Below are 57,671 nucleotides of genomic sequence, written 5' to 3'. Positions count from 1 at the left end.
ACAACGACGCGCCGAGCGACGCCGATCTGGCGCTGGCCCGCAACGCCGCCTCCGACGTGTTGACCAAGGGCGACAAGGATTCCAGCCAGCCCTGGGAAAATCCCTTGACCGGGGCGCGCGGCTCGGTGACGCCGCTGGCCTCGGTGTATTCCACTGACGGCCGCTCCTGCCGGGATTTTCTCGCGAGCTATGTCAAGGACCGCAGCGAAAGCTGGCTGCAGGGCTCCGGCTGCCGCACCGCCTCCGGGCAATGGGAAATTCACACCCTGAAGCCGTGGCGAAAGGGCTGAGGGCGCCGCCATCGGCGCCGAATCCAGTTGCAAAAATGACACGAAGACCCCAGATGAAGGGCAGCTGGGGCTCCAACCCCGATTCTTTTGCCAGGTTCTAGAATTCCTCGAAGGAGACGAGACGGATGCGCGACCCCTATGAGGTCCTGGGGGTGCAGCGGGATGCCAGCGCTGCGGCCATCAAGAGCGCCTATCGCAAACTCGCCAAGAAGCATCACCCGGACAACAACAACAACGACCCGAAATCCGCGGCGCGGTTTTCCGAGGTCAATTCCGCCAACGAAATCCTCGGCGACGAGGTCAAGCGCAAGCAGTTCGACCGCGGCGAGATCGACGCCGAGGGCAAGCCGCGCTTCCAGGGCTTCCCCGGCGGCGGTGGCCGTGCGCGCGGCGCGTCGTCCGGCGGCGGCTTCGAGCAGTTCAATTTCCGCGGCGGACCCGGTGGCCCGGGCGGCCCCGGCGGCTTCGGCGGTGGCGGCGGCGGTTTCGAGGACATCCTCAACAGCATGTTCGGCGGCGCGGCCGGCGGACGTGGCGCGCGCGGCGGCCAGGCGTTTGATTTCGACACCGGCGGATTGGCGGCCGATCTCGACCTCACCGTGTCGATGACGGTGTCGCTGGAAGACTCGGTCAAAGGCGTCGAAAAGCGGGTGCGGCTGCCGTCCGGCAAGGAGCTCAACGTCAAGGTGCCGGCCGGCGTCACCTCGGGTCAGCAGATCCGGCTGAAGGGCCAGGGCGAAAGCGCCCCCGGCCATCGCCCCGGCGACCTGTTGATCACGGTCTCGATCGCCAGCCATCCGTTCTTCAAGGTCGACGGCAACGATTTGCGCGTCGATCTGCCGATCACGCTGTATGAAGCGGTGCTCGGCGGCAAGGTGCGGGTGCCGACGCTGACCGGCGCGATCGAATTGTCGCTGCCGAAGAACACCTCGAGCGGGCGGATCTTCCGGCTCAAGGGCAAGGGCATTCCGAAAGCCGGCGGCGCCGCCGGCGATCTGTTCGTCACCACCAGGATCGTGCTGCCGGACGGCCACGACGCCGAGCTGGAAGCCTTGATGGAAAAATGGCGGGATCATCGCCCCTACCATCCGCGCAGCGATTTAGGCTGAGGCGCGAAGGCCCACGCCACGGTGGCCGACCGGGCGGTTGCTCATCAATGACGCCTCGTGTCCCGGACGCGAGCAGCGTTCTTACGCTGCTCCGCGAGCCGGGACCGTTCCAAGCGCCGCGTTCCGTAACGGCCCCGGTTCTGCAGCGCACCACGCCGCAAGGGCGGCGTAGTGCGCCGCGTCCGCGGCACGCTCTCCGTCGTTTGCACTGCCGGCAGTGCCCCGAAAAAAGGTTACGGCCTCGGCCGGGGGATCAGCGCGTCACCCCGGCCAAGACCGCGTGCGGTCGACCGGCGGATCGAGCGCATGGCTATTCTGTTTCCGGCGCGGCCCGCGATGTTGAGCCAAATCAAGGTCGGGGCGGGCCGTTAGAAGAAGTTAAGCGTCGTTAACCCACCAAAGGTTGGGTCGGTGCTCCCCTGCGCGCCGATGCTGCTCCGGCGAACCGCTGACCTGGCCGGCCGCTCCACCGACTTTCTACCTCGGATTACCGCCATCTGCGGCGCCAGCCCGTCAGGCTAAACACCACGACGAAGAGCCTACTCCCCGAACGCCCCAGAGCCGCGAATCCCGGGATTTTGCGGCAGTTTTGGGCTGTACCGGCCTCTTTCGCTGGTGTACCTCCACACCCGGCTAGAGCAGGGGGGCGTTCCGCGGAGCGGTCGTCCTGCTCTAGATTCTTGTTTGCGCATGATGTTTTCCCGACAACCGGATCAACTTCGGTCATGCGCCAGGCGATCGGAGACGGAATGGCTGACTTTACAGGCTTGATGCAGGGCAAGCGCGGCGTGGTGCTCGGCGTGGCCAATAATCGTTCGATCGCCTGGGGAATTGCCAAGGCCTGCCGCGCCCAGGGCGCGGAGATCGCCCTGACCTGGCAAGGCGACGCGCTGAAGAAGCGGGTCGAGCCGCTGGCCGCCGAGCTCGGCGGCATCCTGCTCGGGCATTGCGACGTCACCGATGCGTCGACCATCGACGCGGCGTTCGAGGTGCTGAAAGAGAAGTGGGGCAAGATCGATTTCGTGGTGCACGCCATCGCGTTCGCCGACAAGGACGAGCTCGACGGCCGCTACGTCGACACCACCGCGGAGAATTTCTCCAAGTCGATGCTGATCTCCTGCTACTCGCTGACTGCGATCGCGCAGCGCGCCGAGAAGCTGATGACCGACGGCGGCTCGATCCTGACGCTGACCTATTACGGCGCCGAGAAGTGGATGCCGCATTATAATGTGATGGGCGTGGCGAAAGCCGCGCTGGAGGCCAGCGTGCGCTATCTCGCCGCCGACCTCGGCGAGAAGAACATCCGCGTCAACGCCATTTCGGCCGGGCCGATCAAGACGCTGGCGGCGTCGGGGATCGGCGACTTCCGCTACATTCTGAAATGGAACGAATACAATTCGCCGATGCGCCGCACCGTCACCATCGACGAGGTCGGCGACAGCGCCGTCTATCTGTTGTCGGGGATGTCGCGCGGCGTCACCGGCGAAGTGCATCACGTCGATTCCGGCTACCACGTGGTCGGCATGAAGCGTCCCGACGCGCCGGATATTTCGCTGGCGAGCAAGGACTGACGTCACCCAACCGTCGCCCTTCGAGACGCGGCTGCGCCGCTCCTCAGGGTGACGGCTCATTCGAAACCGAGCCTTTTAGAAATGCCGACCATCTACTACGTCCGCCACGGCGAAACCGACTGGAACGCCACCGGCCGCTTCCAGGGCACCCAGGACATTCCGCTCAACGACATCGGCCGCACCCAGGCCGCCACCGCCGGACGGATGCTCGGCGATCTATTGGGCCGCGAGCAGCGCACGCCTGCGGCGTTGTCGTTCGTGGCGAGCCCGCTCGGCCGCGCCCGGCTCACCATGGAGCTGCTGCGCGGCGCGCTGCAGCTGGCGCCGGCGGACTACGCGGTCGACGATCGGCTGCGCGAAATCTGCTACGGCGACTGGGAAGGCTTCACGCTGCCGCAGATGGAAAAGTCCGATCCGCAGATCTACGCGGCACGGCTCGCCGACCGCTGGAGCGTGGCGCCGCTCGGCGGCGAGAGCTACGAAAGCCGGCTGCCCTTGGTCGCCGATTGGGCGCAATCGCTCGAAGCCGACACCGTGGTGGTCGGCCATGTCGGCACCGCGCGCACCCTGATGGTCGCGCTCGGCCTCGCCACCCCGGCGCTGGCGATCGAAGGCCCGATCGTGCAAGGCGCGGTCTACGTCTTCCGCGACGGCGGGCTGGAGATTTATAGCTGAGGCGGCGGCGGGGCGTTAGGCCTCGCGCAGCCAATCCGACCCCGTCGTTTGACCCATCTGGCGCCGCGCGTTACGACAACCGCCGACTGCAAAACTCGGCACGCAACGCCCCTCCCGCGACCAGGCGCCTCAAAATGTCGTTCAACACCTTCGGCCACATGTTTCGCGTCACCACCTTCGGCGAGAGCCATGGCGTGGCGATCGGCTGCGTGGTCGACGGCTGCCCGCCCTTGATCGCGCTGACCGAGGCCGACATCCAGCGCGACCTCGACCGCCGGCGGCCCGGCCAGTCGCGCTTCACCACGCAGCGCCAGGAAGCCGACCAGGTGAAGATCCTGTCCGGCGTGATGGCGCATCCCAAGACCGGCGAGCAGGTCACCACCGGCGCGCCGATCGCGCTCCTGATCGAGAACACCGACCAGCGCTCCAAAGACTATTCCGAGATCAAGGACAAGTACCGCCCCGGCCACGCCGACTTCACCTATGAGGCGAAATACGGCATCCGCGACTATCGCGGCGGCGGCCGGTCCTCGGCGCGCGAGACCGCGACCCGCGTCGCCGCCGGCGCGATCGCCCGCAAGGTGGTGCCGGGCATCAATGTGCGCGCCGCGCTGGTGCAGATGGGGCCGCACGCCATCGATCGCGGCAAATGGGATTGGGACGAGGTCGGCAACAACCCGTTCTTCTGCCCGGATAAGGACAAGGCGAAATTCTTCGAGGACTATCTCGACGGCATCCGCAAGCAAGGCTCCTCGATCGGCGCGGTGATCGAAGTGGTCGCGGACGGCGTGCCGGCGGGCTTCGGCGCGCCGATCTACGGCAAGCTCGACAGCGACATCGCAGCGGCGCTGATGAGCATCAACGCGGTGAAGGGCGTCGAGATCGGCGACGGCTTCGCCACCGCCGCACTCACCGGCGAGGAGAATGCCGACGAGATGCGCGCCAGCAATCACGGCCCGCTGTTCCTGTCGAACCACGCCGGCGGCATCTTGGGCGGCATCTCCACCGGGCAGCCGGTGGTGGCGCGGTTTGCGGTGAAGCCCACGTCCTCAATTCTGGCGCCGCGCAAGACCGTGGACCGCGACGGCCACGACACCGACATTCTCACCAAGGGCCGCCACGACCCCTGCGTCGGCATCCGCGCGGTGCCGGTGGCCGAGGCGATGGTGGCCTGCGTGCTGGCCGATCACCTGATCCGCCACCGCGGCCAGATCGGTTAGTCCCGGCGTCGCGCTGCCGTTTTTGCTAACAAGTACAAAGTCGCCATCCTGAAGAGCCGGCGAAGCGCGGTGCACAGCCGGCATCTTGAGGATGCGGCTCGAAGCCGTCTGCGGCCCATCCTTCGCGGCGAAACCGGGCGCGCGCCGTGCCACAGAAAGCTGGCTCGCTAACCGGATTGTGAACGGGAACTGGAGTTTGCCGGCTTTCGCATTTTCCGCGCCGTGTCACCATCGCGGTCTGGCGCGGCATCGCGTCCGACGACGACGGAGGTCCGCGCATGCGCTTCGGTGTCTCGATCGCGACGGCGCTGATCGCATCCGCGCTGATGTCCGGCGATGTCGCGGGCGTCGCAGCACCCGCCGCGCCCGCCGCCGGCGACAAGCCGGTCGACGTCGAACTGGTGCTGGCGCTCGACGTCTCCTATTCGATGGACCTCGACGAACTGGCGCTGCAGCGCGAGGGCTATGCCGAGGCGATCGTATCGAAGGAATTCCTGCAGGCGCTGAAGTCCGGCCCGACCGGCAAGGTCGCGGTGACGATGTTCGAATGGGCGGCGTCCACAGATCAGAAGGTGATCATTCCCTGGGTGGTGATCGACGGCCCGGAATCCGCCGACGCGGTCGCCGCCGAAATTTTGAAATCGTCGATCCGGCGGGCTTCGCGCACCTCGATCTCCGGCGCGATCGCTTTCGCGATTCCGCTGCTCGAGGAAAATCCCTATCACGGGCTGCGCCGGGTGATCGACATTTCCGGCGACGGTCCCAACAACAACGGCATGCCGGTGACCATGGCGCGCGACGCCGCGCTGGAGAAGGGCATCGTCATCAACGGCCTGCCGATCATGGTGAAGGAGCCGTCCTACTCGACGATGGATATCGACAACCTCGATTACTACTACGAGGATTGCGTGATCGGCGGGCCGGGCTCGTTCGTCGTCACCATCAAGAACCGCGACAAGTTCAAGGAGGCGATCCACACCAAGCTGGTGATGGAGGTCGCCGGCCGGGTGCCGGAACGCCGCGTGGTGCCGGTCGCCGATACGCCCGCCGAGCCGCGGGTGTCGTGCATGGTCGGCGAGCGGATCTGGCAGGACAGGTGGGGACGGTGAGGGGACTTCTAAGCGCGCAACTACGCGCGCAACAAGTACAACGCCGTCATCCTGAGGAGCCCGGCTGCGCTCGAAGAGCGAAGCCGGGCGTCTCGAAGGATGCGGCTACGAGCACTCGCGGCCCATCCTTCGAGGCCCTCGCGTTGCTCGGGCGCCTCAGGATGACGGAGTTATTGGAGTTGCTTCAGCAAGAGCAAAGAGGCGCCCCAGCAATGCTGGTATCAACGCAGTACAGCCCCGCCGCCTACTTCTTCGAAAACTTCGCCACCAATTCGACATGCGGCGTATGGCGGAACTGATCGACCGGGGTCACCGCGCCGATCTTATAACCGCCGTCGATCAGAATCCGCGCGTCGCGCGCGAAGGTCGCGGCGTTGCACGACACCGCCACCACGGTCGGCACTTTGCCGGCGGCAAGTTTCTCGGCCTGCGCCTGCGCGCCCTGCCGCGGCGGATCGAACACCACGGCGTCGACGTCGCGTAGTTCCTGCGTCACCAGCGGCCGGCGGAACAGGTCGCGCACCTCCGCCACCAACGGCTTCAGCCCCGGCGTTTTGGCGGCGGCCTGCAACGCCGCGATCGCCGGCGCTTCGCTGTCATAGGCCGCGACCTTGGCTTTCGCGGCGAGCCGCAGCGCGAACGGGCCGACGCCGCAGAACAGGTCGACGATGTTTTTCGCCTTGCCGCAGCGCTCGATCGCAAGCTGCGCCAGCGTCGCCTCGCCGGCCGCTGTGGCTTGCAGGAAGGCGCCGGGCGGCAGCGTCAGATGCGCCTGGCCGATGCTGATCAAAGGCGGCGTGCGCATCAGCACCAATTCGCCGTGCCGGGTCAGCCGCGCCAGTTTGTGCTCTTCGGCGAGCCGCGACAGCTTAGCGATCAGCTTCGACGGCAGCGCTCCTGAGCCGCGGATATCGACGTCGAGCCCGTTGTCGGCGGCGGTGACCTGGATGTCGAGCGGCTTGCCGGTCTCGGCCAGCGCTTCGGCCAAGGCCCACGCCGCCTGCAGCGCGCCGTCGAGCCCCGGATCAAGGATCGGACAGGCGTCGATCGGCACGATGTCGTGGCTGCCCGCCGCGGTGAAGCCGACTTTCAGCACCTCGTGGGTGCCCTTGCGGGCGTGCAGCGTGATGCGGCGGCGGCCGGCGCCGTGGGCGTCGATCAAGGGCGCCACCTCGCAGTCGATCTTGGCCTGCGCCAGCGCCGCGATCACCAATTGCCGCTTCCAGGCCTGATAGGGCGCGGGCTGCCAATGCTGGATGGCGCAGCCGCCGCACACCCCGAAATGCTTGCAGAACGGCGCGATCCGCTCGGCGCTCGGCTGATCCACGCGCAGCAGCACCCGGCGATCCGGATGGCCGGCGACGGCGTCGACTTCGACGGTCTCGCCGCCCAGCGCATAGGGCACGAACACCGCTTCGCCGCCGCGGCTGGTCACCCCGTCGCCGCGATGCCCGACATGGTCGATGATCAGCGTTTCCGTCATGGCCTGCGATAGCCCGCAGCCGGCAGCGCGTAAAGCCGCAATCAGAGCGCGGTCAAGTTGCGCGGTGGCAGCGTCAGCCGGTGGAAGCGCCACACCAACAGCCCGGCATAGATCGTGAGCCCGAGCGACAGCCCGCTCCAGACCCCGGCGGGGCCGAAGCCTGCGTTGAAGCCGAGCAGATAGCTGCAGGGAAATCCGATCGCCCAGAACCCGAACGCGGCAAACATCAGCGGGATCCTGGTGTCGTTACGGCCGCGCAAGGCGCCGTTGGCGACCACCTGCAGGCCGTCGACGATGAAGAAGCTGATCCCCACCACCAGCAGCGACGCGGTGATCTGCGCGGTCTCGTCGGCGGCAATGCCGTCGCCAAGAAACAGCTGCGGGATCTGGGTTCGGGTCAGCGCCACCAAGAGCGTCATCGTGATCATGAAGATCAGCCCGATCCCCATCGCCACGAAGCCGGCGCGGCGCGCGCCGGCCGGATCGTTGCGGCCGACCGCATGGCCGACTCGCACCGTGGCGGCGAGCGAAATGCCGAGCGGCACCATGAACAGGATGGCGGCGATCTGCAGCGCGATCTGATGCGCCGCGAGCGCGCTGGTGCCGATCCGGCCCATCAACAGCGCGGCGGCGCCGAATACGCCGTATTCCAGCGCCGAGGCGCCGGAGATCGGCAGCCCGAGCGCCAACAGCCGCCGCAACAACGGCCAATGCGGCCGAAAGAACTGCGCCAGCACGCGATATTTGCGGAACGGCTGGCAGGCGTAGCACACCAAGAGCGCGACGCCGCACATCGCCACCGACACGATGGTGGTGGCGAGCCCGGCGCCGAAAATTTCCAGCCGCGGCAGCCCCAGCGCGCCGTGGATCAGCGCGTAGGCGAGGGCGGCATTCAGCGGCACCGCCGCCAGCATGATCCACAGCGCCGGCGCCGGGCGGTTGACCGCGCCCATGAAGCCGCGCAGCGCGATGAAGATCCACGACGGCACCAGCGACCAGGCCAGGCCGTCGAGATAGCGGCCGGCGAGCTGCGCGGTGACGGGCTGCTGGCCGAGCCAAAGCAGCAATTGCTCGCCATAGAGCTGGCCGAGCGTCAGCGGCACCCCGGCGCACAGCGCCGCCCAGATCCCGACCCGCAGCGAGGCGCGGACCTGGCGCGGCGCGCGGGCGCCAAAACCCTGCGCCGCCAACGGCGCCACCGCCGACACCAGCCCGATACCCAGCATAAAAGCGATGAACAGCACCGTATGGGCCAGCGCCGCCGCCGCCACCGCGGCATCGCCGAGCCGGCCGATCAGCGCCAGATCGGTGGTCATCATCGCGACCTGGCCGAGCTGGGTCAGCGCCATCGGCGCGGCCAGCCACAGCGTCTCGCCGATCTCGAGCCGCCACGCAGACGAACGCGCCGGCGCGGGGGCGCCGGCGGCGAGGGTGAAGTCAGGGGATGTCATGGCGCGCACCCTAGCGGAAGTTGCGGCGGCACGATGTCCCATTCGCGCGACGGTTGGTCGCGCTCAACACAAATACAGCCGTCATCCCGGGGCACGAGCTGCGTGAGCGGCGAGTGAGCCCGGGATCCATACGCCGCAGCATCTCATGCTGGGCAAGAGGGGCGACGGTCGGGCCCTATCATCGAGGACAGGGGTTATGGATTCCGGGCTCGTTCGCCGCTTGCGCGGCTCGCGCCCCGGAATGACGACTGCATTGGGGTTAGATGCTGCGCCCCCAAAGGTGAATGCTCTAGCCCCGCCGCGCGCCGAGAAAAAACTCGATATTGCCGTCGCCGCCGGCGATCGCCGAGGGGAACACCGCGATCTCGGTGCAGCCGAGCGAGGTGGCATAGCCGGCGATGTCGTCGCACACCGCGCGGTGCAGCGCATCGTCCTTGACGATGCCGCGCTTGTTGTGCCCGCTCTTCAGTTCGAATTGCGGTTTGATCAGCGCCAACAGCCACATCGGCGACGCCGCCAATTCCAGCGCCGCCGGCAGCACCGCCTTCAGCGAGATGAAGCTGGCGTCGATCACCACCACATCGGGCCGCGCCGGCAGCCGCGTGCCTTTGAGGCTGCGGATATCGGTGCCTTCCATCGAGACGATTTGCGGGTGGCCCTGCAGCGAGGCGTGCAGCTGGCCGTGGCCGACGTCGACCGCAAACACCAGGCTGGCGCCGTTCAGCAACAGCACCTCGGTGAAGCCGCCGGTGGAGGCGCCAACGTCGAGGCAGACGTGGCCTTCGATTTCGATCGGGTACTTCTCCAGCGCGCCGGCGAGCTTGACGCCGCCCCGCGACACGTAAGGGTGCGCCGGCTCGGCCTGCAGTGCTGCGTCGGCGGCGATGCCCTCCGAGGCTTTGCCGACCTGCTTGCCGTTGGCGAACACCAATCCGGCTTCGATCGCGGCCTGCGCGCGGGCGCGGCTTTCGAACAGCCCGCGCTCGACCAGCAGCACATCGGCGCGCTTTTTGCGCGGCGCCCCGCCGCCGTCGGAGGGAGGCGCGGTCATCGTGGCGCCTGCGCCTGCACCAGCCGCGTTGCAGCCAGTCGCACGCAGGCCTCGAAGGCGGCGAGGTCGTGCCACAGATCGTCGGGCGCCTGCTGCGGCGTCACCAGCGCGCAACCATGCAGATCCAGCGCGTGCGCGATCATCAGATTGTCGGCGAGGCCGAAGTCTTCCACCACATGGCCGTGGGCATCGTGCAACACGCCATCGCGCGCCGTCACTTCGCCCCGCGCGGCGATGCGCCGCGGGTAGGGCAACGGATCGTTGCAATAGCCGAGGCAGAGCTTGCCACGCCCGGCCATGAAGCCGAGCTCATAGACCGTGCCGGCGTCGGCGCTGGGGCCGCGAAACGGCGTGAGGTTGGCGATGATCGCGCTGGCCTTGATCATCATCGCCTCGTTGGCGCGGAAGATCTCGAGCGACAGCTCCGGCGTCGCGGCGTCGAACGCGTTGTCGAGCGGATAGAGCCCGGTCAGGCCATGGCGGGCGCAGATCGCCTGCTTGCGCCTGCCGATCTCGATGGCGTCCGGCAGGAACACGTCGGGACCGGCGAGATAGATCAACATGGGGAGTCATCCGGGCGAGCTGCGTCGCTCGCGATCATAGCACGGCACGCAACGCCGCCTCGCAACACCCACGCCGTCATGCTGAGGTGCCCGAGCGCAGCGAGGGCCTCGAAGCATGGGCCGCGGGCACACGCGGCCGCATCCTTCGAGGCTCGCCCAAGCGGGCGAGCGCCTCGAAGCATGGGCCGCGGGCACACGCGGCCGCATCCTTCGAGGCTCGCCCAAGCGGGCGAGCGCCTCAGGATGACGGCGCAGGGAGTGCGGCGTCGCCGCGGTCAGCCCTGAACCCAAGCTCGGCTTACGCCAGCTTCACGGTCTCGGTCTTGGCGTCCTTGCCGAGCGCCTCGAACACCTTGGCGACGATGCCCTTGGCGTCGAGGCCGGCGCGGCCGTACATCGCGGTCGGGGTATCGTGGTCCATGAACTCGTCGGGCAGCACCATCGCGCGCATCCGCACCTCGCCGTCGAGCATGCCGTGCTCGGCCAGCGTCTGCATCACATGGCTGCCGAAGCCGCCGATCGAGCCTTCCTCGATGGTCAAGAGCACCTCGTGGTCGCGGGCGAGCTTCAGCACCAATTCGACGTCGAGCGGCTTCATGAAGCGGGCATCGGCGATGGTGGTGGAGAGGCCCAGCGTGGCCAGTTCGTCGGCGGCCTTTTCGCATTCGGCGAGACGGGTGCCGAACGACAGCAGCGCCACCTTGTTGCCCTGGCGGACCACGCGGCCCTTGCCGATCTCCAGCGGAATGCCGACTTCCGGCATCTCGACGCCGCGGCCTTCGCCGCGCGGATAGCGCACCGCGCTCGGCTTGTCGTTGATCGCCACCTGGGTCGCCACCATGTGGACCAGCTCGGCCTCGTCGGAGGCGGCCATGATCACGAAGTTCGGCAGGCAGCCGAGATAGGCGTTGTCGAACGAACCCGCATGGGTGGCACCGTCGGCGCCGACCAGCCCGGCGCGGTCGATCGCGAAGCGCACCGGCAGGCTCTGGATCGCGACGTCGTGCACCACCTGGTCATAGCCGCGCTGCAGGAAGGTCGAATAGATCGCGCAGAACGGCTTGTAGCCCTCGGCGGCGAGGCCCGCCGCGAAGGTCACGGCGTGCTGTTCGGCGATGCCGACGTCGAAGGTGCGGGTCGGGAACGCCTTCTCGAAGATGTCGATGCCGGTGCCGGACGGCATCGCCGCGGTGATGCCGACGATCTTGTCGTCCTTTTGGGCTTCCTTGACCAGGCTCTGGCCGAACACGTTCTGATACGACGGCGCGTTGGATTTCGCCTTGGCCTGGGCGCCGGTGGCGATGTCGAACTTCACCACCGCGTGATACTTGTCGGAGGCGGCCTCGGCCGGGGCGTAGCCCTTGCCCTTTTGGGTGACGACATGGATCAGGAACGGGCCGGTCTCGGCGTCGCGGACGTTCTGCAGGATCGGCAGCAGGTGGTCGAGGTTATGACCGTCGACCGGGCCGACGTAATAGAAGCCGAGTTCCTCGAACAGCGTGCCGCCGCCCATCATGAAGCCGCGGGAATATTCCTCGGCGCGCGCGGCGCGGTCGGCGATCAGCTTCGGCAGGTGCTTGCCGATCTGCTTGCCGGCCTCGCGCAGCGTCCGGTAGGTCTTGCCGGAGTACAGCCGCGACAGATAGGCCGACATCGCGCCGACCGGGGGCGCGATCGACATGTTGTTGTCGTTGAGGATCACGATCAGCCGGGAATTCATCGCGCCGGCGTTGTTCATCGCCTCATAGGCCATGCCGGCGGAGATCGAGCCGTCGCCGATCACCGCGATCACGTTGTTCTTGCCGCCGGCGAGGTCGCGCGCCACCGCCATGCCGAGGCCGGCGGAGATCGAGGTCGAGGAGTGTGCGGCGCCGAACGGATCGTAGTCGCTCTCGGTGCGCTTGGTGAAGCCGGACAGCCCGCCCGGGGTGCGCAGGGTGCGGATGCGGTCGCGCCGTCCGGTCAGGATCTTGTGCGGATAGGCCTGATGCCCGACGTCCCAGATCAGCCGGTCGCGCGGGGTGTCGAACACGTAATGGATCGCGGTGGTCAATTCGACCACGCCGAGGCCGGCGCCGAAATGTCCACCGGTGACCGACACGGCCTCGATGGTTTCCAGACGCAATTCGTCGGCCACTTGTCGCACCTGGTCAATGCGGAGCTTGCGCAGGTCGGCGGGGGTGCGAATGGTGTCGAGGAGCGGCGTTTTACTGAATTCGGACACGGCGATATTCCAGTCTCAATAAGGGGGACGTGACGCCCCGGTGACGAATGGTCGGCAAGGGTGCTGCAACAGCGGCGCTGTCACGGCGTCTGCTCGGCAAGAGCCACCCAAACCGGCCCCTTAGCGAAAGAGAACCCCGATCGAAGCCTACAAGTCTGACCCGCCGCGGCTGTGAACATCACATTGGCGGCGGCATTCTTTCACACGGCGATCATAATCGCTGCCGCCTTTTTGACCGAGGCGGAGAGCGCATAAGCCCATACCTTTACACAATGCGGCCCTCAAAGCCAACCGCCCGGGCATTGCTCCTTGGTCGGAGCGACGAAAGTTTTGTCGAATTAGCTAACAGTAACAGGGAACCGTGGGATTTTAGTCACAGATTGTGGAGATTTGGAGCAGCGCGGGGCAGGGTTGCGTTGCGCTGCAGCAATCGGAACCTGGTCCCGCATGATCCCGACTTTGCCGCCGGCCTGGGCAGTCGATCTGTGGCGAGAATGCGGCGGCGCCAAGCAGCCAAGCGCCGTCATCCTGGTGCCCGAGCAACGCGAGGGCCTCGAAGGATGCGGCCGCAAGCTGTGCGGCTCGCCCGCGCCCGTGGCCATCCTTCGAGACACCCGGCTTCGCGCTGCGCGCTACGCCGGGTTCCTCAGGATGACGCCTGTATGTGCAGCAACCGCAGGCGGCGCCCGCTTACTCGACGTCGAGCGGTGTGGTGCCGGTGACCGCGCCGCTGGAATCCGTGGTGATCTTGTCGACCCTGGCCTCGGCGGTGCGCAGCAGCTCCTCGCAGCGCCGCTTCAGGGCTTCGCCGCGCTCGTAGATCGCCACCGACTCCTCCAGCGGCACCTTGCCGTCCTCCAGCCGCTTGACGATCGATTCCAATTCCTCGATCGCGCGCTCAAAGCTCAGTTTCTTCACGTCGGCGGCGGGGTCTGCCATGGGGTCATCCTGGATGCGATCGTCTCCGGCGCGGCGGCGCTTCGGAGCGGGGGTGGCTTGGGGCGCGGGCGTGCCGGCAGCCCTAAAGCCGGATTGGGGCGAAAATCATGAGCCCATCAGGGCGGCGACGTGGGCGTTCACCGAATCCCGGAGGCCCTGCAGATCATAGCCGCCTTCCAGCACCGAGACGATACGGCCGCCGGCGGTGACGTCGGCGACGTCCATCAGCTTGCGGGTCACCCAGGCGAAATCCTCGGTCTGCAGGTTGAGGCTGGCCAACGGGTCGCGGCAATGCGCGTCGAACCCGGCCGAGATCACGATCAATTCCGGCGCAAACGCCGTCAGCCGCGGCAGGATCAGGTCGTCGAACGCGGCGCGGAATTTCGCGGTGCCGTCCTCCGACTGCAGCGGCGCGTTGACGATGTTGTCGTGCTCGCCGCGCTCGCCGATCGACCCGGTGCCGGGAAACAACGGCATCTGATGCGTCGAGCAATACATCACGCTGGCGTCGCCCCAGAAGATTTCCTGGGTGCCGTTGCCGTGATGGACGTCGAAATCCACCACCGCGGCGCGGCCGATGCCGTATTTGCGCTGCGCATAGCGCGCCGCGATGGCGGCGTTGCCGAAGAAGCAGAACCCCATCGGCTTGCCGATCTCGGCGTGATGGCCGGGCGGCCGCGTCGCAACAAACGCGTTGCTGACCGCGCCGGTCATCACCGCGTCGGTCGCCGCCACCGCGCCGCCGACGCTGCGCAGCGCGGCTTCCCAGGTGCCCGGCGACATCGAGGTGTCGCTGTCGACGAAGATCAGCCCCTCCTGCGGCGACATCTGCCGCAGTTCGACGATGTGATGATCGGTGTGGCACAGCGCAATGGTGTCGAGATCGGCCTCCGGCGCTTCGGCTCGTTGCAGTGCACCAAAGCGCGCTTCCGCCAGTCCCTGGTTCACCGCGCGCAGCCGGTCGGCGCGCTCCGGATGGCCGTAGGGCGTGTCATGCTCGAGACAGGCAGGATGGTTGATGAACAGTGTGGTCATGAAATCCACCTGGCGCTTACGCTGCGCGGTTGTGTCACCTCAATCTAGTTGCTTGTCGCGTGTTGCGAAAGGGCCGCCGAAAGGCGTAGAGCGAAAGCCTGACCGAAGCCAGCTAACAGAATGAGTGATTATGTCATTGCGCGCCGGTCGGCACCAAGCTGGCCGGGGAGCTTTATTGCAACAGCTGTTAGAAGAGGCACCCCGTCAGCGAGCACTGAGTAACCTCTCCCCGCTTGCGGGGAGAGGTCGACCCGGCGTAGCGCCAGCGAAGCCGGGTCGGGTGAGGGGGCGTCTCGGCAGAACGCGACGCCCCCTCACCCGGCGCGACAAGCTTTCGCTTGTCACGCCACCCTCTCCCCGCAAGCGGGGCGAGGGCGCCGCTCCACTTCGATCAAACATCGAACCGCCGTCCGAGATTAGTTCAGCCTCCGGATGCGATCCGCAGCGGTCGGCGCGACCGGGCTGTTGGCGCGGAAATAAGCATCCAGCGCGTCGACGTCATAGACCCCGACGCGCGGATCGGCGCCGGCTTTGAACGCGGTGAAGCCGTCGCCGCCGACCGACAGGAACGCGTTGATCGTCACCCGATAGGATTTTGCCAGATCGATCGGCTGGCCGCGTAGCCGCATCTCGCCCGCCACGATGCGCTGGCCGGCCTCGGCGGCGCCGTCCCAGGCGTAGCCGAAATCGCCCGACACCTGCAGGATGCGCGGCCGTGCTGGATCCTGCCATTGCTGCTCCAGCGCCTGCTTGATCTGCGCGCCGGTCAGCGTCAGCGTCACCAGCTGATTGCGAAACGGCTGGCTCGCGAACACGTCGCCATAGCTGACCTTGCCGCCGTCCTGCAGCGCGATCTCGCTGCGGATGCCGCCCGGATTGGTGAAGGCGATCACCGCGCCGCCGCGGTCTTCATCCCGCGTGGCGAAAAGCTGCGCGTCGGCGACCACGTCGCCGAGCACGCTTTCGCCCGCGGCGTTCGGCAGCCGCGACAGCGCCGCGGTGACCGCGCCCGCCGGCCGCGCCGCCAGCGGCCCGGCGACGCGGTCGTAGTCCGCGATCAGCTTGGTCTGTTCGGGGTCTTTCGCGCTGTCCTGCCGCACGATGACGTTGTCGGCCTGGGCGCTGATCACGTCGCGGCTGTTGCGGTCGAGCTTCAGATCGATCGCGGTGACCAGGGTGCCGTATCTGTCGCCGGAGGTGACCAGCCGGCCGTCGATCCGGCAGTTATAGGCGCGGTGGGTGTGGCCGGTGATCACCACGTCGACGGCGTGGTCGAGCTTGCCGACGATCTCGACGATCGGCCCGGAGATCCCCGGGCAGGCATTGTAGTCGCCGGTCGGAAAGCCGCCCTCGTGGATCAGCACCACGATGGCTTCCACGCCCTTGGCCTTCAATTCCGGCACCAGCCGGTTGACGGTCTCGGCCTCGTCGCGAAATTCCAATCCGGCGACGCCGGGCGGCGACACCAGGTTCGGCGTCGCCCGCAGCGTCAGCCCGATGAAGCCGATCGGAATCCCGGAGAATTCGCGGATCGCGTAAGCCGGCAGGATCGGCTTGTCGGTGGCGACCTCGATGGTGGAGGCGGCGAGATACTTGAATTTCGCGCCGAGGAATGGATGCGGCCCCCGGCAGCCGTCGACCGGATGGCAGCCGCCGTTCTGCATTCGCAGCAGCTCGGTCTTGCCCTCGTCGAATTCGTGATTGCCGACCGAGGCCAGCGACAGCCCCATCATCGACAGCGACTCGATGGTCGGCTCGTCGTGAAACATCGCCGACAGAAACGGGCTGGCGCCGATCAGGTCGCCGGCGGCGACGAAGATCGAGTTGGGGTGGCCGTCACGCCATTGCTTGACCAGCGTCGCCATGTGCTCGGCGCCGCCGGCCGGCACATGGACGGTCTTTGTCGGATCGGCCGGATCGTGAATCGTGAGGCCGCCGGGCGGCGGCAAGAGATTGCCGTGGAAATCGTTGATGGCGAGAATCCGCACGTCGACGGTCTCCGGCGCCTGCGCCATGGCGCCGCAGCCGGCACCGCCGATCAGCAGCAAGGCTGCGGCAAAGCTCACGAAACGACGACGATTCGGTGTCATGCATCTGGTCCCGGCGATTGGCGTTGCCATCCATTCGCGCATCGCGGCTTGGCAATGCAATCGAAATCTCAGTGAAGCGTGGCGCGCTGGTTGATCCTGGCTTAATGTCGGGGTTCCGCCGTACACCGCGGCAGTCAGTCTGAGCCTTCCCCATCGTCCGCCGCCGTGCCGCCCTCGCGCCGGCGTGAGCGGACCCGCCTTTAAGGATTGCACATGACCTCACGATGCTTCGTCTTCGCAATGCTCGCCGCGTTGGCATCGGGCTCGCTGGCCGCAACGGCCGCGGGCGCGCCGGCGATGGCGCAGCAGCCGAACTATGCCCGCACCGACAACAACCCGCGGCTCGCCGACATCATGGAAGCCGCGCGGGTGCGCCATCTCAAGCTGTGGTTCGCAGGCAAGGCGGGCAATTGGGATCTCGCGGCCTATGAGGCCAACCAGATCAAGGCGCGGCTGGAAGACGCCGCGTCGTTGTATCAGAGCCTGCCGCTGTCCGACGTCACCGCCATGGCGGCGCCGATCGACGCGCTCGCCGCCGCGATCGCCGCGAAGAGTCCGGCGAAATTCACCGCGGCGTTCGATCACCTCACCGCCGGCTGCAACGCCTGCCACCAGAACAACGAGCGCAGCTTCATCGCCATCCGCCAACCGACCTCGCAGCCGTTCAGCAATCAGGTGTTCGAGGGGAAGAGGTAGGGCGTCGCTCCCAAACGATCGTCATTCCGGGGCGCGAGCGGCGTGAGCCGCGCGCGAACCCGGAATCTCGCAACACGTGGTGGCCTCATCACCTGAGGCGAGATTCCGGGTTCGCTCGTTCTTGCGAACTCGCGCCCCGGAATGACGCGCATGGGGCGTGGAGATAAGACGGCGCGTCATCGTCTCATCCTCATCGCCGCGAGCCGGTCGCCAATCCGCCGCGGATGGGCTAGCATCGCTGCGGATGTTCAATCGTCCGCAAGCAATGCCCGCCGTTGTCGCGGAGACTCATTTCTGAAGTCAACGAATGCAAGACCAAGTCCAACCCACCGACCCCGCCGCCACCGCCTGGGATTTCCAAAACCCCTTCACGCTGACCGTTGCCCCCGAGCCTGCGGACATCGACGGGCTCGGCCACACCAACAACGCGGTCTATGTGCGCTGGTGCGAGGCGATCGGCTGGGCGCATTCCGAGGCGCTCGGGCTCAGCCTGCAGGATTGGCAGCGGCTCGATCGCGCGGTGGCGATCCGGCGCGGCGAATACGACTATCTGCTGCCGAGCGCGCAAGGCGACGCGCTCACGCTCGGCACCTGGATCACCGCCAGCGACGGCAAGCTGACCATGGAGCGGCGCTTTCAACTGCTCCGGCCGCGCGACGGCGCGGTGATCATGCGCGGCCGCTGGCAACTGGTCTGCATCGAAATCAGTAGCGGCCGGCCGCGGCGGCTGCCGCCGGAATTCCTGCAGGTCTATGGGCCGGCGATGGTCGCGGGCGGGGCGCCGTAACTTACTTCTTGCGACTAAAGAATCTCGTGAACGCCGCGATAGCTTCCTTCGAGGTCATGCGTTCGCCGAACAGCTTGCCTTCGTGATCGATGCGTTCGATCAGTTCGGCGGGCGGCGGCTTCAACAAGCGCCGCGAGATCGCCACCGCCTCCGCCGGCAGCGCGGCAATTTCCGCCGCGACCTTGCGCGCCTGCGCAGCGAGCTGCTCCGGCGGCACCACCTCGTTGACGAAGCCGGCGTCGCGCGCGTCGTTGGCGTCGAGCTTGCGGCCCATCACCAGCAGCGCAAAGGCGCGGTGATGGCCGAGCGCGCGCGGAGCTAACAAGCTCGATGCGCCTTCCGGCACCAGGCCGAGCGGCACGAACGGCGTGGCGAACGAGGCGTTACTGGCGGCGAGCACGTAGTCGCAGTGCAACAGCAGCGTGGTGCCGATGCCGATCGCAGCACCCTCGACGGAGGCCAGCAACGGCTTCTCGTTGTTAGCAAGCGCGTGGAGAAACGTGTGGGCTTCGGAGCCGCGCAGGCCTGCGCCGTCGCTGCCGGCTTTGAGAAAATCCTCCAGGTCGTTGCCCGAGGTGAATATGCCGCCCGAGCCTTCGATCAACAGACAGCGGATCGCGGCGTCGGATTGCGCCGAATTGATCGCCTCGCTCATCGCCCGATACATGGCTTGCGTCAGCGCGTTCTTCTTGTCCGGCCGGGTCAGCGTGATGATGCGGGTGGCGTCGTGATCGACGACGTGGAGGTGGCCGGTCATGCGGTATCCTTTGCGGGGCGCTGGGAGAGTCGAGGCGTTTTTGGCGGCGCGCCGGGGCAAAAAGTCTTGCGGCAGCGCTGCCACAATCTGCCTTCGGTTTGCCGCAAGATTTTCAGGCCAGCAAAACCGCGTCGGCGCCGCCGACTGCGCCGAAGCCTTCGGTCACCGTGCGCTCCAAAGCGGTCGCCTGCACGGTGATGTTCTCGGCGAAGAACCGCGCCAGCGTGACGTAGCGCTGGGTGTCGCCGAGCCCGTCGATGTCGCGCGCCGCCAGCGCTTCCCTGGCGAGCACGCAGCCGCCGAGCGTCGCGCCGAACAGCCGCAGATACGGCGTAGCGCCCGCCAGCGCGTCGTTCGGCGCGCTGACCACGCGCTCCAACAGCCACTTGCTGGCGCGCTCCAATGCGGCCAGCGCCTCGCGCAGCTTCTCGCCGGTCGAGCCGAACGCCGGATCGTTGGAGGCTTCGACATCGTCGACGGTGGCGGAGAGTTCGGCGAGCAGCGTCCACACCGCTTCGCCGCCGTTCGGCGCCAGCTTGCGCGTCACCAGGTCGATCGCCTGGATGCCGTTGGTGCCTTCGTAGATCGGCGTGATGCGGGCGTCGCGAAAGTGCTGCGCCGCGCCGGTTTCTTCGATGAAGCCCATGCCGCCATGGACCTGCACGCCGAGCGAGGCGACCTCGTTGCCGATGTCGGTGGCGTAGGCTTTGGCGATCGGCGTCAGCAGCGCCGCGCGGGTGGCAGCCGCGGCTTTGATCGCCGGATCGTCGGCGCGGTTGGCGATGTCGATCGACACCGCGGTGGCGTAGCAGATGGTGCGCGCCGCGGCGGTCATCGCCCGCATCTGCAACAGCATGCGCTTGACGTCGGGGTGCACGATGATCGGATCGGATTTGCTGGGCTTTTCGCCGATCGCGCGGCCCTGCTTGCGGTCCTGCGCGAACGCCAAGGCCTGCTGATAGGCGCGGTCGGCGATGCCGACGCCCTCCAGGCCGACGGCGAGCCGGGCCTGATTCATCATGGTGAACATGCATTGCATGCCGCGATTTTCCTCGCCGACCAGATAGCCGACGGCGCCGCCGTTCTCGCCGATTGTCATGGTGCAGGTCGGCGCGGCGTGCATGCCGAGCTTGTGCTCGATGCCGGTCGGATAGATATCGTTGCGCTCGCCGAGCGAGCCGTCGGCGTTGACCAGGAATTTCGGAATCAGAAACAGCGAGATGCCCTTGGTGCCGGCGGGCGCATCGGGCAATCGCGCGAGCACGAAATGCACGATGTTGTCGGTCATGTCGTGGTCGCCATAGGTGATGAAGATCTTGCTGCCGATGATGCGATAGCTGCCGTCGCCGTAGCGCTCGGCGCGGGCGCGCAGCGCGCCGACGTCGGAGCCGGCCTGCGGCTCGGTCAGCTGCATGGTGCCGGGCCATTCGCCGGACACCAGCTTCTCCAGATAGATCTTCTTCAAGGCCTTGCTGCCGTGGGCGTCAAGCGCCTCGATCGCCGACAGCGTCAGCAGCGGGCAGAGCCCGAAGGCGACGTTCGACGCTGCCCAGATCTCGGTGCAGGCGGCGTTGAGCGCCAGCGGCAGGCCCTGGCCGCCGAACGCCTCGTCGCCCGACACCGCGTTCCAGCCCGCCGCGATCCAGCGCTGATAGGCGTCCGGCCAGCCCGGCGCGGTGGTCACCTTGCTGTGCGCCAGTTTGATGCCGTGCTCGTCGCCGACCCGGTTGAGCGGCGCCAGCACGTCGGAGGCGAAGCGGCCGGCCTCTTCCAGCACCGCGGCGGTGATCTCGCTGTCGTAGTCGCCGTAATGGCCGGCGATCACGGCGGCGTTGAGCCCGGCGCCATGATTGAGGGCCAGCAGCATGTCGTTGATCGGCGCGCGGTAGGTCATGGCGGGTTCTCGCTTCTGGGTCGGTTGGCGCAGGGCGTCGTCTTCTCATGAAACCGCGCCGCCCTCAACTGCCAGGCCGCCGCAGCGGCGCCGCCGCCCGCCGGGTGTTGAAAAGCGCCGCTTCCCTCTATAGACCGGCGTTGCCAGAGGGAATCTGTGTGGCTATCGTCCCGCCGCTTTCCGGACAGGTCATTGGGGCGTCGCCAAGTGGTAAGGCAGGGGATTTTGATTCCCCCATGCGGAGGTTCGAATCCTCCCGCCCCAGCCAACATGTCGTAACCATCTGAATTTGCAGTATTAACCGGCGTGTGCGCCATCGCGCTTGGCAGCGGCGCGGGGGCGCCTTGGAACCCGTCGTTTCGAGGAGTCTTTCTCTTCCGGACAGCCGCCGCGACCTTCCGCGCGCGCCGAGGAAGATCGATGGACCAATCGCTGGCGCGCGGTGACGGCAGGCGGACGACCGAAACCGACGACGGCTTGGTCCGGGTTCGCGGCGCCCGCGAGCACAATCTCAAGGACGTCTCGCTCGACAGCGACGGCGTCATCGCCAAGCGCATCGACCTCGCTTATCAGGCCGGCACGCGCGACGGCATGCAGAAGATCAAGCGGCACCGCAGCGCCGACTGCGTGATCGGCGGCTTCCGCTACGGCGAGGGCAGCGCCGGCGGACGCAAGCTGGTTGGATCAATAGCGCTGCCGCGTCGGGCCGCCGATCCCGCAGCAGCAGATTTGCCGATGAATTCCTTGATCCTTGGTGGTCGGCGGCTCGATCTGGATCAAGGATCACTCAATCAAAATATGAATCCCGATAGACCAGATCATGCGCATGCAGCGCTGATCGCGCCGTGGTTTGCAGGGCGCGCGGCGGCCAGCCTCGTCAGCACGTTACGGTGATCGACGCATCGCGGCCAAATTTGCCGTGCATGAGCGAGGCGCGGCTTCAGCCAGGGCGCCTGTCCGATCTATACCGGAGATCCGATGACCAAAACCAGAGCCCATGCGTTGGCCATTCTCCGCGAGTTCGGATCGGCCGAGGAGGAATTGCTGGGCAAGAGCGTGGTGTTGACCGACGGCAAGGCCGGCACGGTCGAGCGGGTGCTGCTCGACGAGTCGCACGGCTTGCGGCTGGCAATCGCCGGCCATCAAGGCGTCTGGCCGGTCTCCACCATCAAATTCATGGAAGGCTAGGCGTCCGAACCCTGCGTCCGCCATTACACCACGTCGGCAAAACTCTGCCCGTGCATGTCGATGCTGAGACCTTCCAGCGCGAGGTCGCTGATTTCGCCGCCCATCGCCTTGAGGCTTTCCTCGCGGATCAGCGACATCAGCCCGCGGCGCAGCGCCAGAAATTCCGACGACATCATCATCGACTGCTGCCGCGGCCGCTCCAGCGGAATCGCGATCTCGGCCTTGATGGCGCCGGGGCGCGCGGTCATGCAATACACCCGGTCGGACAGGAAGATCGCCTCGTCGATGTCGTGGGTGACGAACAGCACCGAGATCTTCAGCCGCTGCCACATGTTGGTGAGGATCTGCTGCATGATCACCCGGGTCTGGGCGTCGAGCGCGCCGAACGGCTCGTCGCACAGCAGCACCTTCGGGCCCGTCGCCAGCGCGCGGACGATGCCGACCCGCTGCTTCATGCCGCCGGACAGGCTGTCCGGATATTTGTTCTCGAACGCGGTGAGGCCGGTGATCCCGAGCAGCGTGCGCGCCGCGCGGTCGCGGCTCGCCTTGTCGAGATGCTTCATCTTCATGCCGAATTCGACATTGCCCTTCACCGTCTTCCACGGAAACAGCGAGTACTGCTGAAACACCATGCCGCGTTCGGCGCTGGGGCCGTCGACCGCTTCGCCGTCGACGGTGACGCTGCCGACCGTCGGTTTGAGGAACCCCGCGACCGCGTTGAGCAGCGTGGACTTGCCGCAGCCGGAGGGTCCGACGATGGAAACAAATTCGCCGGGGTTGATGTGGATCGAGGCGTTGGTGACCGCCGGCATCGGCCCGTCCAGCGTCGGGTAGCTCAGCCCGAAATCGCGGACCTCGACATGGCCCCTGGTCTGCTTGATGTCGCTCATGTTCTGTTCCACGGCATGACGAGGCGTCCGAGCCCCCGGATCAGCGTGCTGGAGCCGAGCCCGAGCACGCCGATGCAGATCATTCCCAGCGCGATGTCGGAATATTGCACCAGCGAGTAGGCCTCCCAGGTGAAGTAACCGATGCCGTATTGGCCCGAGATCATCTCGGCGGCGATCAGCGACACCCAGGCGACGCCCATGCCGACGGTGAGGCCGGTGAAGATGTGCGGCAATGAGGCCGGGAAATACACTTCGCGGAAGATCGAGACCTCGCGGGCGCCGAGGCATTGCGAGGCGCGCACCAGCACCGGATCGACCAGCGACATGCCGTGCAGGGTGTTGACCAGGATCGGAAAGAACGAGCCGAGGAAGGTGATGAACACGATGCTCTGCTCGTTGGTCGGCCACAGCATGATCGCCATCGGCACCCAGGCGATCGCCGGGATCGGTCGCAGGATCTCGGTGATCGGAAACAGCGTCTCGTGAATGAGCTTGAACCGCCCCATCAGCAGCCCGAGCGGCACCGCGACCAGCGCCGCCAGCGAGAAGCCGATCAGGATGCGCCGGCAGCTGAGCAGCACGTGCATCATGAATTTGGAATCGTGCATCGCCCGCGTCAGGCTCTCATACACCGCCGCCGGCGAGGGCACGTTGGTGAAGCGGACGAAGAACACCACGCGATAGGTGGTGAGCAGATGCCACGCCAGCAGAAACAGCCCCAGCGCCACGGCGCCGATCAGCACCGCGCGCAGCGCTTCTGAATTGAGCGCGAGCCAGCGCCGGACATAGAGCCATACCGGCCGGGGCGGCGCGGCGGGCGGCGCGGTGCCGGCCGGCATGCCGGTAAGCAGATCCGCGGGCTGTGCCATCTCGGACGCCTCTCGTCGTCGAAGTTGGGCGATTTCCACGATCAACCTCCGCTGACCACTGACTTCAACGCGTCGTCGAAGCTCAGCACCTTGCCGCTGACCTGGGTGGCGTAGGCCTCGGCGTCCTTCTTCAGCAGGAACGGCGACAGCTCGTTGTTGCCGCCGGCCACGAAGTAGGCTTGATCCGCGAACAGCTTGATGCCGCGGGCGGTGTCGAACACATAGGCGACATTGATCTTCTTGCCCTTGGCCTTGCTGTCCGCATAGGCGCCGAGCGTGCAGGCGGCGCTGGAGAACGGCGCGATGGCTTCGCCCTCGACCCAGACCTCGCCGGCCTTGCGCGGATCGCCGATCGGCCTCTTGCAGAACTTGTCCTCGCCGGCGATCTCGTAGTTCTTGGTGCTTTTCAGCGCGGCGTCATAGTCCATGTGCAATTCCGCATAGGCCTTGCGCAGATACCTGTCGTCGACCCACTTATTCGGATCGAACTCCTTCATGCGGCCGAGATTCTGCAGCACCTTGACGTCGGTGGCGGCGGCCTCGATCAGTTGCGGCTTGATGGTGGGATCGGTGGTCATGTTGCCGCCGGGGCCGAGGAAGATATAGACCACTTCCTTGTTGATCCCGGTCCAGTCCTGGATCTTTTCCGCGGCGCGCTTCGGATCTTCGCGCAGCCAGGCGTTGGCGGCGATCACCGCCTTCAGATAGGCCACCACCACTTCGGGATATTTCTCGGCGAAGTCGGTGCGCGCCACCACGCCGTGCCAGGTTGGCAGATTGGTCTCGACGCCGTCGAAGATCTTGCGCGCGTAGCCGCGAAACGGCAAAAGCTCGGCGAACGGCACGAAATCGGCGTGGCCGTCGATCTTCTTTTCCTGCAGGTTGGTGGAGCCGACTTCGGGGCTCTGGCTCACCAGCTGGAAGTAATCCGCCGGCCATTTGCGGTCCTGCATCGCCTTCAGCATCATGCCGTGCGCGGCGGAGCCGAACGGCACGCTGACCAGCTTGCCCTTGAGGTCGGAGAGTTCGTAATACGGCGAGTCCTTGTGGACCACGAGGCCGTTGCCCGAGCCGTCGAGGCTATAGGCCGAGACCGCGATCAGCCGGCTCTTGCTCTCCGGATTGTTGTCGAAGGTGAAGCCGTTCACCACCAGCGGGTAGTCGCCCATCATGCCGAACTGCAGCTTGTTCGCCATCATGCCGTTGGTGACAGGCGGGCCTGACGTAAAGTTCTGCCACTCCAGCTCGAACTTGATGGTGGCGTATTTGCCGTCGGTCGGCAGATACTTCTCCAACAGATGCAGCTGGCGGATGATCGTCCCGGTGGTCGCGGTGTTGGTGGTGGTGTCCTGGGTGCCAATGCCGATGGTGACGGTGGTCTGCGCGCTGGCGGCCGGCGCTGCGGCCAAGGCCGCGCTGGCGACGGCGGCGGCGGACAGAACGCGATACTTCGACATGCGACCCATGGCAGACCCTCTCGGTGTTTGATGCGTCCCGGGTGCGTTCCCCGTTGGCAATATCCTTTGTCGATATTGACAGCGGCGCAAACACCGTCGCGCCCGGGCGGTCGATTAGTTGCCCTGAAAGCGACGCTGCCCAGGGCTTAAGCGATTTGCCCGCGCAACGCCGCATCTCTGGGCAGCGCTCAGTCGCCTAACCCTTTCATCTCCTGCAACAGGTCGGCGCGGATCACCACGATCTGCGAGCGCCGCGTCGTCACGATGCCTTTCTCCTGCATGCGTTTCAGGCTGATCGTCACCCATTGCCGGGTGGCGCCGACCATGTGGGCGAGATCGGCGTGGGTGAAGGCGGAACCGATCAGCACGCCCTCCGGATCCTCGACGCCGTAGAGCTGCGCCAGATGTAGCAGCAGGTGCGCCAGCCGTTCGGTGATCGAACGGGTGCCGAGCATCTGCGCCAGCGCCGAGTAGCACTTGCCCTTGAAGGTGAGGCCTTCGATCAGGCCGATCGCGAGATTCGGAACCTCGACGACCAGCGCGCGAAGATCCTTGCCGGGCAACTGCAGGACGTTGGAATTGCTGGTGGCGACGCCCGACCATTGATGCACGCCGCAGCCGAAGACCTCCGGCCCGCCGACGAAATTGCCGGGGTGCCAATAGGCCAGCGTGATCTCGCGTCCGGACGGCGCGGTGTAGAACACCCGGATTCGCCCGGTCTCGATCAGATAGATGCCGTCGTGCTTGGCGCCCTGGTTGAACAGCGTCTTACCGCGATACAGCACCTTGCGGCGGCCGTGGCGCAGAACCACCTCGCGATCGTGCGGCGTCAGCGCATCGAACAACGACGGCGGCCCGCCGATCGAACGGGCGCTCTCGGTCAACAATAGCGATTGGGTGGCCGATGGCGTCGGGAGGTGGCGTGTCGTGAGGTGCTGACCAGAGGCCGCTTTACCCCCCGCATAGCTCTGCATCGCGCGCTCCGCCGTTATTATTTGCGAAAAGCGCAGCAAGCATCGTGCCAAGATAGAATCAATCAAAAGAGCGCGTAGCGAACGTCGGGTTCCGCGCGTATGTCGTGGGATCGCGTTACGCAGCGCTCAGTTGCAGCAGATAGGCCCAGGGATAGATGCCGCGCACATGCCCATCGGAAAATCCGATGTTGACCGCGTAACCGCCGATCGGCGCCACCGTGGTGATGGCGATGCCGTCGAATTGTGCGGGAAACACCCCGTCGATGCGGGCGCGCAGGCAATGCGCGCATTTGCAGGCGGCGCGCAACCGCCCAGCGGACAACTCAAGCCGCTGGCCTTCCATCGTCAGCTCCAGCCGGTCGAGATGTTCGCTCACCGCAATCGCGGTCGGCGCGGCGACGGGCTTGGTCATCAAGGCGGACATGGTGGTTCCTCCGATGCTGCATCGGAGCATCGCGCGAACTCGCCCGCGAGCAATTTGTTGCCAAAGCCTGCGCGTTGTTAGCGCGCGATGCGCGCCTGTTAGGCAGCGCCATCAATTTCGCAATTAATCGACCGCGATCTTGGCGGCTCGATTGCGCCGCGCCGCCGACCCGATCGACACTCCTGCCACGCCGCACGTTCGTCGATCATCGCGTGCCGCCCCTTCATCACTTAGCGAGAGTCCAACCATGAGCGCATTTCATCGCGAACAGGTGCTGTCGGTCAAGCATTGGACCGACACGCTGTTCAGCTTCACCGCCACCCGCAATTCCGGCTTTCGGTTCCTCAACGGCCAGTTCGCGATGATCGGGCTCGAGGTCGACGGCAGGCCGTTGCTGCGGGCCTACAGCATGGCCAGCGCCAATCACGAAGAGGCGCTGGAATTCTTCAGCATCAAGGTTACGGACGGGCCGCTGACCTCGCGGCTGCAACAGATCAAGGAGGGTGACACCATCCTGGTCGGCCGCAAGGCCACCGGCACGCTGATCGCCGACAACCTGATCGCCGGCAAGCGGCTGTTGCTGCTGTCGACCGGCACCGGCCTCGCGCCGTTCGCCAGCCTGATCAAGGACCCCGACATCTACGACCGTTTCGAAACCATCATCCTGGTGCACGGCTGCCGGCAGGTCTCGGAACTGGCCTATGGCGAGCAACTGGTGGCGACGCTTAGCGCCGACGAGTTGTTCGGCCCGCTGATGGCCGAGCAATTCATCTACTACCCGACGGTGACCCGCGAGCCGTTCCGCAATCGCGGCCGCGTCACCGATCTGATCGCGTCTGCGCAATTGTTCGACGACATCGGCCTTCCGCCGCTGGATCTGGCCACCGATCGCATCATGCTGTGCGGCAGCCCCGGCATGCTGGAAGACTTGCACGTGATGTTGGAGCAGCGCGGCTTTGTCGAAGGCAGCCACAGCGAGCCCGGGCATTTCGTGATCGAAAAAGCCTTCGTCGAGCGCTGAGCGCACACCACGAGGCATTCCGGGGCGCGCGCTCTTGGCGAGCGAACCCGGAATCTTGCTGCAAGCATTGCTGCGAGAGTCCGGGTTCCCACGCAGCTGTCGCTGCGCGGGTCCCGGAATGACGGCGTAGTTGTGCTGCGCGCCTCAACAAGACAATGCGAAAAGCCTGACAACTAATTGCTATCCCGGTCGAGCGATCGACCTAATCTGGCAGTAGTCCATGTTCACCGCGGTGGGATGGAAATTGCTGCGAACCTGCGAGGGAATGAGCGATGGCGATGGACCAAATTCTCGACGGCCTGTCTGAAGTGTCCTGCGACGTGCTGGTGATCGGCGGCGGAACCGCGGGGCCGATGGCGGCGCTGAAGGCCAAGCTGAAGAATCCGAAGGCCAATGTGGTGCTGCTGGAAAAGGCCAACGTCAAGCGCTCCGGCGCGATCTCGATGGGCATGGACGGGCTCAACAACGCGGTGATCCCGGGCTACGCCACGCCGGAGCAATACACCAAGGAAATCACCATCGCCAATGACGGCATCGTCGATCAGAAGGCGGTCTATAAATACGCCGAGCAGTGCTACTCGATCATCGAGGAGCTCGACTCGTTCGGCATCCGCTTTTTGAAGAACGAGAACGGCGACTACGCGGTCAAGAAGGTGCATCACATCGGCACCTACGTGCTGCCGATGCCGAACGGCGAGACCGTCAAGAAGGCAATCTATCGGCAGCTGCGCCGCGCCCGCATCCTGATCTCGAATCGCTACATGGCGACGCGCCTGCTCACCGGCACCGACGGCCGCATCGCCGGCGCGATCAGCGTCAATACGCGCACCGCGGAAATCCTGGTGATCAAGGCCAAAGCAGTGATTCTCTGCATGGGCGCCGCCGGCCGGCTCGGGCTGCCGACCTCGGGCTACATGTTCGGCACCTACGAGAACGCCGCGAATTCCGGTGACGGCTATGCGATGGCGTATCATGCCGGCGCGGCACTCGCCAATCTCGAGTGCTTCCAGATCAATCCGTTGATCAAGGACTACAACGGTCCGGCCTGCGCCTATGTCGCCGGCCCCTACGGCGCCTTCACCGCCAACAACGAAGGCGCGCGGTTCATCGAATGCGATTACTGGTCCGGCCAGATGATGCTTGAGTTCTACAACGAGCTGCAATCCGGCAAGGGCCCGGTGTTCCTGCAGCTCAACCATCTGCACGACGACACCATCAGCGAGATCGAGACCACGCTGCACAAGGTCGAGCGCCCGACCCGCGGGCTGTTCCACGAGGGCCGCGGAACCAACTATCGCGAGCAGCCGATCGAGATGCATATCTCGGAGATCGGCTTCTGCTCCGGCCACAGCGCGTCGGGCGTGTTCGTCGACGAATTCGCCCGCACCACGATCCCCGGCCTCTATGCCGCCGGCGACATGGCCAGCGTGCCGCACAACTACATGCTCGGCGCGTTCACCAACGGCGCGGTCGCCGGCACCCACGCGATGGACTATGCCGACAATACCGATTTTGCTGATTTTGACGCCGCGGATGTCGCGCGCGAGCGCGACCGGGTGATGGCGCCGACCAAGCGCGAGGACGGCGTGCCGCCGAACCAGATCGAATACAAGGCGCGCCGGCTGGTGAACGATTATCTGCAGCCGCCGAAGGTGACGCGCAAATTCGAGCTCGGCCAGCGCCGGCTCGCCGAAGTGCGCGACGACATGGAGAACCGGATGATCGCCCGCAATTCCCACGAATTGCTGCGCGCGTTGGAGACCCAGTCGATCGTCGATTGCGCCGACATGGCGGCGCACGCCTCGCTGTATCGCACCGAGAGCCGCTGGGGACTCTATCATCTGCGCACCGATTATCCGGAGAAGGACGACGACAACTGGTTCTGCCACACGCTGCTCAGCAAGAAGGACGGCAAGATGTCGAGCGAGAAGCGCGCGGTCGAGCCTTACATCGTGCCGATCGCCGACGACGAGAAGGACCTCTACGACAAGCAGCGCATCCGCGCCTCCGCCTGACGTTTTCAAACATCTCCAGCCTGGAGTTCAACGATGCCTCTCGCCAGTTACGAAACCTCCGTCCCGGTCGTGGTCGACGACGCCAAATGCATCGCCGACAAGGGCTGCACCGTCTGCGTCGACGTCTGCCCGCTCGACGTGCTGCGGATCAGCGACCTCACCGGCAAGGCCTTCATGGCTTATGACGAATGCTGGTACTGCATGCCCTGCGAGGCGGATTGCCCGACCGGCGCCGTCACCGTCAATATTCCCTATCTCCTGAGGTGAGCCATGTCGGATCCGTTTGAAGCCTACGACGATCTCGACGAACTCGACGACCGCCTCAACGCCGCCGACGCCGGCGAGCGCCGCGTCGCGATCATCGAGCTGGCGAATTCCGGCGATCCCGGCGCGGTGGTTCATCTCGACCGCATGACCGCCGATCCCGATCCCGGCGTGCGCCAGCAGGCCGCGCTCGCGCTCGGCGAATTCGACGGCCCCGACGCCGCCGCCGCGCTGGCAAAGCTCGTGGTCGATCCGGAGCAGCCGGTGGCGCATGCCGCCGCGGACGCGATGGCGGAGTTGAAAGATCCCGCCAGCGCCGATCCGATCCTGCCGCTGGTGTCGCATTCCCACGCCTTCGTCCGGATGGCGGCGTTGCGGGCGCTGAAGGAATTGCGCCGCAAGGATTCGCTGAAGCCCGCGCTCGATGCGCTGCGCGACGTCGACGCCTCGGTGCGGGTGCAGGCGATCGGCGTTATCGGCTTCCTGAAGCTGGAAGAATCGATTCCGGCGCTGACCTCGGCGACCGCCGACGTCGATCCGCATGTCCGTCGTGCCGCGGTGAGCGCGCTGGCGTTTTCGCATCTGAAGCCGGCGGCGGAATCCATCACCCGGGCGTTGGCCGATAGCGACTGGATGGTGCGCGAGATTGCCGCCGAGACGCTCGGCACCAACACCAACGGCTTGCAGGCGGCCGACGCGCTGATCAAGGCGCTGGCCGACGAGTTCTGGCAGGTGCGGCTGAAGGCGGTGCGCAGCCTCGGCAAGATGAAGGTGACGAAGGCGGTGGTCCCGATCGGCGGTTGCATCGGTCATGCGCAGGCCAATCTGCGTAAGGAGGCGGCAGCGGCGCTCGGCGAGATCGCGATGCCGGAGGGCCGCAAATTTCTCGAGCCGATCGTCGACGACGCCGATCCCGAAGTGCGCAAGAACGCCCGCTGGGCGCTGCAACGAATCGCGGCCAATAGCGCGACGGGATCGTAATCTTCTCACCGTCGTCATTCCGGGGCGCGAGAGCGAAGCTCGAGCGAACCCGGAATCTTGCGGCAAAGGGGAGCTGTGCAACGCCAAAATGCGTGACGAGATTCCGGGTTCGCTCGGCCTTGCGGCCTCGCGCCCCGGAATGACAGCTCCTCAATCTACAGCATGGCTTTGTTGAACACCGCCAAGCTCGCGGTGACGATGGCGATGCTCATCGCCGCGGCGAGCAGCGACAGCGAGGTCGGGCGATATAGCCGCCTGGGAAATTGCGAGAACGCCAGCATGCCGAGGCCGCAGCCGAGCGCGGTGGCCGGCACCATCGCCAGGCTGATCCACCAGATCTGCGCGGAATAGCTGCCGTGAGAGGCCGACAGCAGCAGCCCGAAGCCGGCGCTCATCGCGATGAAGGCGATCAGCGTGGCGCGGGCGTGCAGCACCGGCATGTTGCTGCCGAGCAGCGACACGATCACTGGCGGCCCGCTCATCGCGGTGCCGCCGTTGAGACAGCCGGAGAGGAAACCGATCGCCGCCAGCTTGCCGCGGCCTTGCGGCTTCGCTGCGGCCTCGCCGCGCCAGGCGCGAAACACCGCGACCGCCACCGCGATGCCGAGCACGAGGCGCATGATCTCGGCCGGCAACAGCGTCAGCACGGTCATGCCGAGCGGCGTGCCGAGCACGGCGCCGAGCGCCAGCCATCGCAGCACGCGCAGATCGACATGCGCGCGCTCCGCCGGCAGCGTCAGCAGACCGATGGCGAATTCCAGCGGGAACACCGCCGGCACCGCGGTGATCGGCGACAGCACCAAGGTGAGCACCGGCATCGAGGCCAAAGCGAAGCCGAAGCCGGAATAGCCGCGGACGAATCCGCCGAACAGCCCGGCGATCAGGATGACCGCCATCTGGCGTCCATCGGAAACATCAAACATGAGCAGGCAATTTCAATTTGCGGTCGCAGCCGACCAACGCTTCGCTCGAGGCAAGTTGTGCGCATCCCGGGTGAAGGCAAGCAACTAATTGCGCGTTGCGCACCGCAGGTGGCGCTGCCGCGCGCTCACTGGATCTTGCGGCGGAACATCCAGGCGGCGGCGGAGATCGTCACCACGGCGATCGCGGCCATCGGCCACAGCCGCTCGGCGACCGCGCCGAACGCCATGTCGCGCAGGAACACGCCGCGGATCACCACCACGATATGCGTCAGCGGGTTGATCTGGGCGATCGGCTGCAGCCAGTCCGGCATGTTCTGCACCGGCGAACTGAAGCCCGACAGCATCATCAGCGGCATCATCGTCACCATGATGCCCATCATCGCCTGCTGCTGGTTCGACACCAGCGAGGAGATGAACAGCGCGATGCCGATGATCGAGACCAGGAAGATCGCGAGCCCGGTGAACAGCACCAGCGCCGATCCGGTCAGGCTGATGCCGAAGCCGAAGATCACGATCAGGGTGATGATTGTGCATTGCGCGAAGCCGACGATCAGCCCGGGCACCGCCTTGCCGACCACGATCTCCAACGGCTGCAGCGGCGACACCAATAATTGCTCGAAGGTGCCGAGCTCGCGTTCGCGCGCCACCGACATGCCGACGATCATCAGCACCATGGTCATCGGTAGCGTCGCGATCAGCACCGGCACCATGGATTCGCGATAGCCGCGATTGGGATTGTACCAGCTGCGGTCGACGATCTCGCTTTCCGGCTGCAGCGCCGCGCCGCCCATGCGATAGGCGGCGCTGTATTGCGCGATGATGGTGTTGAGATAGTTACTCAAGATCTGCGCGCTGTTGGATTTGCGGCCGTCGAGCAACAACTGCACCGTCGGCCTTTCGTTGCCGGCGAGCTTGCGGGAAAAATCCTGGCCGATCTGGATCACCACCATGACGTCCTGGCGGTCGATCGCGGCGCGCGCTTCGGCCTCGCTGCCGTAGCGCCGTACTTCGGAAAACGCCGAGGCGCGTTCGAACCGGCTGATCAATTGCTCGGACTGCGCGCCCCAATCCTGGTTCAGCACGCCGACCGGCACGTTGCTGACCTCGAGGGTGGCGGCGAAGGCGAACAGGAAGAACTGGATCAGCGGCGGCATCACCAGCGCCATCCGCGCCTTGGGATCGCGGAACGCCGCCAGCATCTCCTTGACGATCAGCGCGAGCAACCTGGTCCAGATCATCGCGCCCTCAATCCAGCCGTTGCCGGGTGTTGCGCGCGGTCAGCGCGAACAGCACCGTGCTCATGAAGACCAGGATCAGGGTGCAGGGCACCAGCACCGAGGCGATATTGCCGGCGAGGAAGATGGTCTGCAGCCCCTGCACGTAGTATTTCGCCGGCACGATCACCGAGAACGCGCGCAGCGGCGCCGGCATGCTGGCGATCTCGAACAGGAAGCCGGAGAAATACAAGCCGGGCAGGAACGCCACCAGCATCGCCATCTGGCTGGCGACAAACTGCGTCTTCGCCACCGTGGAGATCAACAGCCCGATGCTGAGCGCGACGCTCATGAACACTGCGGTGAAGCCGATCAGGATCAAGAGCGAGCCGCGCAGCGGGATGTCGAACACGAACAGCGCCGCCAGCACGCAGACCGCCATCGCGCACAGCCCGAGCATGAAATTCGGCACCAGCTTGCCGATCAGGAATTCCAGCGTGCCGATCGGGGTCGCCAGCAGCGCCTCGATGGTGCCGCGCTCCCATTCGCGTGAGACGACGAGCGCGGTGAGCAGCGCGCCGATCATCATCATGATCAGCGATATCGAGCCCGGCACCAACAGCCGGCGGCTCTCCAGTTCCGGGTTGAACCAGAACCGCGCCTGGACGTCGATCTGGCCCGGCATCGAGCTGGTCTTGGCAAAGCCGCGCTGGTTCTGCCAGCTCTGCCAGGCGCCCTGCACATAGCCGGTGACGAGGCCTGCGGTGTTGGGATCGCTGCCGTCGGTGATCACCTGCACGCCGGCGGTGTCGCCGCGCTCCAGCCGCTCGGCGAAATCGCCCGACAGCACGATCACGCCGCTGATCTTGCCGGCGGCGAGATCGTCGATGAAGGCGAGCCGGCTCTGCGCCTGGCGGACGTCGAAGTAACGCGTGTTGCTCAGCGAGATCGCGAATTCGGCGCTTTCCGGCGTCGGCTCCTCGATCACCAGGCCGACTTTGACCCGGGTGGCGTCGAAGGTGATGCCGAAGCCGAACAGGAACAGCAGCAGCGCCGGCAGCACGAAGGCGACCACGATGCTGGAGGGATCGCGCACCACCTGCAGCGTCTCCTTGACGATCAGCGCGCGGATCCGGCGCCAGCGCCCGGATTTCAGCGAGGCGGCGCTCATGCGGCGGCCTGCTGCGCGCGATCGTGCTGCTCGACCAGCGCGATGAAGGCGTCTTCCAGCGTCGGCTCTGGAATATCCTTGGATTTCACCGCGTGCTGCAGCGCCTCGGGTGTATCGACCGCGATGCATTTGCCGCGATAAATCAGCGCCACGCGATCGCAGTATTCGGCTTCGTCCATGAAATGCGTGGTCACCATGATGGTGACGCCACGCCCGACCATGGCGTTGATGAAGCCCCAGAACTCGCGCCGGGTCAGCGGATCGACGCCCGACGTCGGCTCGTCGAGAAACAGCACCGGCGGCTCGTGCATGATGGCGCAGGACAAAGCCAGGCGCTGCTTGAAGCCGAGCGGCAGCCCGCCGGAATTCTCGTTCAGGAATGGCTTGAGATCGAACGCCTCGATGACGCGGCCGACCGCCTCGCGGCGGCGCGCGCCGGACAGCCCATAGGCGCCGGCGAAGAAATCCAGATTCTGCGCGACGCTGAGATCGCCATACAGCGAAAATTTCTGCGCCATGTAGCCGAGCCGGGCGCGGGCGGCGGAGGGCGCCTTGTAGAGATCGAGGCCGTCGACCAGCGCCGAGCCTTCGGTCGGACGCAACAGTCCGCACATCATCTTGAAGGTGGTGGATTTGCCGGCGCCGTTCGGCCCGAGCAGCCCGAAGATTTCGCCGCGCGCGATCTCGAACGAGATGTGGTCGGCGGCGGTGAAAGAGCCGAACCGCCGGGTCAGCGCCTTGGCCTGAACCGGGGCTTTGCCGTCTCCGTCGCTGCGTTGTCGTGTGGCCTGCGCCAGCGTGCGCTTCGGCTGGCCGCCGAGCATTGCGACGAAGGCGTCTTCGAAACGCGGCGGCGTCGGCGCAATGGTCACAGACGCGGCGCCGATGCTTTGCGCGGTCGGCGCCGCCGCGCCCTCGGCGATCACCACGCGGATCGCCTCGCCCTGCATCACGCCGTCGATCACGTCGTCGGATGTCAGCGTCCGCGCCAGCAGTGCGCGACGCTCGGCGCCGGCGCCGTGCAGCTTGAACACCCGGCCGGCCATCTTGGCGGTCATGTCCTTGGGGTCGCCCTGGAACAGTACGCGGCCCTGATTGAGCACGATCACTTCGGCGCAATTCTCGGCCTCGTCGAGATAGGCGGTGCTCCACACCACGCCGACGCCCTGGTCGATCAGGGAGTAGACCATCTTCCACAGGTCGCGCCGCGAGATCGGGTCGACGCCGACGCTGGGCTCGTCGAGCAGCAACAGCTTCGGCGATTTCAGCATCGCGCAGGCGAGGCCAAGTTTCTGCTTCATGCCGCCGGACAGCGCGCCGGCGAGCCGGTCGGTGAAGCGGGCGAGGTCGGTGAAGGCGAGCAGTTTTTCAAAGGTGGCGGTGCGTTCGTCGCCGACCACGCCGCGCAGATCGGCGTACAGCGTCAGGTTCTCCATCACCGAGAGGTCTTCGTAGAGCCCGAAGCGCTGCGGCATGTAGCCGATCTCGTCGTGGATCGCCGCACCCTCGGTGCGGGTGTCGCGGCCCTGCACGTCGATGCGGCCTTCGCTGGGCTGCAGCAACGCCGCGATCAGCCGCATCAAGGTGGTCTTGCCGGCGCCGTCCGGGCCGACCAGCCCGGTGACCTGGCCGGCCTTGATCTTGGTGGTCAGCGACTGAATCGCCGGCGTGGCGTTCGGCGCGAAGGATTTTGCCAGGCCCTCGGTGGAGACCAGCGCGTCCATGATTACTTCGCCTCGGCGGAGGGGATGCCGCGGGGCGGCGGCACGGCGGCTGCGGGATGTGCCACGATGGTCATCGGCATGCCCTGGCGCAGCACATTGTCGGGATCGTCGGTGACGACGCGGATCCGGTACACCAGCGCGGTGCGCAGCTCGCGGGTCTCCACCGTCTTCGGGGTGAATTCCGCGGTGGTGGAAATAAAGCCGATGGTGCCCTTCAGCGGCTTGATCTGCGATGTGTCGGAACGCAGCTCGACCACCATGCCGGGCTTGATGCGGCCGAGCTCCTGCTCGGAGACGTAGCTGCGGATCCAGACCGGCGTGGTGAGGCTGAGCACGAACACCGTCTCGCCGGCGTTGACGATGGCGCCGAGTTCGCGCACCCGGCTCAGCACCACGCCGGCGGTCGGCGCCATCAGGTCGGCGTCGATCCGCTGCCGCTCGGCGATCCGGATCGCGGCTTCCTTGTCGGCGAGCTGGGCGCGGGCGAGGTCGATATCTTCCTCGCGGAAGCCGGCCTTCATCAGCCGCAGCGCTTCGTTGGCCGAGGCCAGTTGCGCCGTGGTCTGGCGGTTCAGCGCCGCGGCGTCGTCATAGGTCTTTTGCGTGCCGGCGGCGGATTTCAGCAATTGGGTGGCGCGGTCGAGGCTGACCTTGGCGTTGGCGCTGGCGGCTTCGCGCTCTGCGACCAAGGCTTCGGCCTGGGCGATTTCCTGCGGCCGGTTGCCGGCGATCATCTTGGCGAGATTGGCGGCGGATTGATCGCGCTGCGCCCGCATTTGCCGCAGATTATCTTCGAAATACACAGCATCCAGCGAAGCGAGTTTGTCGCCGGCTTCCACCCGGGCGCCTTCGTCGACGTTGAGCGCGGCGATCCGGCCGGACACCTTGAAGCCGAGATTGACCTGGCGGACCTCGACATTGCCCTGCAAGGTCAAGACGTCGTCGTTGCCACGGTGGCTATTCCACCACCAGACGCCGGCGGAGCCAGCGAGCACGGCGACGGCGAGCGGGATAATGATCTTGAGGCGGGGATTCATGGCTTTGCCCTCCCGTCATAGGGGACGCCGAGCAACAGATCGCGGTGCGCCGCCAGCATGCCCTCGATATCGAGCGGCTCATGCTGGGTGAACACGCAGGTCCAGATGATGCTGATCAGCATCGGCGCGAACAGCAATTGCGGAAACCGCACCAAGGCGTCGGAGGGCAAATCGCCCTTGTCCTGCGCCCGTTGCGCGGCCTTGCGGATAATGGCGAGGCCGCGCGAAATCACTTCGCGATGATAGAATTCGGCGATCCCGGGAAACCGCGCGCCCTCGGCGATCACCAGCCTGACGATCTCGCGCCGCTTGGTCTCCAGGATCTCGCGGCGGAACAGGTCGGACAGTTGCCCCAGCAGTTGCGCGAAGGGCAGGTCGGCGCGGGCCACCACGCTGTCGAGATTGCTCAAGGTCGGGCCGATCGCCGCCAGCACAGTCTTCTCGAACAGATCTTCCTTGTCCTTGAAGAACAGATAGATCGTGCCCTTGGCGACGCCGGCGGCTTCCGCCACTGCGTCGAGCCGCGTGGCCGCAAAGCCCTCGCTGGTGAACTGCACGAAGGCGGCGTCGAGAATCGCCTGGCGCCGCCGCTCCTGTTCGCGGACCCGCTTGCCGGCGACGCGTTTGGGGATTTCCTTGTGGATTTCCTTGTCGATTTCCTTGGGGGTCTCGAGGGTCGTCAAGGCCGCTTCTCCCGCAGCAGGACAGACAATGGAACCTAACATGACTGACCAATTAGTCAATTATTAGAAAGTCGCAACACCGAGCGAGGTCGGCGCGATTCCGATAAGCTGATGAAAAGAAAAGATCTTATAGATCTGTAGCGGACACTAAAATTTTTGGTTGACTAATTGGTCAGTCAAAATATCCTCCCCGCAGTGCAGCGAGGCGGCGGAGCGGTTCATGACCAAAACCATCAAACGTTGTGACGCCGGCGCCATGATGGCGCACTGGCAGGGCCGCGGCGAGCCGGTGCCGGCGCCTTGCGGCGAGCAGATCGGCCCGGCCGCGCGCAAGCTGATCGTCGCGGTTGGCGCCCGGGTGCAGATGAGCGCGCTCGGCCGGCAGCGGCATCCGCGCTATGGCGCGCGGCAGGGCGTGGTGGTCGGGCGGGGCGGGCCAAGCAGCTGGCGCGTCAAGTTCGACGACGCCAAGACCGTGCAGTCGATTCACAAGGACTATCTGGAAGTGGTCTCCGAGTTAGCCGCTGATACCGCGACGCCGCCTGCCGCGCGCAGCTAAGCGGCGCGACGGGCAAGTAGAGGTTGAATTCCTGCGGTTTTCGGATTGAGATGGACGCGGCGCGATAGGTCTCTGCGCCGCGTGAGGCCCGATGTCGTTTCGCAAGGACAATGCCGCCTACGAGGCTTGGCTGCGCACGCAATGCGACGTGGTCGCCCGCGATCTCACCGAGAAGCACGCGCGGATGAAGGACAGTCCGTTCCTGTTTCTCCGCGCGACCTACTTCCGCTTTGCCAAGACCATTCCGAAACTGTTGCCCGACCTGATGGACGCGCCGACTGTGCTGTCGGTCGGCGATCTGCATCTGGAGAATTTCGGCACCTGGCGCGACGCCGAGGGTCGCCTGGTGTGGGGCGTCAACGATTTCGACGAAGCCGCGGTGATGCCCTATCCGCTCGATCTGGTGCGGCTCGCGGCCAGCATCCGGCTGGCGCCGCCGGGTCCGCTCGGCAAGCAGGCGGCGGCCGACGCCGTGCTGAAGGGCTATCGCGCCGGGCTTGCCGATCCGCGTCCGGCGCTGCTCGACCAGAGCCACATCTGGATGCTGCGCTACGCGCTCGACGCCGACAACAAGTCGAAGAAATTCTGGCACGACATCGCCAAGCTGAAGAAGGCCGAGCCGCCGAAGAAAGTGATCCGCGCCTTGACCAAGAGCCTGCCGGAGGACGCCGAAGACATTCAATTCCGCCGCCGCACAGCCGGCGGCGGCAGCCTCGGCCGGCCGCGCTATGTGGCGATCGCGCAATGGCGCGGCGGCCGGCTGTTGCGCGAGGCCAAGGCGCTGGTGCCCTCGGCCTGGGTCTGGGCGCACGACAGCAAGGCGGCGAGTTCGCATTTTCTCACGATCGCCACCGCGAAATATCGCGCGCCCGATCCGTTCCTCGACACCCGCGCGCATTTCATCGTCCGGCGGCTGGCGCCGGATTCCCGCAAGATCGAGCTCGGCAAGAAGGCGGGCTCGGCGGTGAACGCCAATCTGATGTGGACGATGGGCTACGATCTCGGCGCGATCCACGCCGCGGGATCGCCCGGCGCGGACAAGCTGCTCGCCGATCTGACGAAGCGCCCGCGCGGCTGGCTCAACGACGCCGCCAAGACCGCGGCCGCCGCGGTCACCCGCGATTACGAGGAATGGGTCGGCTGAGCCGCGGCCGTTTCGTCGCGCCGCCGGATGGGCCGCGTGCAGCAGGCCGCCCACCAGTTGACGCGACCTGCGCTCGTCGATTGCGAGGTGGTAGCAGGAGGTTCTCGATGCGGACTTGAAAGCGGCGTATGCTACCTCCGATCGTGAGACACACCGCATAGGCGACCGCGGCGAAAGCCGTGACGTCGGCGCCGCAGCGGTTATACTTGTCGCGATGATGCCGCTCTCAGCTTCGCTTGCCAATATCGTCGTAGCAGCTCGTCCCGGAGCGGTCGCCGTTCTGACCGGGCTCGACGGCACGGCGCTGCGTCGACTGCTCGATGCGTTCGAGGCGGATCAAAGCTCACCCCGGGTGCTGTTCGCGCCGATCGCGCCGGCGGCTTCGGCCGAGGCGATCGTCGCCCGGGTGATCGAGCTGCTTGCGGACACCGCGCGGCGGCTGTGGCCGATCTGGTTCACCGATGTCAGTTTCGCGGAATGCCGCAACGATAAGCTGGGACAGATGGCCGCGGCGGCGATGGTGCGGCGGCTCGCCGGCGACATCGCCCGGTTATCGCCGAACTGGGCCGAGGCTGCGGCCACGTCAGCGTTGGCCGATCGTCCGCCGCGCGTCGCAGGCGCGCTGCCGGCGGTGGAACTGGCGCAGCTCGTGCTGGCGATCAGCCGGCATGGCCTGGTGTTGGTCGTCGATGGCGACGAGGCCTGCCAGCAATCTCGTCCCGACGCGGTGGTGCATGCGCTGGAGTGGATCGCCCAGCACGCCAATTGCGCGGTGGTCGCGCTGTTTGCAGAACTGCCGCCGCATCAGCCGCCGTTCGATCGCATTCTGTTTGGCGCCCGGACGCTGGCCGCGGAGGAGATCGAACCCGAAGCAGATACGCCGCAGGCCGACGTTGCTAACGAAACCGGAATCTGGCTCGCGCCGTGGCTCGGTTCGCCGCATCCGCTCAGCGACGCCGAGCAGCGGCTTGCCAAGGCGCTACGTGCTGATGCTGAACTGGCACCGTTATTCGGCTGCAATCAGTTCGTGGATACCGTCCGTGGCTCGCGGCCGAAAGTGGACTTCGTCTGGACGCACGGACGCCTCGCCGTCGAACTCGACGGTTACGGCAGTCACGGGAATCGGGCAGCCTTCATGTACGATCGTCATCGTGACTACGAACTGACGCTCAGCGGCTACACTGTCTTGCGTCTGGCCAATGATGAAATCGCGCAGGACGTCGGAAAAGCGATTGAGAAGATCCGCGACATCGTCCACCTTTGCGGCGAACGGATCACATGAGGCGACCGTGACAACACCTCGCAAGTCCAAGAAACCCAAGCCCGCTCACAAGCCGCCCCCGAAAACCCGCGAACAAAGAGATGCCGAAAAGCAGGCGCTGGCGATGTGGGCGCTGCTCGGCGCCGGCGGCGCCGGCTATGGCGGCAAGCTGAAGCCAAAGATCGAAAAGGCCGAACGCGAAGCGTTGCGGCAGGCAGGCTTGATCGAGGTCGCGAAGGGAGAGCGCCAGGCGTATTTGCTCACCGTCACCGACAAAGGCTGGGATTGGGCGGAGCGCCACCTCGCCGATCCGCTACCGGAGAGCGGCGTCGCCTTCGTGCTGCAGGCCTGGCTCAAGCGGCTTGCGGCCTATCTGAAGGCTCGCGATCTGCGCCTCGCCGATGTGCTTGGCACGCCGGCTGTTCCTGATCCTGCCGAAAGCGCCGCGCCTGATGGTAAGCCGGCGCCAGCGGAGCCCACGGATCTGCGCCAGCGCATCCGCGATGCCTATCTGGCCGTCGCCGGTGGCTTCAATCGCCGTGCCTTGCTGAAGGATTTGCGGGCGAAATTGCCGGAGATCGAGCGCTCGGCGCTCGACGCAGCGCTGAAGCAGATGCAGCGCGAGCAACAGGCCTCGCTGATGCAGCTCGACAATCGCATCGACGTCACCGACGCCGATCGCGAGGCCGCCATTCAGATCGGCAACGAGCCGCGCCACATCGTCTGGATCGAGAACTGATGAGCAGTGAAGCAGCGATGACCGAACTCGAGGCGTTTCGCGCGGTCGATTTCAACTGGACCCGCCAGCTCAAGGGCATCTGGCGTGACCAGCCTTATCACGCGCCGGTCCACGAGGACGTGCTCGACGAACTGATGCGGTATTTTCTGAGCAGCACCCGCGACGCCGAGCCGGACAACGAGCCGCTCGGTCGCGTGGTGATCGGCTCGGCCGGTCTCGGCAAGACCCACCTGATCGGAGAACTGCGGCGCCGGGTCTGGGAAGAGGACGCGGTGTTCATCCTGTTGGACTTCGTCGGGGTCAAGGATTTCTGGGCCTCGGTGGCGCTCGGATTTCTCAATTCCCTGCAAGTGCGCATCGACGAGCGTCGCACGCAGTACGACCGGCTGATCCACAAGCTCGCCACCCTGCTCGAACTGCAGGCGCAACTGGCCGACATCGCCGGCCGCTGGAGGGGGCGGCCGCGGGAGTTGATGGCGGAACTGGTCAAAACATTCCTGGCTGCGCTGGCGCGACGCGACCGCGCCATGACCCAGCAGCACGGCGACGTGGTGCGCGCCTTCGTGCTGCTGATCTCCGAGGATCTGGAGTGCGGAAGCATCGCGCACGCCTGGCTGCAAGGCATGGATCTCGACGCCGCGCAACTGCGCGAGCTCGGCTTCGTCGTGGTCAAGAAATCGCCGATCGACATCGTTCGCGGCATCTCATGGTTGTTGAGCCTGGTCGGGCCGACCTTGATCGCGGTCGATCAGATCGACGCCATCATCAGCGAGGCCAATGCCGAACGCTATCGCGGCAATGGAGCTGCGGCCTCGGAGCAGACCCAGGAGACGCAATCGATCATCGAGGCGCTGGCGCACGGGTTGATGGATCTGCACGACGTGAAACGGCGCGCCATCACCGTGGTGTCCTGTCTGGAGGCGTCGTGGGAGGTGCTCAGGTCGAAGGCGACCGTGGCGGTCACCGACCGCTACTATCGGCCGAACGTTCTGTATGCATTGCCGCAGCCGCAACTGGCGCGGGCCTTGGTGAGCGCCCGGTTGGCGCAGGCATATGCCGCCGGCGGCTACACCGCGCCCGATGAATCGTTCCCCTTCGCGCCGGAGGCGTTCGAGACGGCGGTGGGTTTCACGCCGCGGCAATTGCTGAAGGCGTGCGACGACCATCGTCAGCGCTGCCTCGCCGAGGGCAAGATCATCATCTGCAGGACCTTCGATGCCGCGCAGCCGCCTGTCAAAGCTGCTCCGCCGACCGGACTCGACGAGACCTTCAGCCACGAACTCCGCGCGGCTTCGACCGCAGGTTTGCTCGACCTCTCCAACGAGGATCCGCTGCGCGATCTGCTCGCCGATGTCTTGCAGATCTACACCGCGCATCTGCAGCTTCCCGACGATGTCGACGTGGTCTCGCAGCCCGATCCCGATCAGCGCCGGCCGTCGTTGCATGGCCGGCTGACCTTCATCTTCCGCGCCGAGGGCGACCGCGAGCAGCACTTCTGCTTCCGCGTTCTGGCGCATGACAACGCCATCGCGTTTCAAAGCCGGCTGCGCGCGGCGATGACCGCCTCCGGCGTCGATCGCGCGCTGAAGTTTCGCCACCTGTTCATCCTGCGCGAGGGCGCGGTGCCCGGCGGCGCCAAGACCGCGGCGCTGGTCGACAAATTCCGCCAGGCCGGCGGCCAATTCGTCGCCCCGACCAGCGATGATCTGCGCGCCTTCGTGGCGCTGCGCGCGATGGCGCGACGCAATGCCGACGGCTTCGAGGCCTGGCTGCGCGCGCGCAAGCCGTTGTTCGACACCGCGCTGTTCAAGGCCGCGGGTCTGGCGCCGCCGCCGTTCCTGGCCGGCCCGCAACCTGAACCGGCAAAGCCCGCTGGCCCGTCGCCGGTTCCGCCGCCCGCGCGGCCTTCGCCATCGCCGGTGCCGCCGCCACTAAGCCCCGATGCCGCAGGCAAAACACCGCTCGGCAATGCCTCGCCATCGCCAAGCAAATCAGCAAGCTGCGACATTCCGCTCGGTCACCGCTACGACCACGGCGCGCTCGGCGCCGCGGCGGTGCTGTCTGCCGATCTGCTGCCGCGCCACACCGCGATTCTGGCCGGCGCCGGCTCAGGCAAGACCGTGCTGCTTCGCCGTATCGTCGAGGAAGCAGCGCTCTTGGGGATTCCGGCGATCGTGCTCGACACCAACAACGATCTGGCGCGGCTCGGCGATCAATGGCCGGCGCCGCCCGAGGTCTGGAGCGCCGACGACGCCGCCAAGGCCGCCAACTATCACCGCGACGTCGAGGTCGTGATCTGGACCCCGGGCTTCAACGCCGGCCGGCCGATGTCGCTGGCGCTATTGCCGGACTTCGCCGCGCTGAACGGCGACGAGGACGAGCGCGCGCAGGCGATCGAAATGGCGCGGGCGACGTTGTCGCCCTATATCGGCGCCAAGGGCGCCAGCGCCAAGCTCAAGGAAGGCGTGCTGGCCGACACCTTGAGATGCTTCGCCAAGGCGGGCGGCGGCGACCTCGCGCGGTTGATCGATCTGTTGTCGGAACTGCCCGAAGCGGTCAGTCAGATCGACGATGCCGGCAAGCTCGCGGCCGCGATCGCCAACCAGCTGCGCGCCGCGATCGCCACCAATCCGCTGCTGCAATCCCGCGGTGCGGCACTCGACCCGCAGGTGCTGTTCGGAACCGAGACCGGCAAGACCCGAATTTCGGTGATCAATTTCTCCGGTCTTGCCAGCGACGAGGCGCGGCAGGCTTTCGTCAATCAGTTGCAGATGTCGCTGTTCTCCTGGATCAAGCGCCATCCGAGCCCGACCGGCCGGCTCTACGTGCTCGACGAGGCGCAGAACTTCGCGCCGTCGCAACGCACCACGCCGTGCAAGGAAAGCACGTTGTCGCTGGCGGCGCAGGCGCGCAAATACGGGCTGGGCATGATTGTCGCCACCCAGACCCCGACCGGGATCGACACCAAGATCATCTCGAATTGCACCACGCATTTCTATGGCCGGATGAGTTCGCCGGCGACGATCGAGGCGACCAAGGGCATGATGGCGGCCAAGGGCGGCAGCGGCGAGGACATCGGAAAATTGTCGCGCGGCGAGTTCTACTTCTCCACCGAAGGCCTGCCGCGGCCGATCCGGATTCGCACGCCGATTTGTTTGACATGGCACCCGGCGAATCCGCTGACCGCCGAACAGGTGGTGGCCAAGGCCGGCCAATAGCCCTTGATCGCGAGGAATGATTCTACCTATAAGGGGCGAATCCCCGTCGCACACGCGTGATGCGAGCAGCGCCAAGGCCAAGCAGCGCGCTCGCAACGCCGATCCGGATCGCAATGCGCTTTAGCTTCATCCATGCCGCCGATCTGCACATCGACAGCCCGCTCGCCGGGTTGAGCTTGAAGGACAAGGCGGTGGCGGCGCGTTTCGCGCAGGCCGGCCGCCGCGCGGTGGAAGCGCTGATCGAGCAGACCATCGCCAGCGAGGCGGCGTTCCTGATCATCGCCGGCGACGTGTTCGACGGCGACTGGAAGGACGTCTCGACCGGGCTGTTCTTCGTCCGCGCGATCAGCGCGCTGCATCGCGCCGGCATTCCGGTGTTCATCGTCAAGGGCAATCATGATGCGGCGAGCGTGATGTCGCGCGATCTGCCGTATCCTGACAGCGTCACCGTGTTCGGCGCCGGCAAGGCCTCGACCATCGCGCTCGACGCGCATCGCGTCGCGCTACATGGCCGCAGCTTCCCGAACCGGCTCACCGCCGACTTCGTCGAGAGCTATCCGCCGCGCCGCGACGGCTGGCTCAATATCGGCGTGCTGCATACTTCGCTCGACGGCACGCGCGGTCATGACGGCTACGCGCCGTGCAGCGTCGAGGATCTCAAGCGGTTCGGCTATGATTACTGGGCGCTCGGCCACGTCCACGCCGCCGCCGTGGTCTGCGACGATCCGTGGATCGTCTATCCGGGCAATCTGCAGGGCCGCAGCGTGCGCGAGACCGGCGCCAAGGGCGCGGTGCGCGTCACCGTTGAAGACGGCCGCGTCATCGAGGTGACTCCGCTGGCGCTGGACGGCGCGCGCTGGGCGCACCTGACCGTCGATATCACCGACGTCGCTCACGAAGACGAGATGCTGGCGCGCTGCCGCGACGCGCTCGCCGAAGCGCAAGCTCAAAGCGAAGGCCGGCCGCTGGCGGCGCGGATCACGCTGATTGGGGCGACCTCGCTGCACAATCATCTGATCGCGCGGCGCGAGACGCTGCAGGACGATCTGCGCGCCACCGCGTTTCAGCTCGCCGACGATTGCTGGGTGGAACAGCTCAAGGTGAAGACCAGTCTGCCGGCGCGCTCGGCCGCAGTGGAGGCGGGTGCCGACGCGCTCGACGCCGATCGGCTGCTACGCGAGGCGGCGTCCGATCCGGAGTTCGCTGCGGTGCTGGCCGATCTTACGGAGATCATCAAGGCCAAGCTGCCGAAGGATCTGCACGACGAGTTCGATCGCTCCGACGCCTTGCAGCGGCTGGCCGATGATGCGCGCGCGTTGCTCGCCGGAGAGGTTTCGTGAGGATCGAACGGCTCGCCTTCGAGCGCTACGGCCGCTTCACCGATCGCACGCTCTCGTTCGATGCCGCAGCGGCGCTGCACGTCGTGCTCGGCGCCAACGAGGCCGGCAAAACCTCGGCGTTGTCGGCGATCGGCGATCTGCTGTTCGGCTTCGGCGGCCGCACCGATTACGACTTCCTGCACGAGAGCAGATCGTTGCGGATCGGCGGCAGCTTCCGTCATTCCGACGGCCGGCTGTTCGAGGCGCGGCGTCGCAAGGGCAACAAGAACACGCTGATCGATTGCAACGACCAGCCGCTGCCCGACGATCTTTTGGCGCCGCTGCTCGCCGGACTGTCGCGCGAGGCGTTCGGCCGCGAGTTCGGGTTGACCGCCGAGGCGCTGCGCGAGGGCGGCCATGAACTGCTTAACGCCGGCGGCCGGCTGGCGGAGACGCTGGCGGCGAGTTCGGCCGGCATGGCGTCGCTGTCGCAAACCCGGGCGCGGCTGCAAAGCCAGGCCGATGAATTGTTCATGCCGCGCAAGTCGGGCTCCAAGCCGTTCTATCTGGCGGCCGAGCGGCGCGACAATGCCGACCGCGCCTTGCGCGACGCCATCGTCACCCGCGAAGCGGTGACGCAGGCCGAGACTGCGGTTCGCGAGGCGCGGCAGAAGCTCGAAGCGCTGAACGCCGCGCATGCCGAGATCGGCGGCACGCTGGCGCTGTGGCAGCGCACGCTGCGGGTGCGTTCGCATCTGGCGCGGCTCGACGGCATCGCCGCCGAACTCGCCGCGCTGGCCGATCTGCCGGCGGTCGCCGCACCGTCGCTGACCGAATGGCGCGCCGCGCTGGACACCCACGCCGCGCTGGAGCGCGAACTCGCGGCCCTGGAGGCCGCCGCCGCCGCCGACGCCGCCGAGATCGCCGCGATGGCGGTGGACCAGACGCTGCTCGCCGAAGCTGCCACCATCGACGCGTTGCGCGAACGGCTCGGCGCGGTGCGCAAGGCGCTGGAAGATCTGCCGAAGCGCCGGCAGGCGCAGGACTCCGCGCAGGCGCAGCTCGACGAGGCGGCGCAGCGGCTCGGGCTGGCGTCGCATCGCGACGTGTTGGCGCAATTGCCGAGCGATCCGGCGTTGGCGCAGGCGCGCGAGGCGATCGCGCAGACCGCGCGCGCCGAGCAGGCCATCACCGACGCCGAGACGCGTTGCGCGCGGGCGCAGCAGGAGCGCGATGCGTTTGCGACCGAGCAGGTCGAAGCCACGGCCGTGGTCGACATCGATCAGCTGCGGCAACGCTTCGACGCGCTCGGCGAAATCCCGGCGCAGGCCGATCGGCTGCGCCGCGATCGCGCCAGCCTGCAATCGGAGACCGAGGCGCTGGTGGCCGCTTCCGCGGCGCTCGATCCGTCGCCCGGCGCGCCGGACCGGCTGCGCGCGCTGCCGGCGCCCGATCACGCCACCATCGCGACCTTCGCGCGCGCCGCGGAAGCCGCCGACGCCGAGATCAAGCGGCTCGCCGAGGCGCTCGCCGCAACCGATGCGGCGATCGCCGCCACCGAGGCCGAACTGGCGCGGCTGTCGCAAGCCGGCGTGGTGCCGACCCGCGCCGATCTGATCCGCGCCCGCGACGACCGCGATCAGCATTTCAGCGGCCTGCGCGCCGCGCTCAGCGCCGACCGCAATGTGGTCGAGCGCCAGCTCGACGCTGCGGAGCACGCCTCGCAAAATATCGACCGCGTCACCGACCTGTTGCTGAGTGACACCGAGCGCGCCACCCGCCACGAGGATGCGCAGCAGCGGCTGGCGGCGTCGCGCGAGGAGCGCGCGCGCCAGCACGACAAGCTCTCTGGTTTGCAGGCGCGGCGGGCCGAGCTCGACACCGCCTGGCGCGGCACTTGGGCGGCGTCGCGGCTGCAGCCGCGCAGCCCGGCGGAGATGCTGCGCTGGCGCGAGCGGTTCGACGAGCTGTTGAAACGGCTCGAGCGATGCGACGCGCAACGCGCCGCGCTCGAGGCCCTGACGGCGGCGCTGGAGCAGGGCAAGCTCGCGGTGGCGGGCTTTCTCGACAGCAGCGGGGGCGTTGCCGACCGCACGCTGGCGGCGGACCTGTTGTATCGCGAGGCCAAGGCGCGGTTCGAGGCGCTGCAGGGCGCCTGGGCCGACGCCCGGGCGCGCGCGGTGGCGAAGACCCGGATCGAGCGCGATCTCTCCGAGGCGACCGCCGCGCGCGACGCCGCGCAATCAGCGCTGGCCCGCCACCGCGCGGCCTGGCCCGCGGCGATGGCCGGCATCGGACAGGGCCGCGACGCCACGCCGGTGCAGGCCGCGGCGGCGCTCGCGGTGTGGCAATCGGTGGCGGTGCCGAAGGCCGCCTATCAGCTCGAAGGCCACCGGGTGACCGCGATCGAAGCCGATCTCGCCGCGTTCGATGCCGACGTGTTCGGCGTCGTTGATCGTGTTGCGCCGGCGCTGCGCGCGGAGTCCGCGCAACAATCGCTGGCGCGGCTGGTGGACAAGCTCGACGCCACCCGGCGCGACGCCGCGACCTGCCGGCGGCTGCACGAGGCCGCCGTCAAGCGCGCCGCCAGCCGCAACGCGTTGCTGGCGCGTCGCGCGGCGACCGAGCTGCTGCTGGACGACGCCCGCCACGCGTTCGGCGTCGCTGAGATTACCGAGCTGGCGCTGCCGTTCGAGCGCGCGCTGGCGCGGCAGCGCCTCGCGGCCGATCAGGAGGCGCTGCGGCGCGATCTCTACGACATCGCCGACGGTCGCGACGACGCCGCGCTGCGCCAGGAGCGCGGCGGCCTCGACCTCGACCGGCTGCCCGGCGACATCGATCGCGAGACGCTGCGGCAGACGCAATTGCTCGACGACATCGCCGCGGCGTCGGCGACGCTGCATCAGGCGCAGGCCGATTGCGCCGCGCTGACCAAGGGCCGCGACGCCGCGGCGCAAGCCGCCGAACGTGCCGAGGCCAATGCCGAATTGCTGTCGATCGCCGAACGCTGGCTGCTGCGCGCTGCGGCCGCGCGGTTGGCGTCGCGCGCCATCGAACGGCACCGCGCGATGGTGCAGGATCCGTTGATCGCGCGGGCGAGCTCGCTGTTCGCCACCGCGACCGGCGCCGCCTTCGCCGGGCTCGGCATCGACTATGGCGACGACGACCAGCCGGTGCTGGTGGCGCGGCGCTGCGACGGCAGCCAGGTCGCGGTCGCGGGGCTCAGCGAAGGCAGCCGCGATCAGCTGTTCCTGGCGCTGCGCTTGGCGCTGTTGGAGCGCCGCAGCTCCGAGTCGATCCCGTTCATCGGCGACGATCTGTTGACCAGCTTCGACGAGCCGCGCACGCTGGCGACGCTGCGGCTGCTCGCCGAGGCCGGCCGGCAGCGCCAGATCATCCTGTTCACGCATCACCGCCATGTCGCCGAGCTGGCCAAGGCGCTGAACGATCATCCGGTTGAACTGATCGAGCTGTGAGCCGAACCGGTCAGCGTCCCGTCAGCTAACGTCTGATACAACGTCAGCGACGCGCGAGCTCGCTGCCGCGCGATTCAGGATTCGGAGGCGGCCATGAACAACGCAACTCTTTTGAAACTGCATCGCTGGACCAGCCTGGTGTTCGCGCTGCCGCTGATCGTGGTTCTGCTCACCGGGCTGATCCTGTCGTTCGAACCGATCGTGCAGGACCGCGCGCTGGATCCTGCGCTGGTCAATGCCGACCGTGTCACATCCCTGATCCAGCGCTTCGATCCCGACGGCCGGGCCCGCGGCCTGTCGATCAGCGCGGTCGGCCAGCGGCTGCAGCTGCAAGGTACCCCGGCGCCGGCGATCGATCTGGTCACCGGCGAGGCGGCGACCACCAGCGATGTGGTGGGCAGCGTCATTCTGTGGTCGCGGCGCACCCATGAGCACCTGTTCGATCAGGAATGGCTGCTGATCGCCTCGACCATCGCGATGGTGGCGATCATGATCATCGGCACGCTGATGGGGCTGCCGCGGCTGCGCAACAGCCTGGCCGGCTGGCACAAGGGCATGGCCTGGTTCACCATTCCGCTGCTGCTGCTGAGCCCGATCACGGCGCTGTTGATGCTCTCCGGCATCACCTTCCAGGGCGCGCCGCCGCCCGCCGGTAAGCCGCTGCAGCTGATCGAAGCGGTGCGCGCGGTGGCGCAATCGCACGATCTGACCAAGCTGACCTCGCTGCGCAATCGCGGCGGCCGGGTGATGGCGCGGATCTACGAGGACGGCGAGCTGCGCGCCTACACTGTTACCACCGACGGCGTTGCAGTGCTGCCGCGCAATTGGCCGCGGCTGCTCCATGAAGGCAATTGGTTTACGCTGCTGTCCGGCTCGCTCAACGTCATCACCTCGGTGGTGTTGATCGGGCTGCTCGGGACCGGGCTCGTGATGTGGGGGCGGCGCAAGCTGCGGCCGCGCACGCGCCGTCCGGTCGTCGAATCCGGCACCGCCGTCGGACCGGCCGCGTAGCCGGCGAAGCCGGCTAAAATTTCGGAGTGTTTGCGATGTTGCGTGTTGCCGCCCCCGTGTTGATCGCCGCCCTGCTGGTTGCGAGTTCGCCGGCCTCGGCGCAGATGCCGGGCGGCGGGCCGCCCGCAGTCGGCACGGTGGTGGCGGTGCCGCAGCCGATCACCGAGAGCACCGAGATCAACGGCCGGGTGCAGGCGATCGGCCGCGTCGATCTCACCGCGCGGGTCAACGCGTTCTTGCAGGACCAATTGTTCGTGGAAGGCGCCGAGGTCAAAAAGGGCGATCTATTGTTCCGGCTGGAGCAGCCGCCGTTCGAGGCCGACGTCGAAGCCAAGCGCGCCGCGGTCGCCCAAGCCGAGGCGCAACTCGACTACGCCGACCTGGCGCTGGCGCGTGCCGATCAACTGGTGAAGACCTCGGCCGGCAGCCAGAGCACCGCCGACAATGCCCGCGCCGCGCAGCGCACCGCGGCGGCGCAGCTGCGCTCGGCGAAGGCGCAGCTCACCCAATCCGAGATCAATCTCGGCTACACCGAGATCCGTTCGCCGATCGACGGCCGCATCGGCCGCATCCAGGTCACCGTCGGCAACGTGGTCGGCGCCTCGTCCGGCGTGCTGGCGACCGTGGTCAGCCAGGACCCGATCCATGTGGTGTTTCCGATCTCGGTGAAGCGGCTGCTGCTGCTGCGCGAGCAATTGGCCACGCAAGGCGGCTTCGACGCGGTGCGGCTGCGCTTGCGGCTGCCCGACGGCCGGCTCTACGGCGAGGTCGGCAAATTGCAATTCGTCGACATCAACGTCGCCCGCGACACCGACAGCATCATCCTGCGTGGCCTGATCGCCAATCCGCCAAAGCCCGGCGGCGACCGCGAGCTGACCAACGACGAGATGGTGCGGGTGGTGCTGGAGAACGTCACGCCGCGCGAGCTGATGACGATCCCGCGCGCCGCGGTTTTGACCGACCAGCAGGGCGACTACGTCTATGTGGTGGGCGACAAGGACATCGCGCAGCCGCGCCGCGTCAAGCTCGGGCAATCCACCGCCGACACCGCGGTGATCGCTAGCGGCCTCAACGGCGGCGAGCGCGTCGTCGTCGAGGGCCTGCAGCGGGTGCGGCCGAACGCGCCGGTGGCGCCGTCGCCGATCGATGCGTCGGTCGCCAAGCCGGCCAGCAGGGGCTGAGACGATGATCTCCGATCTGTTCATCGACCGGCCGCGGCTCGCCGTCGTCGTCGCGCTCGTCACCACGCTGGTCGGCGGGCTGGCGATGTTGCGGATTCCGGTGTCGCAATTGCCCGACATCGTGCCGCCGCAGGTGCGGGTCTCGACCAACTTCCCCGGCGCGTCCGCCGAGGTGCTGGAATCCACCGTGGCGCAGCCGATCGAGGCCAAGGTCGTCGGCGTCGACAAGATGCTCTACATGAAGAGCAGTAGCGGCAATGACGGCTCCTACACGCTCGACGTCTCGTTCGCGCTCGGCAGCAATCCCGACATCAACACCGTCAACGTCAACAACCGCGTACAGAACGCGTTGTCGCAGCTGCCGGCCGAGGTGCGGCTGCAAGGCGTCGCCGTGCAGAAGCGCTCGTCGTCGATGCTGCAGGTCGTCGACATGTCGAGCAAGGGCGGCAAATACGATCCGGTGTTTCTGACCAATTACGGTCTGATCAACGTGGTGGACGAACTCGCCCGCGTCCCCGGCGTCGGCGAGGCGACGCTGTTCGGCCGGCTCAACTACTCGATGCGGATCTGGTTCGACATCGAGCGGCTGTCCAGCCTCGGCATGGTGCCGTCCGACGTGGTGGCGGCGATCAGCGCGCAGAACGTGCAGGCGCCGGTCGGCCGGATCGGCGCCCAGCCGGTGCCGGACGATCAGAAATTCCAGATCAATCTGCAGACCCAGGGCCGGCTGACCAAGCCGGAGGAATTCGGCGCCATCGTGCTGCGCGCCAACGCCGACGGCTCGGTGCTGCGGGTCAGCGACGTCGCCCGCGTCGAACTCGGCGCGCTCAGCGAGGACACCCACGCCCGCCTCAACGGCGATCCGACGGTCGGCATCGGCATCTTCCAGGCGCCGGGCGCCAACGCCATCAACACCGCGACCGCGGTCAGGGCCAAGCTCGACGAATTGCGGCAGCGCTTTCCCGACGGCGTGCAGGCGCGCGTGGTGTTCGACTCCACGGTGTTCGTCAACGACACCATCAAGGCGGTGATGCACACGCTGCTCGAAGCCTTCGCGCTGGTCGCATTGGTGGTGTTCCTGTTCCTCGGCAATCTGCGCGCCACGTTGATTCCGATCATCGCGGTGCCGGTCAGCCTGATCGGCACCTTCGCGGTGCTGCTGGCGCTCGGCGCCTCGGTCAACACGGTGTCGCTGCTGGCGCTGGTGCTGGCGATCGGCATCGTCGTCGACGACGCCATCGTGGTGGTGGAGAACGTCGAACGGGTGATGGAGGAGGAGCCGGAGCTGTCGCCGGCCGACGCCACCAAGAAGGCGATGAACCAGGTCACCGCGCCGATCATCGCCATCACGCTGGTGCTGTTGTCGGTGTTCGTGCCGATCGGATTCCTGCCGGGAATCATGGGCGAATTGTTCCGGCAATTCGCCATCACCATCAGCGCCGCGATGCTGATCTCGGCGATCAACGCGCTGACGCTGTCGCCGGCGCTGTGCGCGGTGTTCCTGCGCCATGGCGGCCCGCGCCGCGGCGTCATGCATTGGATCGGCCGGCGCATCGACGGCGCCCGCGACCGCTATGCCGGCGCGGTGCGGATCGCGCTGTACCGCCCGGCGCTGTCGATCCTGATCGTGATCGGCTGCGGCCTCGGCATCGCGACGCTCAACGGCGTCACGCCGAGCGGCTTCCTGCCGGAAGAAGACCAGGGCGCGTTCTTCATCAACGTGCAATTGCCCGACGGCGCCTCGGTGGCGCGCACCGAACAGACCGTGCTGGCGGTGGAGAACATCGTCAAGACCATGCCGCAGGTCCGCGACGTGCTGTCGATCGTCGGGCTGTCGCTGCTCGACAATTATTCCGCGAGCAACAACGCCTTCATGATTGTGCAGCTGAAGCCGTTCGAGGACCGCCGCGGCGCCGCGTCGTCGGCGCAGACGCTGATCGCCAAGACCTTCGGCGCCGTGCAGCAGGTGCGCACCGCGACGGTGCTGCCGTTCAACCTGCCGCCGGTGATCGGGCTGTCGACCGCCGGCGGCTTCCAGTATCAGCTGGAATCGCTGGAAGGCGCCGAACCCGCGGCGATGGGCAGCGTCACCAACGGGCTGCTCGCCGCCGGCAATCAGCATCCGCAGCTCAGCCGGGTGTTCAGCACCTACGGCGCCAACGCGCCGTCGTATTATCTCGATATCGACCGCGAAAAGGCGCAGGCGCTCGGTGTCACCATCAACGACGTGTTCTCCGCGCTGCAGATCACGCTCGGCGGGCTCTACATCAACAACTTCAACATGTTCGGGCGCACCTGGCAGGTCAACCTGCAGGGCGACGCGGAAGGCCGCCGCGACCTGCCGGCGCTGTGGGACATCTACGTCCGCAACGCCAAGGGCACGATGGTGCCGCTGCAGTCGATCGCCTCGTTGCGCAGCGTCACCGGACCCGCGGTGATCACCCGCTACAACAATTATCGCTCGGTGACGATCAACGGCTCGCCGGCGGCCGGCGTGTCTTCCGGTGCGGCGATGGCGGCAATGGCCGAAGTCTCACAGAAGACGCTGCCGCCGGGCTACGCCTTCGAGTGGACCGGCACCGCCTATCAGGAGCACGAGGCGGTCGGCAAGACCGGCTACATCCTCGGGCTGGCGCTGCTGTTCGCCTATCTGTTCCTGGTGGCGCTGTATGAGAGCTGGGTGATTCCGGTCCCGGTGCTGCTGTCGGTGTCGATCGCGGTGTTCGGCGCCTTCGTCGGCGTGCTGATCGCCGGCGTGACGCTGGATCTCTACGCCCAGATCGGGCTCGTGGTGCTGATCGCGCTGTCGGCCAAAAACGGCATCCTGATCGTCGAATTCGCCAAGGAGCAGCGCGAGGCCGGGCTGTCGATCACCGAAGCCGCGGTGCTCGGCGCCCGCCTGCGATTCCGCGCGGTGATGATGACCTCGATCGCCTTCATCCTGGGGCTGGTGCCGCTGGTCTGGGCCGACGGCGCGGCGATGCTGGCGCGGCGCAATCTGTCGACCCCGGTATTCGCCGGCATGCTCACCGCGAGCCTGCTCGGCATCCTGCTGATCCCGATGCTCTACGTCGTCTTCCAGTCGATCCGGGAGTCGGTTGCCGGCAACGGCCGGTTCGGCGCGTGGGCGGCGAGCCACCTGCCGCAATGGGCACGCGCGTTCGGCAAAAGATCATAACAAAGCCGACCACGTCATTGCGAACCGAACGCGGCGCGCTGCGCCGAGTGAAGCTGAAGCAATCCAGGGGCCTCACGCGCAGCCCCTGGATTGCTTCGTCGCAAGAGCTCCTCGCAATGACGAGCAGAGACGCCTGTTAACCTCGTGTCCCGGACGCGGTGCAGCGCGGAGCGCTGCGCCGTGAGCCGGGACCGTTACGCGTGCTGAGTCGAGGAGAGCCGCGTTCTGGAACGGCCCCGGCTCTGCAGCGCACCACGCCGCTCCGCGGCGCGTTGCGCTGCGTCCGGGGCACGGCGCTCATCGAAGGGCGTCGCCATCAACCATCCCGGTTGTTACTTCACCGCGATCTCGATCAGCGACGGGCCGTCGCGGTCGAGCGCCTCGGCGATCGCGGCGCGGATCGCGTCGGGGGTGTCGGCCTTGACCGACGGCACGCCCATCGATGTCGACAGCGCCATGAAGTCGATCGCCGGATCGTCGACGTCCATGCCGACGAAGCGGCCGGCGACCGCGTTCTTGCAGCCGAGCTGCTTGGCGATGTTCTGCAGCACGCCGTAGCGGCGGTTGTTGAACACGATGAACAGCACCTTGGCGCGATAGCGCGCCGCGCTCCACAGCGCCTGCGGCGAGTACATCGCGCCGCCGTCGCCGACCAACGACGCCACCGGGCCGTCATGCAGCAACGCGGCGCCGACCGCGGCCGGCATGTTGCAGCCGAGCACGCCGCCGCGGGCGAAGAAGTAGCGCCCCGGCCGCGTCATCAGCAAGTCCTGCACCTGGCCGAAGGTCGCCGCGGAATCATTGGCGAGCAGCGTGTTGTCCGGCAGCGCATCCGACACCGTCAGCACCGCGGCGTCGGGCGACAGCGGCGTCTCGTGCGCGGTGCTGAGAATTTCCGCGCGAGTCTTTGCGATCTGCGCCTGCTTCGTGGCATCGCGCTGCGCCAAGCGCGCCATCACGCTGTCGCGGTCGAGCAGCCCGCCGAGCCGCGCCGCAGCCGATTGCAGCGTCGCGCCGATATCGCCGAGCAGCGCCATGTGCGCCGGGTGTTCGCGGCCGAACGCGTCCGGATTGTCGGCGACATGCAAAATCTGCACGCCGTCGGGGATCGGGCGGACGTCGCGATACGGATAGGCGACGAAGGCGCGGCCGCCGACCAGCACCAGCGCCTCGACGCGTTCCAGCCGTTCGCGGATCGCGGCGAAATCCGGCTTCAACACCCCGGCCCAGCACGGATGCGCCGAGGGAAACGCCGAGCGCGAGGTCAGCTGCATCCCCGCCACCGCATAGCCGCCGGCTTCCGCAAAGGCGACCAGCCCTGCAGCCGCCGGCGCCGGCAGATCGTCGCCGAGCAGCACGAACACCTTCTCCGGATCGTGGCGCGCCAGCGCTTCGGCGAAGCTGTCGGAATCCGGCGAGGGGCCAAGCCGCGGCGGCGCCGAGGCCGGCGGCGTCGGGCCTTCGACCGGCTGATCGAGCACGTCCATCGGCAGCGACAAGAACACCGGGCCACACGGCGGGGTGCGGGCAATCGCAAAGGCGCGGCGCAATGCGGCGCCGAGATCCTCGCCGCGGCGCACCTCCTTGGCCCATTTGGTCACCGGGGCTGCGAGCGCCACCAGATCGCCGGACAGCCACGGCTCGGTCGCCAGATGCCTGGTGTCCTGCTGCCCGGCGGTGACCACCAGCGGCGTCTCGCTGGCCTTGGAGGCGACCAGCACCCCCATCGCGTTGCCGAGCCCGCCCATCGCATGCAGATTGACGAAGCCGGTCTTGCCCGAGGTCAGCGCCCAGCCATCGGCCATGCCGACCGCGGTGGCCTCCTGCAGTCCGAGCACGTAGTTGATGTCGGGGGCATCGACCAGCGCGTCCATCAGCGGCATTTCGGTGGAGCCCGGATTGCCGAACACGTGGGTGATGCCCTCGTCGCGCAGAATATCGAGCAGGATGTCGCTGGCCGGTCGCGTCATGGCATGTCCTCGTGGGTTGCGTTTGTCGCCAGAGTAACCGCGGAGGCGCGGCAGCGGGCGGCGAACTGCGACGTACTCGCGCGACGCTGTGGCATCCGCTATGTTCAAACGATCAAATCATGGCACCGGATTGCGCATGGACGAGCTCGACCGCAAGATACTGCGCATTCTGCAGGAGGATGCCTCGATCCAGAATCAGGACCTCGCGACCCGGGTCGGGCTGTCGCCGTCGCCCTGCCTGCGCCGGGTCAAGGCGCTGGAGGCGGCCGGCGTGATCAAGCGCTACGTCGCGCTGGTCGATGGCCCTGCGGTCGGCACCGGCTTCATCGCCTTTGTCGAGGTGCGGCTGGAGAAGCAGGTCGAGGCCTATTCAACTCGCTTCGAGTCGATGGTGCTGACGCGGCCGGAGGTGATCGATTGCGCCTTCGTCACCGGCGAGTTCGATTATCTGTTGAAGATCGCGGTGGCCGATCTCGACGAGTTTCACCGCTTTCTCACCCAGGTGCTGGCGCGCATCGAAGGCGTCGCCAACACCCGCAGCATCATCCCGGTGAAGCGGATCAAGGAAACCACGGCGATCAAGATCGGGTGAGGGCGTTTCGAGGGGAATGAGCGCATCGGATGTGCTTCGTAGCTCTTGATCAGAGGTCCGCGTGTAGCACCGAGCGCTCTACGAGCACTGACTCACCTCTCCCCGCTTGCGGGGAGAGGTCGACCCGGCGGAGCGCAGCGAAGCCGGGTCGGGTGAGCGACTATCTGGCGTGTCAAGTTGCATTAGCGTATTCGGCTCGCGCATCGCGCGCTTTGGCGTTGAGGCGGACCAGGAGTTTGCGCGC

46 protein-coding genes, 1 tRNA gene and 1 pseudogene (1 of these 48 running past the window's edge) are annotated in these 57,671 nt (G+C 66.8%); 26 read left to right on the top strand and 22 right to left on the bottom strand.

Annotation, left to right across the window (positions count from 1 at the left end; genetic code table 11):
* From HNR60_RS17975 to HNR60_RS17950, 6 genes are all read left to right on the top strand, one after another.
* Positions 1-290, top strand: the 3' portion of a protein-coding gene (locus tag HNR60_RS17975; RefSeq protein ID WP_430694979.1) for an RT0821/Lpp0805 family surface protein. It extends 238 nt beyond the left edge of the window; only the last 290 of its 528 coding nucleotides appear in the window; the start codon falls outside the window, past its left edge; its stop codon occupies positions 288-290.
* 125 nt (positions 291-415) lie between these two features.
* Positions 416-1,399, top strand: a complete 984-nt coding sequence (locus tag HNR60_RS17970; protein ID WP_184260125.1) for a DnaJ C-terminal domain-containing protein — start codon at positions 416-418, stop codon at positions 1,397-1,399.
* 749 nt (positions 1,400-2,148) lie between these two features.
* A complete protein-coding gene (gene fabI, locus HNR60_RS17965) occupies positions 2,149-2,970 on the top strand; it encodes an enoyl-ACP reductase FabI (RefSeq protein ID WP_184260122.1) in 822 nt (273 codons plus the stop codon).
* An 81-nt stretch (positions 2,971-3,051) separates the two neighbouring features.
* Positions 3,052-3,645 (top strand): histidine phosphatase family protein, encoded by a 594-nt coding sequence (locus HNR60_RS17960; RefSeq protein ID WP_184260118.1) that lies wholly within the window; start codon positions 3,052-3,054, stop codon positions 3,643-3,645.
* Between the two features lie 134 nt (positions 3,646-3,779).
* Positions 3,780-4,865 carry a chorismate synthase gene (gene aroC, locus HNR60_RS17955; RefSeq protein WP_184260115.1) on the top strand — a complete coding sequence of 362 codons (1,086 nt, stop codon included), beginning with the start codon at positions 3,780-3,782 and terminating at the stop codon, positions 4,863-4,865.
* 278 nt (positions 4,866-5,143) lie between these two features.
* Positions 5,144-5,974 carry a DUF1194 domain-containing protein gene (locus tag HNR60_RS17950; RefSeq protein WP_184260099.1) on the top strand — a complete coding sequence of 277 codons (831 nt, stop codon included), beginning with the start codon at positions 5,144-5,146 and terminating at the stop codon, positions 5,972-5,974.
* Between the two features lie 244 nt (positions 5,975-6,218).
* On the opposite strand, the gene HNR60_RS17945 is transcribed toward HNR60_RS17950, so the two are convergent.
* The 8 genes from HNR60_RS17945 to HNR60_RS17910 all read right to left on the bottom strand — a co-directional run bounded on the left by HNR60_RS17945 (position 6,219) and on the right by HNR60_RS17910 (position 16,810).
* Positions 6,219-7,457, bottom strand: coding sequence for a class I SAM-dependent RNA methyltransferase (locus HNR60_RS17945; RefSeq protein WP_184260096.1), 1,239 nt, complete (start codon positions 7,455-7,457; stop codon positions 6,219-6,221).
* 41 nt (positions 7,458-7,498) lie between these two features.
* A complete protein-coding gene (locus HNR60_RS17940; RefSeq protein ID WP_184260093.1) occupies positions 7,499-8,908 on the bottom strand; it encodes an MATE family efflux transporter in 1,410 nt (469 codons plus the stop codon).
* Between the two features lie 289 nt (positions 8,909-9,197).
* Positions 9,198-9,959 carry a TlyA family RNA methyltransferase gene (locus HNR60_RS17935; RefSeq protein WP_184260090.1) on the bottom strand — a complete coding sequence of 254 codons (762 nt, stop codon included), beginning with the start codon at positions 9,957-9,959 and terminating at the stop codon, positions 9,198-9,200.
* Positions 9,956-10,522, bottom strand: a complete 567-nt coding sequence (locus HNR60_RS17930; protein ID WP_184260087.1) for a nucleoside 2-deoxyribosyltransferase — start codon at positions 10,520-10,522, stop codon at positions 9,956-9,958. Before HNR60_RS17930 ends, HNR60_RS17935 begins: the two co-directional genes overlap by 4 nt.
* 298 nt (positions 10,523-10,820) lie before the next feature.
* A complete protein-coding gene (dxs, locus tag HNR60_RS17925) occupies positions 10,821-12,746 on the bottom strand; it encodes a 1-deoxy-D-xylulose-5-phosphate synthase (RefSeq protein WP_184260084.1) in 1,926 nt (641 codons plus the stop codon).
* A gap of 690 nt (positions 12,747-13,436) precedes the next feature.
* On the bottom strand, positions 13,437-13,685 hold the full coding sequence (locus tag HNR60_RS17920) for an exodeoxyribonuclease VII small subunit (RefSeq protein WP_184260081.1): 249 nt from the start codon (positions 13,683-13,685) through the stop codon (positions 13,437-13,439).
* A gap of 105 nt (positions 13,686-13,790) precedes the next feature.
* A complete protein-coding gene (locus tag HNR60_RS17915) occupies positions 13,791-14,720 on the bottom strand; it encodes a histone deacetylase family protein (RefSeq protein WP_184260078.1) in 930 nt (309 codons plus the stop codon).
* 416 nt (positions 14,721-15,136) lie between these two features.
* Entirely contained in the window at positions 15,137-16,810 is a 1,674-nt protein-coding gene (locus HNR60_RS17910) for a bifunctional metallophosphatase/5'-nucleotidase (RefSeq protein ID WP_184260075.1), read from the bottom strand.
* Positions 16,811-17,023: 213 nt separating this feature from the next.
* Between HNR60_RS17910 and HNR60_RS17905 the strand changes: the two genes are divergently transcribed.
* Together HNR60_RS17905 and HNR60_RS17900 are read left to right on the top strand one after the other, a co-directional pair.
* Positions 17,024-17,506: a hypothetical protein gene (locus tag HNR60_RS17905; RefSeq protein WP_184260072.1), complete on the top strand. Its 483-nt coding sequence runs from the start codon at positions 17,024-17,026 to the stop codon at positions 17,504-17,506.
* Between the two features lie 307 nt (positions 17,507-17,813).
* Positions 17,814-18,293: an acyl-CoA thioesterase gene (locus HNR60_RS17900; protein WP_184260069.1), complete on the top strand. Its 480-nt coding sequence runs from the start codon at positions 17,814-17,816 to the stop codon at positions 18,291-18,293.
* Between the two features lies 1 nt (position 18,294).
* On the opposite strand, the gene HNR60_RS17895 is transcribed toward HNR60_RS17900, so the two are convergent.
* Positions 18,295-19,050, bottom strand: a complete 756-nt coding sequence (locus HNR60_RS17895; protein WP_184260066.1) for an enoyl-CoA hydratase-related protein — start codon at positions 19,048-19,050, stop codon at positions 18,295-18,297.
* A gap of 112 nt (positions 19,051-19,162) precedes the next feature.
* Positions 19,163-20,944 carry an acyl-CoA dehydrogenase family protein gene (locus HNR60_RS17890; protein WP_184260063.1) on the bottom strand — a complete coding sequence of 594 codons (1,782 nt, stop codon included), beginning with the start codon at positions 20,942-20,944 and terminating at the stop codon, positions 19,163-19,165.
* 193 nt (positions 20,945-21,137) lie between these two features.
* Here HNR60_RS17890 and HNR60_RS17885 point away from each other — a divergent pair.
* The 3 genes and pseudogenes from HNR60_RS17885 to HNR60_RS17875 all read left to right on the top strand — a co-directional run bounded on the left by HNR60_RS17885 (position 21,138) and on the right by HNR60_RS17875 (position 22,132).
* A tRNA-Gln gene (locus tag HNR60_RS17885) sits at positions 21,138-21,212 on the top strand.
* Between the two features lie 263 nt (positions 21,213-21,475).
* A pseudogene (locus HNR60_RS17880) lies at positions 21,476-21,640 on the top strand (ATP-dependent DNA ligase); the annotation flags it as partial.
* Between the two features lie 282 nt (positions 21,641-21,922).
* Positions 21,923-22,132: a PRC-barrel domain containing protein gene (locus HNR60_RS17875; protein ID WP_184260060.1), complete on the top strand. Its 210-nt coding sequence runs from the start codon at positions 21,923-21,925 to the stop codon at positions 22,130-22,132.
* 23 nt (positions 22,133-22,155) lie between these two features.
* On the opposite strand, the gene HNR60_RS17870 is transcribed toward HNR60_RS17875, so the two are convergent.
* The 5 genes from HNR60_RS17870 to HNR60_RS17850 all read right to left on the bottom strand — a co-directional run bounded on the left by HNR60_RS17870 (position 22,156) and on the right by HNR60_RS17850 (position 26,746).
* A complete protein-coding gene (locus HNR60_RS17870; RefSeq protein ID WP_184260057.1) occupies positions 22,156-23,022 on the bottom strand; it encodes an ABC transporter ATP-binding protein in 867 nt (288 codons plus the stop codon).
* Positions 23,019-23,861 (bottom strand): ABC transporter permease, encoded by an 843-nt coding sequence (locus HNR60_RS17865; RefSeq protein ID WP_184260174.1) that lies wholly within the window; start codon positions 23,859-23,861, stop codon positions 23,019-23,021. Before HNR60_RS17865 ends, HNR60_RS17870 begins: the two co-directional genes overlap by 4 nt.
* Before the next feature lie 71 nt (positions 23,862-23,932).
* Positions 23,933-25,357: a nitrous oxide reductase accessory protein NosL gene (locus HNR60_RS17860; protein WP_184260054.1), complete on the bottom strand. Its 1,425-nt coding sequence runs from the start codon at positions 25,355-25,357 to the stop codon at positions 23,933-23,935.
* Between the two features lie 179 nt (positions 25,358-25,536).
* The gene (locus tag HNR60_RS17855) at positions 25,537-26,322 is read right to left on the bottom strand and encodes a Crp/Fnr family transcriptional regulator (RefSeq protein WP_184260051.1); all 786 of its coding nucleotides are present in this window, start codon (positions 26,320-26,322) and stop codon (positions 25,537-25,539) included.
* 115 nt (positions 26,323-26,437) lie between these two features.
* Entirely contained in the window at positions 26,438-26,746 is a 309-nt protein-coding gene (locus HNR60_RS17850) for a DUF971 domain-containing protein (RefSeq protein WP_246432993.1), read from the bottom strand.
* Positions 26,747-26,993: 247 nt separating this feature from the next.
* Here HNR60_RS17850 and HNR60_RS17845 point away from each other — a divergent pair, with 247 nt between their 5' ends.
* From HNR60_RS17845 to HNR60_RS17830, 4 genes are all read left to right on the top strand, one after another.
* Positions 26,994-27,767 carry a ferredoxin--NADP reductase gene (locus tag HNR60_RS17845; protein WP_184260048.1) on the top strand — a complete coding sequence of 258 codons (774 nt, stop codon included), beginning with the start codon at positions 26,994-26,996 and terminating at the stop codon, positions 27,765-27,767.
* Positions 27,768-28,039: 272 nt separating this feature from the next.
* Positions 28,040-29,782 (top strand): fumarate reductase/succinate dehydrogenase flavoprotein subunit, encoded by a 1,743-nt coding sequence (locus HNR60_RS17840; protein WP_184260045.1) that lies wholly within the window; start codon positions 28,040-28,042, stop codon positions 29,780-29,782.
* A 33-nt stretch (positions 29,783-29,815) separates the two neighbouring features.
* Positions 29,816-30,049: a 4Fe-4S dicluster domain-containing protein gene (locus HNR60_RS17835; RefSeq protein ID WP_184260042.1), complete on the top strand. Its 234-nt coding sequence runs from the start codon at positions 29,816-29,818 to the stop codon at positions 30,047-30,049.
* A gap of 3 nt (positions 30,050-30,052) precedes the next feature.
* Positions 30,053-31,027: a HEAT repeat domain-containing protein gene (locus HNR60_RS17830; RefSeq protein ID WP_184260039.1), complete on the top strand. Its 975-nt coding sequence runs from the start codon at positions 30,053-30,055 to the stop codon at positions 31,025-31,027.
* Between the two features lie 155 nt (positions 31,028-31,182).
* On the opposite strand, the gene HNR60_RS17825 is transcribed toward HNR60_RS17830, so the two are convergent.
* The 6 genes from HNR60_RS17825 to HNR60_RS17800 form a co-directional block, all read right to left on the bottom strand.
* Positions 31,183-31,923 (bottom strand): sulfite exporter TauE/SafE family protein, encoded by a 741-nt coding sequence (locus tag HNR60_RS17825; protein ID WP_184260036.1) that lies wholly within the window; start codon positions 31,921-31,923, stop codon positions 31,183-31,185.
* A 152-nt stretch (positions 31,924-32,075) separates the two neighbouring features.
* Positions 32,076-33,188, bottom strand: a complete 1,113-nt coding sequence (locus HNR60_RS17820) for an ABC transporter permease (protein WP_184260033.1) — start codon at positions 33,186-33,188, stop codon at positions 32,076-32,078.
* 7 nt (positions 33,189-33,195) lie between these two features.
* Positions 33,196-34,335: an ABC transporter permease gene (locus HNR60_RS17815; RefSeq protein ID WP_184260030.1), complete on the bottom strand. Its 1,140-nt coding sequence runs from the start codon at positions 34,333-34,335 to the stop codon at positions 33,196-33,198.
* Positions 34,332-36,059, bottom strand: a complete 1,728-nt coding sequence (locus tag HNR60_RS17810) for an ATP-binding cassette domain-containing protein (RefSeq protein WP_184260028.1) — start codon at positions 36,057-36,059, stop codon at positions 34,332-34,334. Before HNR60_RS17810 ends, HNR60_RS17815 begins: the two co-directional genes overlap by 4 nt.
* Positions 36,060-36,061: 2 nt before the next feature.
* Complete coding sequence (locus tag HNR60_RS17805) at positions 36,062-37,096, bottom strand: HlyD family secretion protein (RefSeq protein ID WP_184260025.1); 1,035 nt, start codon at positions 37,094-37,096, stop codon at positions 36,062-36,064.
* Positions 37,093-37,779, bottom strand: coding sequence for a TetR/AcrR family transcriptional regulator (locus tag HNR60_RS17800; protein WP_246432992.1), 687 nt, complete (start codon positions 37,777-37,779; stop codon positions 37,093-37,095). Before HNR60_RS17800 ends, HNR60_RS17805 begins: the two co-directional genes overlap by 4 nt.
* A 220-nt stretch (positions 37,780-37,999) precedes the next feature.
* Here HNR60_RS17800 and HNR60_RS24225 point away from each other — a divergent pair, with 220 nt between their 5' ends.
* The 10 genes from HNR60_RS24225 (at position 38,000) to HNR60_RS17750 (ending at position 54,865) form a co-directional block, all read left to right on the top strand.
* Entirely contained in the window at positions 38,000-38,338 is a 339-nt protein-coding gene (locus tag HNR60_RS24225; protein ID WP_246432991.1) for a hypothetical protein, read from the top strand.
* Positions 38,339-38,429: 91 nt separating this feature from the next.
* On the top strand, positions 38,430-39,482 hold the full coding sequence (locus HNR60_RS17790; protein WP_184260019.1) for a DUF2252 family protein: 1,053 nt from the start codon (positions 38,430-38,432) through the stop codon (positions 39,480-39,482).
* Positions 39,483-39,597: 115 nt separating this feature from the next.
* Positions 39,598-40,764, top strand: a complete 1,167-nt coding sequence (locus tag HNR60_RS17785; RefSeq protein ID WP_184260016.1) for an endonuclease domain-containing protein — start codon at positions 39,598-39,600, stop codon at positions 40,762-40,764.
* A 7-nt stretch (positions 40,765-40,771) separates the two neighbouring features.
* Positions 40,772-41,482: a hypothetical protein gene (locus HNR60_RS17780; RefSeq protein WP_184260013.1), complete on the top strand. Its 711-nt coding sequence runs from the start codon at positions 40,772-40,774 to the stop codon at positions 41,480-41,482.
* Entirely contained in the window at positions 41,482-44,700 is a 3,219-nt protein-coding gene (locus tag HNR60_RS24355) for an ATP-binding protein (protein WP_184260010.1), read from the top strand. The genes HNR60_RS17780 and HNR60_RS24355 overlap by 1 nt, the downstream gene beginning before the upstream one ends.
* 113 nt (positions 44,701-44,813) lie before the next feature.
* Positions 44,814-46,040: a metallophosphoesterase family protein gene (locus HNR60_RS17770; RefSeq protein WP_184260007.1), complete on the top strand. Its 1,227-nt coding sequence runs from the start codon at positions 44,814-44,816 to the stop codon at positions 46,038-46,040.
* Positions 46,037-49,495 (top strand): AAA family ATPase, encoded by a 3,459-nt coding sequence (locus tag HNR60_RS17765; protein WP_184260004.1) that lies wholly within the window; start codon positions 46,037-46,039, stop codon positions 49,493-49,495. The genes HNR60_RS17770 and HNR60_RS17765 overlap by 4 nt, the downstream gene beginning before the upstream one ends.
* A gap of 93 nt (positions 49,496-49,588) precedes the next feature.
* Positions 49,589-50,506 (top strand): PepSY-associated TM helix domain-containing protein, encoded by a 918-nt coding sequence (locus HNR60_RS17760; RefSeq protein WP_184260001.1) that lies wholly within the window; start codon positions 49,589-49,591, stop codon positions 50,504-50,506.
* A gap of 35 nt (positions 50,507-50,541) precedes the next feature.
* Positions 50,542-51,687 carry an efflux RND transporter periplasmic adaptor subunit gene (locus HNR60_RS17755; protein ID WP_184259998.1) on the top strand — a complete coding sequence of 382 codons (1,146 nt, stop codon included), beginning with the start codon at positions 50,542-50,544 and terminating at the stop codon, positions 51,685-51,687.
* Between the two features lie 4 nt (positions 51,688-51,691).
* The gene (locus tag HNR60_RS17750; RefSeq protein WP_184259995.1) at positions 51,692-54,865 is read left to right on the top strand and encodes an efflux RND transporter permease subunit; all 3,174 of its coding nucleotides are present in this window, start codon (positions 51,692-51,694) and stop codon (positions 54,863-54,865) included.
* 332 nt (positions 54,866-55,197) lie between these two features.
* On the opposite strand, the gene HNR60_RS17745 is transcribed toward HNR60_RS17750, so the two are convergent.
* On the bottom strand, positions 55,198-56,835 hold the full coding sequence (locus HNR60_RS17745) for a thiamine pyrophosphate-binding protein (protein ID WP_184259992.1): 1,638 nt from the start codon (positions 56,833-56,835) through the stop codon (positions 55,198-55,200).
* 136 nt (positions 56,836-56,971) lie between these two features.
* Here HNR60_RS17745 and HNR60_RS17740 point away from each other — a divergent pair, with 136 nt between their 5' ends.
* Positions 56,972-57,427, top strand: a complete 456-nt coding sequence (locus HNR60_RS17740; protein WP_246432990.1) for an Lrp/AsnC family transcriptional regulator — start codon at positions 56,972-56,974, stop codon at positions 57,425-57,427.
* Positions 57,428-57,671 lie beyond the last annotated feature (244 nt).

Origin of the sequence: Rhodopseudomonas rhenobacensis, assembly GCF_014203125.1 — a bacterium.
GTDB lineage: Bacteria > Pseudomonadota > Alphaproteobacteria > Rhizobiales > Xanthobacteraceae > Rhodopseudomonas_A > Rhodopseudomonas_A rhenobacensis.
This window is presented reverse-complemented; position numbering and strand designations above follow the sequence as displayed.

What these genes read in the sequence shown, in the direction of transcription:
- HNR60_RS17970 (WP_184260125.1), top strand. Translation starts at nt 416, where the DNA reads ATGCGCGACCCCTATGAGGTCCTGGGGGTGCAGCGGGATGCCAGCGCT.
- fabI (WP_184260122.1), top strand. Translation starts at nt 2,149, where the DNA reads ATGGCTGACTTTACAGGCTTGATGCAGGGCAAGCGCGGCGTGGTGCTC.
- HNR60_RS17960 (WP_184260118.1), top strand. Translation starts at nt 3,052, where the DNA reads ATGCCGACCATCTACTACGTCCGCCACGGCGAAACCGACTGGAACGCC.
- aroC (WP_184260115.1), top strand. Translation starts at nt 3,780, where the DNA reads ATGTCGTTCAACACCTTCGGCCACATGTTTCGCGTCACCACCTTCGGC.
- HNR60_RS17950 (WP_184260099.1), top strand. Translation starts at nt 5,144, where the DNA reads ATGCGCTTCGGTGTCTCGATCGCGACGGCGCTGATCGCATCCGCGCTG.
- HNR60_RS17945 (WP_184260096.1), bottom strand. Translation starts at nt 7,457, where the DNA reads ATGACGGAAACGCTGATCATCGACCATGTCGGGCATCGCGGCGACGGG.
- HNR60_RS17940 (WP_184260093.1), bottom strand. Translation starts at nt 8,908, where the DNA reads ATGACATCCCCTGACTTCACCCTCGCCGCCGGCGCCCCCGCGCCGGCG.
- HNR60_RS17935 (WP_184260090.1), bottom strand. Translation starts at nt 9,959, where the DNA reads ATGACCGCGCCTCCCTCCGACGGCGGCGGGGCGCCGCGCAAAAAGCGC.
- HNR60_RS17930 (WP_184260087.1), bottom strand. Translation starts at nt 10,522, where the DNA reads ATGTTGATCTATCTCGCCGGTCCCGACGTGTTCCTGCCGGACGCCATC.
- HNR60_RS17920 (WP_184260081.1), bottom strand. Translation starts at nt 13,685, where the DNA reads ATGGCAGACCCCGCCGCCGACGTGAAGAAACTGAGCTTTGAGCGCGCG.
- HNR60_RS17915 (WP_184260078.1), bottom strand. Translation starts at nt 14,720, where the DNA reads ATGACCACACTGTTCATCAACCATCCTGCCTGTCTCGAGCATGACACG.
- HNR60_RS17910 (WP_184260075.1), bottom strand. Translation starts at nt 16,810, where the DNA reads ATGACACCGAATCGTCGTCGTTTCGTGAGCTTTGCCGCAGCCTTGCTG.
- HNR60_RS17905 (WP_184260072.1), top strand. Translation starts at nt 17,024, where the DNA reads ATGACCTCACGATGCTTCGTCTTCGCAATGCTCGCCGCGTTGGCATCG.
- HNR60_RS17900 (WP_184260069.1), top strand. Translation starts at nt 17,814, where the DNA reads ATGCAAGACCAAGTCCAACCCACCGACCCCGCCGCCACCGCCTGGGAT.
- HNR60_RS17895 (WP_184260066.1), bottom strand. Translation starts at nt 19,050, where the DNA reads ATGACCGGCCACCTCCACGTCGTCGATCACGACGCCACCCGCATCATC.
- HNR60_RS17890 (WP_184260063.1), bottom strand. Translation starts at nt 20,944, where the DNA reads ATGACCTACCGCGCGCCGATCAACGACATGCTGCTGGCCCTCAATCAT.
- HNR60_RS17875 (WP_184260060.1), top strand. Translation starts at nt 21,923, where the DNA reads ATGACCAAAACCAGAGCCCATGCGTTGGCCATTCTCCGCGAGTTCGGA.
- HNR60_RS17870 (WP_184260057.1), bottom strand. Translation starts at nt 23,022, where the DNA reads ATGAGCGACATCAAGCAGACCAGGGGCCATGTCGAGGTCCGCGATTTC.
- HNR60_RS17865 (WP_184260174.1), bottom strand. Translation starts at nt 23,861, where the DNA reads ATGCCGGCCGGCACCGCGCCGCCCGCCGCGCCGCCCCGGCCGGTATGG.
- HNR60_RS17860 (WP_184260054.1), bottom strand. Translation starts at nt 25,357, where the DNA reads ATGGGTCGCATGTCGAAGTATCGCGTTCTGTCCGCCGCCGCCGTCGCC.
- HNR60_RS17855 (WP_184260051.1), bottom strand. Translation starts at nt 26,322, where the DNA reads ATGCAGAGCTATGCGGGGGGTAAAGCGGCCTCTGGTCAGCACCTCACG.
- HNR60_RS17850 (WP_246432993.1), bottom strand. Translation starts at nt 26,746, where the DNA reads ATGTCCGCCTTGATGACCAAGCCCGTCGCCGCGCCGACCGCGATTGCG.
- HNR60_RS17845 (WP_184260048.1), top strand. Translation starts at nt 26,994, where the DNA reads ATGAGCGCATTTCATCGCGAACAGGTGCTGTCGGTCAAGCATTGGACC.
- HNR60_RS17840 (WP_184260045.1), top strand. Translation starts at nt 28,040, where the DNA reads ATGGCGATGGACCAAATTCTCGACGGCCTGTCTGAAGTGTCCTGCGAC.
- HNR60_RS17835 (WP_184260042.1), top strand. Translation starts at nt 29,816, where the DNA reads ATGCCTCTCGCCAGTTACGAAACCTCCGTCCCGGTCGTGGTCGACGAC.
- HNR60_RS17830 (WP_184260039.1), top strand. Translation starts at nt 30,053, where the DNA reads ATGTCGGATCCGTTTGAAGCCTACGACGATCTCGACGAACTCGACGAC.
- HNR60_RS17825 (WP_184260036.1), bottom strand. Translation starts at nt 31,923, where the DNA reads ATGGCGGTCATCCTGATCGCCGGGCTGTTCGGCGGATTCGTCCGCGGC.
- HNR60_RS17820 (WP_184260033.1), bottom strand. Translation starts at nt 33,188, where the DNA reads ATGATCTGGACCAGGTTGCTCGCGCTGATCGTCAAGGAGATGCTGGCG.
- HNR60_RS17815 (WP_184260030.1), bottom strand. Translation starts at nt 34,335, where the DNA reads ATGAGCGCCGCCTCGCTGAAATCCGGGCGCTGGCGCCGGATCCGCGCG.
- HNR60_RS17810 (WP_184260028.1), bottom strand. Translation starts at nt 36,059, where the DNA reads ATGGACGCGCTGGTCTCCACCGAGGGCCTGGCAAAATCCTTCGCGCCG.
- HNR60_RS17805 (WP_184260025.1), bottom strand. Translation starts at nt 37,096, where the DNA reads ATGAATCCCCGCCTCAAGATCATTATCCCGCTCGCCGTCGCCGTGCTC.
- HNR60_RS24225 (WP_246432991.1), top strand. Translation starts at nt 38,000, where the DNA reads ATGACCAAAACCATCAAACGTTGTGACGCCGGCGCCATGATGGCGCAC.
- HNR60_RS17790 (WP_184260019.1), top strand. Translation starts at nt 38,430, where the DNA reads ATGTCGTTTCGCAAGGACAATGCCGCCTACGAGGCTTGGCTGCGCACG.
- HNR60_RS24355 (WP_184260010.1), top strand. Translation starts at nt 41,482, where the DNA reads ATGAGCAGTGAAGCAGCGATGACCGAACTCGAGGCGTTTCGCGCGGTC.
- HNR60_RS17770 (WP_184260007.1), top strand. Translation starts at nt 44,814, where the DNA reads ATGCGCTTTAGCTTCATCCATGCCGCCGATCTGCACATCGACAGCCCG.
- HNR60_RS17760 (WP_184260001.1), top strand. Translation starts at nt 49,589, where the DNA reads ATGAACAACGCAACTCTTTTGAAACTGCATCGCTGGACCAGCCTGGTG.
- HNR60_RS17755 (WP_184259998.1), top strand. Translation starts at nt 50,542, where the DNA reads ATGTTGCGTGTTGCCGCCCCCGTGTTGATCGCCGCCCTGCTGGTTGCG.
- HNR60_RS17750 (WP_184259995.1), top strand. Translation starts at nt 51,692, where the DNA reads ATGATCTCCGATCTGTTCATCGACCGGCCGCGGCTCGCCGTCGTCGTC.
- HNR60_RS17745 (WP_184259992.1), bottom strand. Translation starts at nt 56,835, where the DNA reads ATGACGCGACCGGCCAGCGACATCCTGCTCGATATTCTGCGCGACGAG.
- HNR60_RS17740 (WP_246432990.1), top strand. Translation starts at nt 56,972, where the DNA reads ATGGACGAGCTCGACCGCAAGATACTGCGCATTCTGCAGGAGGATGCC.